Here is a 53,414-nt window from a genome sequence, read left to right on the forward strand (position 1 = left end):
ACCTGCTGTTGGGGGATGCAGCGATTGAGCAGCGGTCCTGTCAATGGGATGTGGGCATGGTGCAGGCCGACGCGCTCGGTGTGGATTGCGCCGCCACCCTCAGGGCCCTGGATGAGCTGGAGCAACGGCTGCCGGCCCTGATCGAGGCTGAGGCTCTCTGGATTGCGTCGCAGGGGCAGCCGGTGTTGATCATCGGGGACATTCCCCCGGCCGCAGCCGCCCTGGCCCAGCGCCTCGATGCACCTCTGGTGTGGATGAGCAATTTCGGATGGGATGACATCTATCGCCCCTTGGGCTCTGCCTTCCAACGCTGGGCCGATGCTGCTGCAGAGGCCTACCGCTGCGGTGATCTGTTGCTGCGCTGCCCGTTTGACCTCGCCATGCACTGGGGGTTGCCTGAACAGAGGCTCGGTTTGGTTTGCGCCAGCCCGCGGCCCATTCCGGCGGATCTTGAGGCTTGCCTTGATGCCCAGGATGCTCCCCTGTTGTTGGTGGGGTTTGGAGGCCTGGGCTTGTCCCTTTCGCGGGATCTGTTTCAGCTCTGGCCCAACCACCATTTCCTGCTTCCGGCGTCAGCAGATGCCTCGCAAGCGCCTGAGTTGGCGGCGCTCCCCAACCTCACGTTTCTGCCGAATGGGCTGCGCCCCGTCGATGTGCTCGGCCGTTGCTCCCGTTTTCTGGGCAAACCGGGTTTCAGCAGCTTCTGCGAGGCGATGGCCCAAGGGGTTGGGATGCACGTCGTGGAGCGCAGCGGATTTGCCGAAGCTTCGGCGCTGATGGATGGTTTGCGTCGCCACGGCCAGCACCGTTGCCTCAGCCGTCAGGAGCTGGACACCGGCGCATGGCAGCTGGATCAGCCATTGTTGGCGCCAAGCGAAGCCCCTCTTTCTGCATCAGGGGCTGAAGAAGCCGCTCTGGCACTGGTGGGTTGGGTTGCAAGTCGTTTTTAATTTTTGGTCTTTTTCATCACTTTTTTGAGCTGATTTGCTTGCCTGTTAGCGATCTGGCCGATTATTTGACTGGCATATATACCTATTGATTTGAGCCTTTAATTCGAGAAGGTCACTGCGTGTGGGAATTTTTTTCCGCTCGAGCATTTCATCCGCTTCTGATTTGCTCATCGTCCTCTTTCGAGGGCATGCTCCTTGAACGCTCTTTATGGCTATCTCTGCATTCATCGGTCGTCAGACGCTTCATGCGGCCGTGATCGTCGGAGTTCTGCCTGCCCTCAGTTCCCTTCTTCCTGCCCAGGCGAGCCTGCTCCCCCCCGCCTCTCGGGCGCAGCTGATCCATACCTCTGACTTCCAGCCCAGCCGGGCCATTCCCTACGTGATCACGCCCGAACGTCGGGCGATGCTCAACACGATTCGTTTTGCGGAAGGCACCTGGAAAGGTGGTCTGGATGTGGGCTATCGGGTGATGTTCGGCGGTGGCTTGATGCCTTCCCTCGACCGGCATCCCAACCGGGTGACCTACAGCTCCCGCTACGCCAGTGCAGCTGCGGGGGCTTACCAGTTCATGCCCTTCACCTGGAATCTGGTTCAGCGCAGCATCGGCGTGCGCGGTTTCGGCCCTGAGGCTCAGGACCAGGGCGCGTTGTTTCTGATTCAGCGGCGCAAAGCCCTGGGTCTGACCGACACCGGCGTTCTCAGCCCGCTGCTCGCCGCCATGCTGGCTCCCGAATGGGCTTCCTTCCCTACCCTCGCCGGTCGCAGCTATTACGGCCAACCCGTCAAGAAATACGCACGACTGCGTTCCTTCTATGACGTGAACCTCGCGGAGTTGCGTCGTCTGCGTGACGTCAAGCGTCAGGCGCTCGTCACTCCCCCTCCGGCCCTCTGCACCGGGTCGCGCATTGAATGCGCCACCCGGCTCTGACGGCATTCACGTTTCTCGACGTTCCTCAGCCTTCGGCGTCGTTCTGAAGCTTTCGACCAACCGTGGCCTGGGCGATCAGATACGCGGCGATGCCTCCTGCCAGGAAACCGACTCCATTGCGCAGTAGGGGCATCACTTCAGACGTGCGTGTGATCACAGGAGCAACGCCGAATACGCCGAATAGCATCACCCACAGCGGTGAGAGCAGCAGCAACCAGGCCCAGGCGATGGTTTCGCCCTCCTTGCGCGGATAAGCCGCAAAGCCAGCAATCAAGCCGCCAAAGATTGAGGTGGTCAGCGTCCAAAGCCACTGTTCCTGGGGAAGGCCAGGCACCACCTGACAGCCACCACGGTCCAGACAGATTTCCACGGCATTGAGGGCATCCAGCACGGCTCCGTCTTCGCCGTGATCCTTCACGTAGTACTGGTTGCCGTAGCGGGTCTGCAGCTCCACCCAGTAGGTGCGCGGCATCATCGCGAAGTAGGCATCGCCAACGTTGAAGTTCAGCAGGTTCCCGCCGCGGGGGTCGGCCACCAGCAGCAGGCTGCTCTCATCCAGCCCCCAGAACTCGCGAATGGCCAGACCTGGTGTGCGTTCGTACTGGGTCAACACCCGCATCTTCCAGCCTGTGCGTTCCTCCACATCTGCCAGAGATGCCTCCAGCTGGGCCCGCTGGGTGTCACTGAACACCTTGGCGAGGTCGATCACCGGGGTGGGGTGATCCGGCAGCAGCTCCGGGTTGTCGTAGGCCTCAGCCGGGGTCACCAGAACACCCAGGCTGACCAGAGCCACCACGATGAGGCTCCACAGATGTCGGATGTGATGTGTTCCCATGGAACTGCTGCAGCGACCGGCATTCTCTCCAATGGAACCGATGGCTGCGTCCTGTCCCGACTGGTTGGCAACGCATCTGCATCAGGCGGGGGGTGCCGTTCCGTTTTCCCGGTTCATGGATCTGGCTCTGAATGAGCCGGAGCACGGGTATTACGGCTCAGGCCGTGCACGCATCGGAGCCCAGGGTGATTTCGTCACCTCCCCCTCGCTGGGCAGTGATTTCGCAGCCCTTCTGGTCCCTCAGATCCTGGCCTGGCTGACGTCGATCTCCCGAAGTGATCCGGATCAACGCCTGTCGATCGTGGAAATCGGCCCTGGCGAAGGCCATCTGGCCGGGGATCTCGTTGCTGCGTTGCGTGGTGCTGATCCAGAGCTGTTGGCTCGGATTGAATTGGTGTTGGTGGAGGCCAATCCCGGCATGCGGCGGCGGCAACAGGCTCTGTTGCAGGAGGCGGATGATCTGCCGCTGCGCTGGTGTTCCCTGGGAGAGTTGGGCAGCGCTCCGGTTCATGGGGTGGTCATTGCCCATGAGTTGCTTGATGCCCTCCCGGTGGAGCGCTTGATCTGGCGGGAGGGATCCCTCCGGCGGCAGTGGGTGGAGCTCAACCAAAACGGTGGCCTGCGAGCAACGCATCGTTCTCTCCCCGATGGTTTGCATCAGGAGATCAGGCGTGTGTGCAGCCAAGGCGGCATTCAGTTACCGCCACCCGATGCCGAAGAGGGGTGGACCACGGAGTGGAACAGTGCACTGCCCGACTGGTTTGCTGCTGCTGCGGCCGCCGTGGATGCGGGCGTGCTGCTGGTGATTGATTACGCCCTGGAGGCCCAGCGTTATTTCACAGCCCGGCGCTCCGACGGCACCTTGATGGCTGTCTGTGCTCAGCAGGCCGGCCTGTCGCCCTTGGATCAGCCCGGCGAGCAGGACCTTACGGCCCACCTCTGTATTGAGCTTGTGGATGAGGCGGCTCAGCGCAACGGCTGGATCGTGGGTGATCAGGCGAAGCAGGGCGAGGCCCTGCTGGCCTTGGGGCTTGCAGAGCGTCTGCATGGACTGCAGCAGCTGCCGGGCCAACATTTGGCGGAAGCCCTGCAACGGCGTGAAGCCCTGCTTCGCCTCGTGGATCCCGCGGGGCTCGGTGCGTTCCGCTGGCTCACCTACCGGCGCGGGTTGCCGGAAGACGGCTTCAGCCTTTCAGGCGCTCAAGGCAGCTGAGGATCTCGTCGCGACTGACGTCATCGCGAATCTCAACGGTTCCGATGCTGGTGGGCATCACGAAGCGCAGGCGACCGTCGCGCACCTTTTTGTCCCCCTGCAAGCTGTCCAGAACCGCATCGGCGGCGAGATCGGGCCAGGCGGTGGGGAGTCCGGCCCTGTCGATCAGCCGGCGTTGGCGCTCAGCATCCTCGCGACTCCAGCTGCCCCGCAGCACGCCAAGTTCACCCACGGCCACCATGCCAATGGCGACCGCCTCGCCATGCAGCCAGGTGCCATAGCCGCAGAGGGTCTCCACCACATGACCGAAGGTATGGCCGTAGTTGAGGATCGCTCGTAAGCCTCCTTCCTTTTCGTCGGCGGCCACCACCCGGGCCTTGGCCGCGGCCGATCGCTGCAGGATCGAGCTCAGGCGTTCCGATCCAAGCCCAGCGGGCGTGCTCGGGTCGGGGCAGGCCTCCAGTTCCTCGAACAGCGCCGTGTCACCGAGGATTCCGTATTTGATCACCTCAGCTATTCCGGCTCGGAACTCGCGTTCGGGCAGGGTGTTCAGGGTGGAGGGATCGATCAACACCAGCCGCGGCTGGTGAAAGGCGCCGATCAGGTTTTTGCCGCGGGGATGGTTGACCCCGGTCTTGCCACCGATTGACGCGTCCACCATGGCCAGCAGGGTTGTGGGCACCTGCACCACCTGGATGCCCCGCAGCCAGGTGGCTGCCGCAAAGCCGGTCATGTCCCCCACAACGCCGCCGCCGAGAGCCACCATCAAGGAGCTGCGTTCGAGCTTGGCGTTGTAAGCCGCATCGTGGATTTCCGCCACCGTGGCTGGTGTCTTCTGGGTTTCGCCGGCGTCAATGACCAACAGTTCCACGCTGAAACCTGCCGCTCTGAGGCTGTTCAGGCAGGCGTCGCCATAGGGGCTGGCCACATCCGGATTGCTGACCACCAGCACACGTCGACCAGCCTGCACTCCAGCGTCCAGCATCTGCTGACCAAGCCTGGCCAGGCCGCCGTCTCCAATCACCACGTCGTAGGGGTTGCGCTCCAGCGCAACGCGGATGTGATGCAACGGGGTGATTGTGGTCATGAAACCGTTGGAACCCACCTACTCTCGCAAAAGTGTCGCTGGTCCTGTGCGCGAAAGATCAGTGCGCAACTCCCTTTCTGGCTGGGCGTTCCTGTTGCCGGCGGTGGTTCTGATCAGTTTGTCTGTGCTGGTGCCGGCCCTGATGGCTCTGGTGATGAGTTTCACCGCCACGGGGCTGGACGTCAGTGAACCCCTGCGTTTTGTTGGTTTGGCCAACCTGGAGCGCCTGCTGTCGGATCCGATGGCGCGGCAGGTGCTGGTCACCACCTTTCTTTATCTGGTTGGTGTGGTGCCTCCCATCGTTCTGGGGGCTCTGGCGCTGGCGGTGCTGGTCAACCAGGGGCTGCCCGGTCGGTCTTTTCTGCGGGGCGCCTTTTACACCCCGGTGCTGGTGTCGATCGTTGTTGCAGCCATCGCCTTTCGCTGGCTGTATGCCGAGAACGGACTGATCAATGGATGGTTGAGTGCCCTGCTCGGTGATGCCTTCAGCCCGATTGGTTTTCTCACCACGCCGCAGCTGGCCCTCCCCGCCGTGATGTTGGTGACCCTCTGGAAGGGGCTTGGCTATTACATGGTGATTTTTCTGGCGGGTCTGCAGGGCATTCCCCAGGAGCTCTATGAGGCTGCGGAGCTGGATGGCAGCGAGGGCTGGAGAAAGCATCTCGACATCACCCTGCCCTTGATGAGTGCCTACGTGACCTTGGTCGCTGTGGTGTCGTCGATCGCGGCCACGAAGGTGTTCGAGGAAGTGTTCCTGATGACCCAGGGAGGTCCTGCGGATGCCACCCGAACCATCGTTTATTACGTGTACGACCAGGCCTTTGCCGAATTGGAGATCAGCTACGCCTGCACCCTGGGCCTGGCGCTGTTCCTGTTGGTGTTGCTGTTCACCATGATCCGGTTGGCCTTTGCCGGCGATCGCCCCCTGATCTGACGCTGTCATCGACCCTGCAAACTGGCAAGCTGCGGACATCAGCTCGGACACGATGATCGGCGTTGTTGGAGGTGGTCAGCTGGCACGGATGCTTGTGCAGGCCGCCGCGCAACGCGATGTTCCCATCGCTGTTCAAACGTCCGATTCAGCTGATCCCGCGGCTGGTTTGGCCTCGCGCCTCGTGGCAGCGGATCCCCGGGATGTGGCAGGAACCCGGGAGCTGGTGGTGGGTTGTGACGGCATCACCTTCGAGAACGAGTGGGTCAATATCGATGCTCTTCTGCCGCTGGAGCAGCAGGGGGTTCGTTTCCAGCCCGCGCTTGCTGCGCTTTCGCCCTTGGTCGACAAGTTGTCGCAGCGCCAGCTGCTCGATGATCTGGCGATCCCGAGCCCGCCCTGGTGTCCGCTCAGTTTGATTTCACCGGCCCAGCCCGCGCTTCCTCAGGGCTGGACCTTTCCGGTGATGGCCAAGGCCTCCCGTGGTGGTTACGACGGCAAGGGCACGGTGGTGTTGCGCGACATCGATGGCCTGGCGCAGTTGTTGCGGGCGGTCCCTGCCGACGACTGGCTGTTGGAATCCTGGGTGGACTACGAGCTGGAGTTGGCTCTCGTGGTCAGCCGCGATCAGCGCGGCCGCATCCGCCATTTTCCGCTGGTGCAAACCCACCAACATCAACAAGTCTGTGACTGGGTTCTGGCCCCTGCTCCCGTGGATCCTTCGGTGGCTGCGCTGGCTTACAACGTGGCGGCCTCTCTGATGACGAAGCTCGGCTATGTGGGGGTGCTGGCTCTGGAGTTTTTCTATGGGCCCGCTGGCCTGCAGGTGAATGAAATTGCTCCACGCACCCACAATTCCGGGCATTTCTCGATCGAGGCCTGCACCAGCAGTCAGTTCGATCAGCAGCTCTGCATCGCGGCTGGTCTTCCCGTGCCTGATCCCGAGCTCAAAAGCCGTGGTGCCTTGATGGTCAACCTGCTTGGCCTCGACCCCGAGCGTCATCCTCCTTTGGATCAGCGGCTTGAGGCCCTCGAGGCCGTGCCGGGGCTTCACCTGCACTGGTACGGCAAGTCACCGGAAACACCGGGCCGCAAGTTGGGGCACGTGACGCTGCTGCTTGAGGGCGACACGCTCCTCAAGCGGCGCGATGAGGCTGAGTCAGCACTTGCCGCTATTCGCCGGATCTGGCCCCTCGAGAGCGAGAGTCAGGACTAGGGTTGGTAGCGAACTGCTGTGTTGGTGACGGCCTTTTTCTAGTGCTCTGATCTGACTCTCTTTCGACTTGGGGAGACTGTCGTGACGGTGACGTAGACCGGCCATGCAGCCGGAAACGAAACCCCACTTTGTCGCCCCTTCTGGTTCTTCCAGGTCGACCACTGGGGCTCGCACGGCATGGCGGTTCACCCCCTTCGCTTAATGAATGTGGTGGGAGCCTTGGACTTTGCCAAGCCATCACAAAATCAATATCTCCAAGTTTCTGCATCAATATTCTGAAAGTTTGTTTTTTGGACTTGGTTTGCCGGAACTTTTTTGTCTTCTCTCTGGGTTCTGCTTTAAAACGTCTCAGCTTTGTTAGTGGGGCAGGCCCCTCATCAGCCAAGACTCGACCACAAAAAACAGAAGGAATAATGAGATGATACCGATCACCAGTAGTTTTCCATTCATGCTGAAATTTTTCGCTCTTATTGCACTCTAGATACGTTCGTCTGGGTTGGAGTGGAGATTTTTGGTGGAGCTAGTTTTCGGAGTGGTTGAACTCCTGGAGCGCGTACTGGGCGAGGCATTTGTTTTTATCGGTGTCAGTCAGTGAAATGGTGGTCACGCTCTGATGCCAGTTTCGACGGTTGATCAATTCGTTGAATTCGGTCAAAGCGTCTTCGAGGTCGTCGAAACCACCCATGCTCTCCATCGTTTGTTGCCCTTGTTTGACGGCAATTTCGAGGGGCATGGATCGATCGCTGCAGCTTTCAAGGCTACCCCTGTGCTGTTGTGTAGTCGATGATGCTTACGGCTGTGTGAACAAAGCTTGTCAGCGCTTTTCCTGTCCTTAGCGTTTGTTTGGTTGCAGTGTTGAGATGCGTGATCCACGCCTGGACGAACTGATCCAAATGGAAACCTGGGATTGGTGGAAAGCTCAGGTCTTTTATTTGCGTGAAAAGAAAGATTATGCTGATGCGGAAGCGCTGTTCATGGAATTCAAGATTCCTGCATCTGACTCCAAGGGTTGATGTCACTTGTTGATGCCACTTCTTGATGCAACTGTGCATGGATTGAGGGAACCCATTTCGTTCTCCTATTGAGTTGGTTGGCTGTCGGTGTTGTTGAGAATCACTTTTCCGCATCGCTTCACTGTTCATCCTTCCCTGCTGGTTTCTTTCTTCTCATCCGTTTTCGGTTTCGGCCTGGTGGCAAGCGCACTGCTTGTGGGTTGTTTCGGAAGCCCCGCGGCTGACGCTGTCACCTGTTTGCAGGATGACGCTGAAGTCGCATGCCGGGCCATCCTTCCCCAATGTTTCCGCCGATCTGATTGGGCTGAACTCTGTGCCCGAGATCCCAGTGTTGCCGATGGTCATCCTCAGGCCTGTCGTGCTGTCGGATTCGAGTCAGGCCAACCCCTTCAGGGGCGGTGATGCAGGACGGCCTGTTCCAGGTCTGGCCGACTCATCGACGTCACCACAAAGACTTCCTGGGCGGATGTCCCCTTGCGGGCCACCAGCTTGTATCCCCCTGTGATCGGGGTGGACACCCGCAGCTGCAGTTCAGGACTGCGGCCACGCACCCGGCTGATCACGGCAGGGGTGATCGTCTGGATTCCCGTCTCGTGGGACAGGGCCTTCAGCCATGGGATCAAGCCGTCCACATAGGTGCTGTGGGTGATGACGACCCGGCCCAAAGCTGAACGAAAACCCGAGAACTGGTGAAAGTTAGCCACTTTGGCTATGCCAGAGAGAGCGCTCCGGGGCTGTGATGCTGAAATCAGTAGACGCTCTCCGCCACGTGATCAGCGGACCGCTGCAGGATGCCTGCGGCCCCCAGGCCCGCATGCTCACCGCTGAGGTGCACGGAACGGAGGTTCGGGGCCTGGCCTTGTGCCCTGGCCGGGTGGTGCGTTTTGTGATGGACGAGCAGCTGCAGCGTTTGCAGGTGGCTGATCTGCTGCGCCTCACCAAAGCCAGCCGTAAGCCGGCGGCCTGACTCAGCAGCGTTCCAGAGGGGCCATCGTTAAGCCCTCAGCCTGAAGCTGCTGGTGGTACAGCTCGGCCTGCTCCAGGGGGCCGCACCAAACTTCAGCCGCACCCTGCCCATCAATCCTGTTGGCGAGGTTCCAGGCCTTGTCCTCACTCATGCCGGGAATGATCTTGCGCAGGCAATCCACCACGTGCTGGAAGGTGTTTACATCGTCGTCCAGAACGATCACGCGAGCCTGGGGGTAGCGCTGTGTTGTTCCCTGACGCTCCAGCACTGCTGATGAACCTGGGCTGGAGCTGGTCATGACAGATGCCTTCGGGCGGACGAAAAGGTGCCGAACCCTAGGTAGGATCCCGACAGTCAAGTGGTCAAGCGCATGTTGTTCACTCTGGGTTGGGCGTCCTTGGCCGCGATGTTCAGTTTCTCCATCGCCATGGTCGTCTGGGGACGCAATGGTGACGGCACCCTGAACTTCTGATCGAATCTGTGCTTCAAGACGCACCCCTTCTCAGCCAGACCCTGGCGGTCACGGCAGCTGTGCTTCTTGTCTTCGTCAGCGTTGCCGTGATCTATCTCTCAACGATCGAATGGAGAGACCGTCGACGCCGTCAAGGTTCAACCAAGTCGTCGTCCTGATTGCGTCCGTCCGACGTCAATTTGGACTTCATCCCTGCACAGCCCTTCTCTTGGGGTTGTGCTTTTTTTTGCCCTCCCTGCTGCTGGGCACCTCCAGCCTGAGGACGCCTTCCCTGAATCGCCGTGGAACAGCAGAGCTGTTTGAGATCAGTCGGCGGGCACGGTTGGTTCAGAGTTTTGAGGCGGACCCCGCCGCACCGGTGCCGAAGCTCTGGCAGCAGCGGCTTGGTTCTTCGGAAGCACCTGATCGCTGGGCCCGTCATGGTCGCGGCCCCTGGTGGCTGATCTGGCTGGACGACGGTGAACCCCTTCTGGCTCTTCCGTCAGCACCCCATTCGTCTGCTCTGGATCTGCTGTTCGCTGATGAACTGCACCGCAGCAGTTTTGATCAACTTCCGTCGCTGAAGCGACGGGAGCCCTCGGCTCTGGAACAGCGCTGCTTACGGCTGCTGACCAGCGGATCGGCCGTTCAGTGGCAACCCTCAGGCTTGGCTTCGATCAGCGGTTCCCTTTTTCCCGCCTTGGCGAGCGTGTCGCATGGCTGTCTGGGTGTTGCGCTCCGGGGCGATCGTCTGATGGCTGAAGGGCCTGTGGCCTCCAGACCCTTCGCGTCCCTGCAGGCTCACCACCCGGAACACCAAGTCAATTTCGTTCGCTTCGATCCGCCGTCGGCTTACCTGGAGCTCAACAGCGTTTCCCTGCAGCCGCTGCTGGGACCCTTGTTCAACAATTCACTGTTCGCCCAACAACTCGACAGCCTCTATGGATTGCCGAAGCAGTTGCGCGACGTTCTGCTCAACGCACCTGTTTTTGTGCGGCTGGATGCGCTGGAGGGTGGTCGTTTTCAGGCTGCGATGCAAGCCAGGTTGATGCTGGCTGGTGGTGAAATCGACATGACCAAGCGAAGTCTTGATGCCGTTGCCACCGCTTTGTTGAAGCGCAGGTTTCAACGGGTTGAACGTTCCCTGTTGTCTCCCGATGGTCGGCCCTCAAACCATGTGGCTGTTGTTTGGTTGGATCCCCAGGGTCATCCGCAAGGTGGTTGGTCACTGGGTCCTGCACTCCGAGGTCAGGTGGAGTTGCTGCTGGCCCTAGGGGATGCCCCGAACCTCCGAAGCAATCCGCTGAAACGGATGGGCCAACAGCAGCTTCGCCTTCGCGCACGACCGGATCAATTGGCTCGGTTGGGTTGGCTCGGTCCGGGCTGGCCGCGGGTGGTTGGCAAGGCACCTCAACTGGAGCTTGAGATGACGGCACTGCCGAAGCAGCAACAGCCCGGATGGCTTCGGCTTCAGCTGGACGTGCGTTGAGCCTGCTCTTCCAAGCGACGTTCCTTCTTGCGCTTCTCGGCAGCGATGGTCTCTTTCACCAGCTCAACGGCCTGATCCATCCGTTCACTGTTGGAGCCAAACAGCGTCAGATCCTTTTCGACGCGATCGGTGGGCAAACCGAGTCCCTCAGCAAGTTCCTTGCTCTGTTTGACGATGGCCTCGGTGTCTGAACCGGTGGCATCCGCTGTAGCCGCCTTGAGCAGGCTCATCAGTCCAACGGCCATCAAACGGGAGTAGTGGCTGCCCTCGTTGAGGCTGTGGGATGACAGCAAGCTTTTGAGGCTTTCGAGATCCTTCCCTTTGGTCTGGTCCACCAGCGAGGCGTTGGTTTTGCGCAGCTTCGCTGCGTCGAAGCCATTGCTGCTGCACAGGGCACTGAACAGTGCCTCGGTCTGCGCTTCAGGCCGATAGCCCTTGGTGAAGGTGTCAAACACCGTGCAGAGCCCAACGCTGAATAGCCCGTTGGCTTCAAACCGACTTTGATGGCTCAGCAGATGCAGCTCTACCAGCAGCTCATCAGCAAGGCGGCGGTACAGCGGCGCAATGACGTGGGGAAAGGCCTGATGAAACGCTCGTTTGCTGTCGGCGATGGTCTGACTTGCGGCCAACGTGCAGTCCATGAATGAATGGCCGGAACCCTAGCGCCGCAGACATCGCCGTTAGGATTGCGCGACCCTGCTGATTCTCAGATGATCCCCATTGTGATTGAGGAGTCCGGCCGGGGAGAAAGGGCCTTTGACATATATTCCAGGCTTCTGCGCGAGCGAATCATCTTCCTTGGTGAGGCTGTCACGAGTGACTCTGCCAACCGGATCGTGGCCCAGATGCTGTTCCTCGAAGCTGAGGATCCCGAGAAAGATATCTACCTCTACATCAACTCTCCCGGCGGGTCGGTTTACGACGGCCTCGGCATCTTCGACACGATGCAGCACATCAAACCGGATGTGCACACGGTCTGTGTTGGCTTGGCCGCAAGCATGGGCGCTTTCCTGCTCTGTGCCGGCACCAAGGGCAAACGCAGCAGCCTGCAGCACTCCCGGATCATGATTCACCAGCCCTTGGGTGGTGCCCAGGGCCAAGCCAGCGACATCCGCATTCAGGCGGACGAAATTCTCTTCCTGAAGGAACGCCTCAATAAGGAACTGTCCGATCGCACCGGCCAACCCCTTGATCGGATCCAGCAGGACACCGACCGTGACTTCTTCATGTCACCCACCGAAGCGGTGAACTACGGCTTGATTGATTCCGTGATCGACAAGCGTCCCGTTCAGGCTGTTGCTTGAAGAAGGGAAGCTCTAAAACCAACCGTCCCAGCAAGATCTGTCCGGTTTGCGAACGCCCCTTTGAGTGGCGCAAAGCTTGGAGAAATTGCTGGGACGAGGTTGTGTACTGCTCCGAGCGTTGTCGACGACGTAAGAACAAATCCAATCCATAAAAAAGCCCCCGTCTGAACAAGACGGGGGCTTTTTGTTTGTGGACCAAGAATCAGTCGAGGGTGACGACGGTGCGGTCTTTCTCAGGAACAGCGGTGAATTCAGCCAGAACGGCCTTGAACTCATCACCATCCATGGTTTCCTTCTCGATCAGCAGTTCCACTAGGCGATCCATGGCTTCGCGGTTGGCAGCCACGATCTCAACGGTTTCGTCATAACAGCGCTTCACCATGTTGCGCACTTGAATATCGATCTGTTGGGAGATCGATTCCGATACGTCACTGCGTGACATCAAGTCGCGGCCCAGGAACACTTCCTGGCTGCCGCCCTCGAGGGCTACTGGGCCGAGATCACTCATGCCGAGTCGGGTGACCATGTTGCGGGCCATCGAAGCCACCTGCTGGATGTCGCCGCCGGCTCCGGTGGTGACTTCCTGGTGTCCGAACACCACGTCCTCTGCGGCGCGACCACCCAGGGCTCCCATGATGCGTGCCTTGAGCTGGGCACGGGTGACCAGGGTTTGCTCCTCATCCGGGGAGAACCAGGTCAGGCCTTGGGCCTGGCCACGGGGAATCAAGGTGACCTTCTGAACAGGGTCGTGGGCTTTGACCAATGTGCCGATCAAGGCATGACCGACTTCGTGATAAGCAATCAGACGCTTGCTGCGACCGTCGGTGAGGGGACGACCCTCCATGCCGGCGATGATCCGATCCACAGCGTCGTCGATCTCGCTCAAGCCGATGGCTTCCTTGCGGCGGCGGGCGGTGAGGATGGCCGCCTCGTTCATCAGGTTGGCCAGGTCTGCACCGGTGAAACCAGGGGTGCGGCGGGCGATGCTTTCGAGGGACAGCTCCTCTTCGAGCTTCTTGTTGCGGCAGTGCACATCGAGGATGGCCAGGCGACCCTTGATGTCGGGGGCGTCCACGGTGACCTGACGGTCAAAACGGCCTGGACGCATCAGAGCTGAGTCCAGAACGTCGGGGCGGTTGGTGGCGGCAATGATGATGATGCCGCTGTTGCCTTCGAAGCCATCCATCTCCGTCAGGAGCTGGTTGAGCGTCTGTTCGCGTTCGTCGTTGCCTCCACCGATGCCGGCACCGCGCTGGCGGCCGACGGCATCAATTTCGTCGATGAAGATCAAGCAAGGGCTGTTCTCCTTGGCTTTCTTGAACAGATCGCGGACGCGGCTGGCACCCACGCCAACGAACATCTCAACGAACTCAGAACCAGAAAGGGAGAAGAAGGGAACGCCCGCTTCACCGGCAATGGCCTTGGCCAGAAGGGTTTTGCCGGTGCCGGGAGGGCCGACCAGCAGAAGGCCGCGGGGAATCTGAGCACCAACGGAGGTGAATCGCTCGGGCTGCTTCAGGAAGGTGACCACTTCCTGGAGTTCCTGCTTGGCTTCGGTGACGCCGGCCACGTCATCGAACATGACGCCGGTCTCCGCTTCCATCATGAAGCGGGCTTTGCTTTTGCCGAACTGCATGGCCTGGCCAGGGCCGCCAGGCATGTTGCTGTTGCGGCGGGCCAGGAAGATCAGGGCACCGATCAACAGCAGTGGGAAGGCCAGATTGCCCAGAATGCCGAGGGCCGGAGGTGCTGTGCGGGGGGGATGAATATCAAAGCTGATGCCTTCGGTCTTCAGCGTGTTGATCAGCTCAGGGGCCAGACCGGGCAGATCAACGCGCAGGCGTTGAACGCGGTTGTCGAGGTCGGGATCGACGGCTTCGATCACGGCGTTACGACCACCGTCGTAGATATCAACGGCTGTGACGCGACCGGCCTCGACGTAATCGAGGAAGCGCCCGTAGCTCATTCGTGCCACCGCAGCGTTGCGGGGAGCGACGGTGGTGCCATTGCTGTCCTGGCTGAGGCCGTTGATGCCTCCGTTGCTCATCACCTGCCAGCCGATCAGCAACACGACGCCGATTGGCAACAGCCAGAGGGCAAGAAGGCGCCAGCGCTGATTCATGAGCTGAAAAAATTCGTTAACGAGTGTAAAGGAGTCGACCTGATTTCTGAGGCCTCGATCAAAGGCTTCTCAGGGCAACAATCGGGTCGAGCTTTGCGGCGCGTCGGGCAGGAACAACTCCGAAGAACAACCCGATGGATCCTGAGAGTCCAACGGTCACCACAACCATCGTTGCGCCGATCGTTGCTGGTAGGGGCGTGACCGCCGCTACGAGGCTCACTGTTCCGAGACCCGCGAGGGTGCCGATGGCGCCGCCCAGGCTGGCAAGCACCAGGGATTCCACCAGAAACTGCTGCAGAACATCACTGCTGCGGGCCCCCAGGGCCTTGCGCAGACCGATCTCCTCGGTGCGTTCGCTGACGGACACCAACATGATGTTCATGATCCCGATGCCTCCCACCAGCAGTGAGATCCCACCAATGGCCCCGAGCATCAGGGTGAGTCCTCCGGTGATGGTGCCCACGATGGTGAGAGCGTCCTTCTGGGATCGCACCACGAAATCGTCGTCCCGGAGAATCCGGTGCCGCTGCCTCAGCAGGTTGTTGATCTGAAAGCTGGCTGCGTTGATGCTGTTTTCATCCCTGGCTTCAACACTGATGGAGTTGAGGCTGACGCCATAAATCGGATCCCGACCGGTGATCCGGTTCACCATCGTGGTGATGGGTATGTAGGTGTTTTCATCCTGGTTGCTGCCGAACACGGCCCCTTTGGGGGCCATCACACCGACCACCTCAAAGCTTTGATTGCCGATGCGCACCTGCTGGCCAATCGCAGAGCCAGTGGGAAACAACTTGGTGCGTAGATCCGAGCCGAGCACGGCGATGGCTTTCGCACCGGCCACGTCCTTGGCGTTGATGAAACGGCCTTTGGCCACGTCGAATCCGCGCACAGGGGGGAACTCCGATGTCGCGCCGAAGACCGCACCCGTGGAGCTGCGGGCTCCGGCCTGCACCACCTGATTGGTGTTGATCACGGGCGCCACGCGCTTGACGCTGGGAACCTGGGTGGCGATGGCTTCGGCATCTTCCAGCACGAGCGTTTTCGGTCGCGTAACCCCTTGGCGTCTGGCGTTTGTGTTGCCCGGAACCACAAACAACACATTGGCGCCGAGGTTGTTCAACTGACCTTCAGCCAGCAATTGCGCTCCGCGTCCAATCCCCACCAGGGTGATCACCGAGCCGTTGCCGATCACGATGCCCACCATCGTGAGCAGGCTGCGCAGCCTGTTGCTGCGCAGGGTGGACAGGGCCATCCGCACCGTTTCCGTTGCGGGCATGCGCCGGTTCATGGTGTGGCGTCGCTCAGATCAGTGTCGCCTGTGCTTCGTTGCCGACGATGCTCACCTTGACCAGATCGGTGGATCCGGAAACGCCGGTGTGGGTGCCTGCGGACTGCACCACGAGATCACCCTCCTTGAGCAGATCGAGCTCCTTGGCTTTGACCATCGCCGCTTGGAAGGTCTGCGTGGTGCGTTCGCCCTGGGGAATTACCAGCGGCGTCACGCCCCAAACCAGTTGCAGACGACAGGCAACCGTGCGATCAGGGGTGATGGCAAGGATCGGTGCTGCAGGCCGGAACTTGCTGACGTTGCGAGCTGTGGCCCCACTTCGGGTAAGGGGAAGAATCGCCGAGGCATTGAGCTGGCTGGCGATGGTGCTGACCGCACCGCTCAGGGCATTGGGGATGGTGCTGGGAAGGTGGCTGTCGATCGAGCGTTGGGGATAGTCCTTCTCGATCCGGCGAGCAATGGTGGCCATGGTTTGCACGGCTTCCACGGGGAAATCCCCCACCGCGGTCTCGTTGGAGAGCATTACAGCGTCGGTTCCATCCAAGATGGCGTTGGCAACGTCGCTGACTTCGGCTCGGGTGGGCCGGGGGCTGGAGGCCATGGAATCCAGCATCTGGGTGGCCGTGATGATCGGGATGCCCAGGCTGTTGGCCTTGCGGATCAGTTCCTTCTGCAGCAACGGCACTTCCTCGGCCGGCATCTCCACGCCAAGGTCACCGCGGGCCACCATCACGCCGTCACAGAGAGGCAGGATCGAATCGATCTGATCGATGGCCTCAAACTTTTCGATCTTGGCCACAACAGGGGTCTCGTGGCCCTGTTCGCGGATCAGTCCGCGAATCTCCTCCATGTCGGAGGGATTGCGCACGAAGCTGAGGGCCACCCAGTCCACCCCCTGGCTGAGTCCGAAGGCCAAGTCGGTCTTGTCCTTGTCCGTGAGAGCGCGAACGGATAACTGAACGTCGGGGAAGTTGACGCCCTTGTTGTTGGAGAGAACACCGCCCACGGTGACGGTGCAATGCAGGGTCTGCTGCGCTTTGTCGACGGTATCGACCTTCATCTCAACGCGGCCGTCGTCGAGCAGGATCCGGCTACCTGCGGTGACTTCGTCCGCCAGCTTGTCGTAGGTGACCGTTGCGATCGTCTTGTCGCAGCTCACCGGCCGTGAGGTGAGGGTGAACGGATCGCCGTTGGCCAGGGTGATCGGACCCTCAGCAAAACGCCCGAGCCGGATCTTCGGGCCCTGAAGGTCCTGGAGAATGCCGATGGTCTGCCCCAATTCCTCAGACACCTGACGAATCGTGGCGATACGTGCGGCGTGTTCGCTGTGGTCCCCGTGGGAAAAGTTCAGTCTGAAGGTGGTGGCACCAGCCTTCACCAGCTCCTTGATCCGCTCCGGACTCTCCGTGGCAGGGCCGATGGTGGCCACGATCTTGGTCCGTCGGTTCAGGTCGAACTGGCCCATATCGCGGCTGAAAATCCCTGCGGAAACTACCATCCGGGCGTTTCCCAACCGGCCCCATGGAGATGAATTCCTATCAGGACGCCGCCCGAAAGACGGCTGCCTACCCGGATGTGGGCCGTAATCCCATCTATCCGACCCTCGGTTTGACCGGTGAAGCCGGCGAGGTGGCCGACAAGGTGAAAAAGGTGATTCGCGACCGAGGCGGTGTGTTTGATGCCGATACTCGAGAAGCGATCAAGTTGGAGCTGGGAGATGTGCTCTGGTACGTGGCTCAGCTGGCCAGCGAACTGGGTTATGACCTGAATGAGGTGGCTGACGCCAACCTGCAGAAACTGTCGAGCCGGGCTGCCCGTGGGCGCATCGGAGGCAGTGGTGACCAACGTTGATCTCCTGATGCTCCGTCGACTTGTTTCCGTGTTGTGCTGCCTGCCCTTGCTGCTGGGGCTAGCGCTCCCCTGTGATGCCGCTGAACTCCAGCTCAGTGAGGTTCGCCTGGATCCCTGCGGAGAGCTGGATGCCGGAAATCAACCTGAATTAAGCCGCCCGGTTGGTGCCAGCTGTTATGTGCTGACGGGAGACGTTGAGAACCGCAGCAAGAACAGCGTCATCGACACCGATGTGTACGCACGGATCCTGGATGCCAGTGGTGAACCTGTTCTTCCCAACAGAACCCGGGTGGGATCCATCGGGGATGTGAACCCTGGTCACTCCCCGTTCGCCTTGCGAATCTCAGTGCCGGCCGGAACCCCAGGGCCGTTTGTGATCAAAAATCCCCGTGCCCGTGGATTCAATGCTCCGGTCCGCAGCCGCGTTGATGTTGACGAGGATGACCTGCTGCCATTGGAACGGGGCATCAACCAGCAGTGATCACCCAGGAGTGATCACCAGCTGGAACCCGACATATAGAAGGCGCTGATCGACTGCCCCACCAGGCTCTGCAACAGGTTCAGGGCCAGGAACGCCAGGATGGCTGAGAGGTCAATGCCCCCCAGCGGTGGGATCAAACCCCTGAAGGCATTCAGGTAGGGGTCGGTGATCGCACTCACGCTGCTGAGCACTGGATTGCCCCAGTCCAGATTCGGGAACCAGCTCAGCAGAACCCGCACGATCAACACCAAGGAATAGATCTGCAGGGTCTGGGACAGCACCTGCAGCAAGGTGACGGGTAGAGATTCCATGACGGGAGCTGTTCTGCTCCGACTTTATGCAGCTTCCGTCAGATCGGTTGCCCCAAGATCAGGAAGCACGGAGAAGGTGCGGTGAAATTTTTCGGTGAGGGTGAGCCAGTAGGACCGCCCCTCGCTCTGACGACGCCGTTCGATGAAGTCCTGCGCCAGCAGCTCCTTGATGTGGTCGTAGGCCCCCGAGCCCCGCAGGTCCACAAGATCCGATTGAAGAATGCGTTTCTTCAGGGCAATGGTGGCGAGGGTTCGCAGGGTTGCTGTGGAGAGGTTCACCGGCAGCAGATCTTTGACCAGATCTCCCATTCCCGGCCGCAGCTGCAGCCCGTAGCGACCGCTCTGTTCAACGACCTCCAGGGCACTGTCCCGCTGGGCGTAGGAGGCCGTCAGGGCGACGAGGGCTTCTTCGACGCTTCGTCGGTCGGCGTCGGCCAGCTCGGCCAGTTCGCCGATGCTGACGGGCCGACCCTTGAGATAAAGAATCGCCTCGAGCCGGGTGGGCAGGGATGGAGACGTCATCACAACCCCACGAGAGCACTCAAGTTACCGCCCTGAAACTCAGAGGAACAGGCCATAGGCCGGGTTGTTGGTTTCATCCCAGTGGCGATAGCCCAGGGCATTGAGGAATTCGGTCCAGCCCTGCATGTCCTGTTCCGGCACCAGCACGCCAACAACGATGCGCCCCACGTCAGCACCGTGGTTTCTGTAGTGAAAGATGCTGATGCTCCAGTCGGGGTGGAGAGCATCCACGAAGCTCATCAAGGCACCCGGGCGTTCGGGAAATTCGAAGCGATACAGCAGTTCTTTGCATTCCCCGGCACAGGCCGTGCGGGCTGAAGCCGGCAGACGGCCGCCCACCATGTGGCGCAGGTGGACCTTGGCAAATTCGTTGTCGCTGAGATCGAGACAAGGGAAGCCGCCACGCTCCAGCTGGCCCAGCAGGGAGGCACGGTCGTTGTCATCGCTCACCTGCACACCGATGAAGATCTGCGCCGAGACCCCATCGGTCATGCGGTAACTGAATTCCGTGAGGCTGCGCTCTCGCAGCAGTTCGCAAAGCCGCCTCAGGCTGCCTGGTGATTCAGGAATCTCCACGGCCAGCATTGCTTCGCGCTCTTCCCCGAGCTCAGCCCGTTCGGCGATGAAGCGCAGCCGGTCGAAATTCATGTTGGCCCCGCAGGCCACCGCCACCAGATTGCGCCCCGTCAGCTGGCGCTCGGCCACATCCTGTTTGAGTCCTGCCACCGCCAGGGCACCGGCGGGCTCCAGGATTGAACGGGTGTCTTCAAAGACGTCCTTGATCGCGGCACAGATGGCATCGGTGTCGACCCGCACCATCCGATCGACGAACTGCTGGGCCAGTGCAAAGGTGTGTTCCCCCACTTTCCTCACGGCGACGCCATCGGCGAACAGCCCCACCTGTTCCAGTTCCACCCGCTGCCCTCGCTCGAGGGAGCGACTCAGGGCATCGGCATCCACCGGCTCCACGCCGATCACCTCCGTTTCCGGCCACAGCCGTTTGACGTAGGCGGCGATGCCCGCGATCAGGCCACCACCACCCACGGCCACATAGATCGCACTGGGTGGCTGCTCGGCCTGGCGCATGATCTCCATGCCGATCGTTCCCTGGCCTGCGATCACCTCCGGATCGTCGAAGGGGTGAATGAAGGTGAGCCCCTCGGCCTTGCAGCGTCGCTGTGCCTCTGCGGAGCACTCGTCGTAGGTCTCGCCATGGAGAACCACGTCACCACCCAGGGCACGCACGGCGCGCACTTTCACCTCGGGTGTGGTGCTTGGCATCACGATCACGGCCCGACAGCCAAGCCGCTGGGCACTCAGGGCGACGCCCTGGGCATGGTTTCCGGCACTGGAGGCAATCACACCGCGCTTGAGCTCGTCTCTGCTGAGCTGCGCCATGCGGTTGTAGGCGCCGCGCAGCTTGAACGAGAACACCGGCTGGAGATCCTCACGCTTCAGCCAGACCGTGTTGTTCAGCCGGCGGCTCAGATTGGGTGCGGGATCCAAAGGGGTTTCCCGCGCCACGTCGTAGACGCGGGCACGCAGGATCCGCTGGAGGTAGTCGGTCATCTCACCATTCTTCCAAGGGTTTGATCCAGACAGGATCCGGGTTGGTTCCCGTAGATTGCACGTATTGGAGTTGGCAGTGCATGCATCTCGGAGATCTGAAGCATCCGAATGAACTGCACGGACTCAGCCCGGCCCAGCTTGAGGACGTGGCTCGGCAGATTCGTGAGCGGCATCTGCAGGTGGTGTCCACCAGCGGTGGCCACCTGGGCCCTGGCCTGGGGGTTGTGGAGCTGACCCTGGCGCTGTACCAGACGCTGGATCTCGACCATGACCGTGTGATCTGGGATGTCGGCCATCAGGCCTACCCCCACAAATTGATCACCGGCCGGTTCAACGATTTCGACTCCCTGCGCCAGCAGCACGGGGTGGCGGGTTACCTCAAGCGCACTGAGAGCGATTTCGACCACTTCGGAGCGGGTCATGCCAGCACCTCCATCTCAGCGGCGCTGGGCATGGCCATGGCGCGGGACAACCGGGGCGAGTCGTTCAAATGCGTTGCCGTCATCGGTGATGGAGCCCTGACAGGCGGCATGGCTCTGGAGGCCATCAACCACGCCGGACACCTTCCCAACACGCCGCTCCTGGTGGTGCTGAACGACAACGACATGTCGATCTCTCCGCCGGTTGGTGCGCTCTCGAACGTGCTGAACCGTGCGCGGCTCAGCCCACCGATGCAGTTCCTTTCAGGGAGTGTTGAGGAAAGCGTTCGGCATCTGCCCTTCATGGGTGGTGAGATTCCTGCGGAACTCAACCGCCTCAAGGGCAGCATGCGTCGCCTCGCGGTTCCCAAGGTGGGTGCCGTGTTCGAGGAACTTGGCTTCACCTATATGGGGCCGATCGACGGCCACGACATCGGTGAAATGGTGCGCACCTTCCAGGCGGCTCACCGTGAGGGTGGGCCTGTGCTGGTGCATGTGGTCACCAAAAAGGGCAAGGGCTACCCCTACGCCGAGGCCGATCAGGTGGGCTACCACGCCCAATCAGCTTTTGATCTCGGCACCGGCAAGGCGATTCCGTCGTCCAAACCCAAGCCCCCCAGCTACAGCAAGGTGTTTGGGCAGACCCTGGTCAAGCTCTGTGAGCAGAACAGTCGGGTGATCGGCATCACTGCGGCCATGGCCACTGGTACCGGTCTCGATCTGCTTCAGAAGGCCGTTCCGGACCAGTACGTGGACGTGGGCATCGCTGAGCAACATGCCGTCACCCTGGCGGCAGGCATGGCCTGCGAGGGTTTGCGCCCTGTCGTTGCCATCTACAGCACCTTCCTTCAGCGCGCCTACGACCAGTTAATCCACGACGTGGGCATCCAGAAGCTGCCGGTCACCTTCGTGCTCGATCGTGCCGGCATCGTTGGTGCCGACGGGCCGACCCACCAAGGTCAGTACGACATCAGCTACATGCGAGCTATTCCCAACTTCACGGTGATGGCACCGAAGGATGAGGCTGAGCTGCAGCGCATGCTCGTGACCTGCCTGCAGCACGACGGGCCCACGGCGCTGCGGATTCCGCGGGGCTCCGGTGAAGGCGTGCCCTTGATGGAAGAGGGTTGGGAATCGCTGCCGATCGGCCGCGGTGAACTGCTGCGGGAAGGCGACGATCTGATGATCGTGGCCTACGGCTCGATGGTGGCTCCGGCCCTCGCCACAGCAACGCTTCTGGAGGAAGCCGGCCTCTCCACCACCGTGATCAACGCCCGCTTCCTGAGGCCACTGGATCAGGCGCTGATCCATCCCCTGGCACGTCGCATCCCCCGCGTGGTCACCATGGAAGAGGGAGCCCTGCCTGGTGGTTTTGGCGCAGCGGTTCTGGAGTCGTTGATCGATCAGGACATCAACGTGTCGATGTTGCGCATCGGCATCCCCGACCAGTTGGTTGATCACGCCACGCCGCAGCAGAGCAAGGAAGCTCTCGGCCTCACTCCTGCCCAGATGGCTGAACGCATCCTTGAGCGCTTCAGCAACACCTCTGGTGATCTGCCAGCCACCGCTTCGATCAAGGCCCTCCAGGCCTGAAGCTGAGGGCTCGGTGTCCGTTCTGATCGTTGGCGCGGGACCGTCCGGTGCCCGTCTGGCGATTCAACTGGCGCGGGCGGGTGCTGAGGTGACCCTGGTGGATCGCCTGGCTGATCCCCATCGCCATGCCTATTCCAGTGGCGCCCTGCCTCTGGAGGCTGTTCGTCGCTTGGGTCTTCCGGATGACGCCATTGCCGCCACCTGGCAGGGCTGGCAGCTGCACGATCCCTCGGGTCTGGTTCATCAGTGGTGGTCGTCAGGCGATCTGGGGGTGGTGCTCGACTTCGGCCGGCTTCGGTCCTTGCTCTGGGAGGAAGCGCGCCGCCATGGGGTCGAGTTGATCCAGGGCTGCCGGGCCACGCTGAGCACGCTCACGGCCGATCAAGCCAGCGTGCGGTTGCAAACACGTGATGGGCGTTCGTCATTGCGCTCAGCGCGCTGGCTGATTGATGCCACCGGTGCACGCCGAGATCTGCTGCAGCAGGCCGGCCTCAGTGCCAATCCCGAGGATCCTCTGCTGCAGGGCATCGGCGTTGAGTGGTTGCTGCAGGCCGATGACCGTCAGGCGGCTGCCTGGCGGGATCGGATCAGTTTCTTTCTGGGCACCGCCTGGATCCCCCATGGATACTGCTGGATCTTTCCCATGCAGGGGCAACGGCTGAAGGTGGGGGTCTGTCACCTCCCACCGGCGGATCGTCCGAGTCCCGGCAGCCTGGCTGGACCCCTTCAGCGCTTGATTCAACGCTGCGGCTTGAGCGCCTGCCCGGTGCTGGATCGCCATGGCGGGCCGGTGTCCAGCAGCATCGCCCGCTCCGAACCTTTGGTGGCTGGTGCCCTGCTGGCGGTGGGGGATGCGGCCAGTTCCGCCAATCTGCTTGGGGGAGAAGGGATCCGCCATGCGATGGACAGCGCGGATCAACTGGCCGAACTGCTGATCGCTGAAGGGATGTCTGGGGACTCCACGGCCATGGCCCTTCGCTACCAAGAGCAACTCAAGGCCCAACGGAGTTGGCGTTGGTTGGTGTCGGGCCGGCTGGCGCGGCGCACTTGGTGGGGCCTCGACAATCCAAGGGCGGACCGACGTCTGGAACGTTTGATCCATGGCCTGTCTGCGACCGCAGAAGCCCCCGCTCTTTCAGAGCTGTTGTTCAACTACAACTTCGAGGGTTACGGCCTGCGTCTGCTGCCGTATCTGCTCTGAGCCAAGGGTTGTTTCAGGGAGGAGACTGGCTCCTCCCTCAAGGGATGTGCTTCAGAGCACGCCGCGGGCGGCCAGACCCTGGATGGCGCCGATGCCGATGATGTGGCCGAGGCTAGTGGTGCCGAGCAGGGCTGCGTGACCCATGCCGCCGAAGAAGGAAGCGTTGGGGAGTGCGGCGCCAACGTTGGGGTGCTTGATCGTGGCCTTGCCGACCATGATGGCAACCACATTGCAGAGGATCATCACCAGGGCGACCTTGGGAGACCAGGACACGGAGGCGGGAGCGATCGCGAAAAGGTGGGTCAGCATTCGAGCCAATGAGCGACACCTCATCTTCCGGCGCTAGCGACGCCTTGCCTGCCTCTCTTAAGAGTTGTTCACCCTTTTTTGGGGGTTGGGTACAACAAACCGATCACCAAAACCGTGTTGCTGAGGGTGAGAAAGGCTTCTGCCCCACCGTGCAACCAGTCAATCTCCACCAATTCCGCTGAGCAGCAGCGCAGGGCGGCAATGGCAGCACCAATCGTGACGGCCACAAACAGCAGGGTGAGCTGAAAGCCCCGCTCCGCCATCAACGGAAGCGCCTCACTTTTCCGCAGCCAGTGCAGAAACAGGAGATAGGGGATCAGCGAGGCGGCGAACAGCGGTGCGGGATCGAAGTTCATGGAGCACTGGCTCCGTCCACCTGCCGGCGACGTTGGAGCTGCCAGGCCGCCATGGCAAGGGTGCAGTTGCCGATCACGGTGAACAGGGCCTGAAGGGTGACAAGACCTCTCAGCGCTTCGCTGTTGTCATACAGATGCCAGGTGCAGGCAGCCATGGCACTGACGAGGGCCGGAAGCATGGCCCAGGCCAGGCCCTGCAGCCCACGCCGATGCATCAACACGATCGCCACGCACCACTCCACCACGGAGGCGACATGGATCCACCAGGTTCCGAGCGACAACGCGTGCATGCTCTGAATCCTAGGAATCGGTTGATAATGCCTGGAGTGAACAGGCTGCTGCCCGTGGTCCGCCCCACTGCGCCTGTATTGCTGCTTTGCGGCTACTACGGAGAGCACAACCTCGGTGACGATGCCCTGCTGCAGGTGCTGGTGTCGTCTCTTCCCGAGCCGCAGCAGCTGTTGATCACAGCCCGCGATCCAGCCCCCGTTCTGGCCTTGGCTCCGTCGGCGCAGACGGTGAACCGCCGTTCCCTGCGGCGCTGTCTTCGTGCGGCCCTGAGAGCTGATGTTCTGGTGCTTGGTGGCGGGAGCCTGCTGCAGGACAGCACCAGCTTCAGCAGCCTCGTTTACTACCTGCTGCTGATGACGGTTGCCCGCCTCGGTGGCGCCGAGGTGGTTCTCTGGGGGCAGGGCCTTGGACCCTTGCGGCGTCGGACCAGTCGCCTGTTGGTTCGCACGGTGTTGCCCCTCTGCAAGGCAGCGAGTTGGAGGGATCAGATCTCCTTTGATTGGGCCCAGCGTTGGGCCCCCAAGCTGCCGATGGTGCTGGCCGCCGATCCGGTCTGGCAGATGCCAGCGCGCCCTTGGCTTGGTGGCGACGCCATCGTGCTCAGTTGGCGTCCGACACCTTTGTTGGATTCCGCGGGCTGGCGTTGCTTAACCGAAGCCCTTGATCGGCTCAGTGCCGATTTGGATGCGCCGGTGATCTGGCTGGCCTTCCATCACCATCAAGACGCACCCCTGTTGCAGCACCTGAGTGATCAAGGTCTGCTGCCGGCGCGATTGAAAGCGCGCAGCTCAACCCTGGTGCCCCAGTCCCTGGAGGCTGTGTCCGATCTGGTGCAGCGGGCGCGCCTGGTGCTGCCGATGCGGTTGCATGCCCTGATCCTGGCTCGACTGGCCAACAGCCCCATGGCTGCCCTCAGCTACGACCCGAAGGTGGAGGCTGCAGCGGCCATGGCCACGGTGCCCTGCATCCCCTTGCGCTTGCTTCCCTCTGTGGATGATCTGCTGACGCTTTGGCGGGCCGAAGTGGACCGTCCAGCCGATCCTGATCAGACCGAAGCCCTACGCCGCCAGGCGTCAGCGCACAGCGAGCTTCTCAATCAGATGGCAGCCGATCTGACGGCAGACGACGGCCGCTGACGGCATCGAAGCGATGCTCACAAGTGCTGGGCCAACTGATGCGTGGCTCAGCCCCGATCGCTGTCTCTCCGGGGCAGACCAGCCGCAGGTCGCCGCGATCGCAGCGCACCAGCAGCATCTGGTTGGCTCCGAACCATTCACGGCTGAGGATCGTGCAGGGTGAGCCTGCGGGATCGAGCCTTAGATCGTCCGGTCGGATGCCGGTGATCACTCCATCGCTGGCTGGCAGCAGATTCATCTGCGGGCGGCCGATGAACTGAGCGACGTAGGTGCTGGCCGGTTGCAGGTACAGCTCGCGGGGTGTTCCGATCTGTTCAATCCTTCCCTCGCGCATCACAGCGATGCGATCCGCCAGCGCCATCGCCTCCTGCTGGTCATGGGTGACGTAAACCACAGGCTGCTCACCGCCGATCATCAGGCGGCGTAATTGAGGCCGCAGGTCCTCACGCAACTGGGCATCCAGATTGCTCATCGGCTCATCGAGCAGATAAACGAGGGGGTCCCGCAACAGCGCTCGGGCCAGGGCGACGCGCTGGCGCTGGCCGCCGGACAGTTGTGACGGCCGTTGCCGGGCTTGCCCGCTGAGCTGCAACACCTCCAGCACGCCGCGGATCCGTTCATCGCGGGTGGCGGCGCTACCGCCCCGCATGCGCAGCCCCAGTTCGAGGTTGTCCCACACATTCAGATGCGGGAACAGGGCATAGCTTTGAAACACCATCCCCACCCGGCGACGCTCAGCGGACACGTTGACTATCTCCGCACCATTGATGCGAATCGACCCTTGATCGGGGTGATCGAGCCCGGCGATCAGACGCAGGGCCGTGCTTTTCCCACAGCCGCTGGCCCCAAGCAGAGCGACGCATTCGCCGTTGGCCACATCGAGGTCGAGCTGGTGGAGAACCTGTCGCTCGCCGAAGCGCTTGTTGATGGCCCGAAGTTGCAGTGTCATCCCTTGATGGCTCCGTTGGTGAGTCCACTGACGATCTGGCGCTGAAACACCAGCACCAGCACCAGAAGAGGAATGGCACCGAGCACGGTGGCTGCCGCGTAGGTGCCGTAGGGGACGGAATAGGTGGATGATCCCGCAATTCGGGCCATCGCCACCGGCAATGTGAGCAGATCGCTGCGGCTCAGCCAGGTGAGCGCCACGGGATATTCGTTCCAGGCGAACAGGAACACCAGGATTGCCGTGCTGGCGGAGGCCGGTGCAATCAAGGGGAGCAGCACCCAGCGCAGCCGCTGCCACAAGGACAGTCCCTCAAGCTTTGCTGCGTCTTCGAGGTCGTTGGGCAGGGCTTCGAAGGCCGCGGTGAGCAGCAGCAGGGCCAGAGGCATCGACAAAGCGCTGTAGGGAATGGCGATGGCGATCAGGTTGTTGCCGAGGGAAAAGGTGCGGGCCAGTTCGAGCAGTGCCAGAAACAGCAGGACATAAGGGAAAAGAGCGGCGCCCACCACGGCAGTGCGGAGGATTCCTTTCAACCCCTGAGGCAGCTTTGCCAGTCCGTAGGCGGCGGGGATGGCCAGTATCAAGGTGAGCAGTGTGGTGAGGGAAGCCACCAAGCTGCTGTTGAGCAGGTAACGCCAGAAGGGTGGATCGGTGCTGAGCAGATCGCGGTAGTTGTTGAGCGTCCAACGGCTCCAGAAGCTCAGTTGGTCATTGACCAGAGCATCTGCGGTGGTGAAGGAACTCAGCAGCTGCCACAGCATCGGAGCGAGGGACCAGACCAGCAGCAGCGCAATCCAGAGGGAACGTCGTGTCATCAGTCCACTTGTCCTCAATCCATGGGTCATCGGTCGAGGGACCTCAACAGACCGAAGCTCCTCAGCAGCAACGTGCCCGCAAGAATCAGCGCGGTGAGCAGCAGGAATCCCGCGAGCATCACCGTGGCGCTGTAGCCGAAATCGAGGAAACGCATGCCGTTGAGGTAGGCATAGAGGGCGATGCTTTCGGTGCTGCCGGCGGGACCACCACCGGTAAGCACCTGCACCAGATCAAACACCCCGAAGGCCTGGGCCAGGCGGAACAGAAGGCTCAGCAGGATGTAGGGGAGCAGCAGCGGCAGGGTGACCCTGCGAAGCGCCTGAAGGGGCGTTCCCCCTTCCAGGCGAAAGGCGCTGTAGAGGTCGTCGGGAATGCTCTGGAGTCCCGCCAGAAGAATCAGCGTGATGAAGGGCGTTGTTTTCCAGACATCCGCAAACACGGTCACCAGCCAGGTGATCGATGGGGTGGAGAGAAGATCCAGGGAGTTGAGGCCAAGGCTTCGTGCCAGCACCTCGATCGGGCCGTAGGGGGTGTTGAAGATCCAGCGCCAGCCCAGGGCCATCATCGTTGTGGGCAGGGCCCAGGGCAGCAGAGTCAGGGCGCGAACAGCTCCCCTGCCGCGCCAGCGTTGATGCAGCAGCAGTGCAATGGCCAGGGCCAACAGCAACTCCAAACCCACCGAGATCAGGGCGAATCGCGCGGTTTGTCCGGCATCCAGCCAGAAGCGCTGATCAGCCGCGAGTCGCCACCAGTTGGCACCGCCGTTGGCCACCGGTTCGAGGCCGGTGAGAACGGAATCAGCGTGGAAGCTCAGCCAGGTGTAGCGAAGCATCGGCCAGCCGAACACCACCGCGATCAACAGCAGCGCAGGTGCAGCCAGGAGCATCGTCATGGCGTAGCTCCCGCAGCGCGCAGCAGAGTCTGGCTCCGCTGCTGACTGGTGGCCATGGCCTCATCGGCGGACCCGGCAGCGGTGAACAAGCCGTTGAGTTCCCGCTGCACCACATCGCTCAGCTGGGCATACAGCGGGGTTGGCGGACGAACAACCGCATGGTTTAAGGCCACCAGCAGATCCGGCAGCACGGGGGAGGCCTTCAGCATCTCCGGGTCGTTGAACAGATCCGCTTGGATGGGGGTGTAGCCGTTGTTGAGAAAGCGCTGCCGCTGGGCGTCTTCGCTGGTGAGGTAGCGAATCGCTTCTACCGCTGCTTCCTTGTGCTGCGATTGGCGCATCAGGCTCAGCCCCCAGCTGCCGAGGGTGGCTCCGGGACGCTCACCCGGTTGCGCCACCATCAGGCTGATGCCGACGTTGCCCTTCACAGCGCTGTCGTCCTTCTGCAGTTCAGCCCAGGCGTAGGGCCAATTGCGCATCAGTGCGGCATCCCCGGCCTTGAAGGCCTGAAGCGACTCCGCCTCGGCGTAATTGGTCACGGCGTAAGGGCTGACGCCTTTACTGATCAGATCGTTCAACCAGGCTGCTGCCGCCGTTGCCTCAGGCGAATCGAGCTCCATGGCATTGGTGGTGGTGTCCATCCAGTCACCGCCGAAGCCCTGCAGCACTTCAAGGAAGTCGCAACTCAATCCTTCGTACTGACGCCCCTGCCAGACAAAACCGTTGGCAACGGTCTGGCTTTCAACCAGGCGCCCGGCAACCTCCACTAGCGCGTCGGGCGTTGCTGGTGGCTGATCCATCAGATCCGTGCGCCAGTAGAGCAGTCCCACATCGGCCACCAGCGGCCAGCGGTAGAGATGGCCGTCGTAGTCATTGCCCAGCCGTGCACCTTGCACCAGCTGCTCCTGGTCGTTCTGATCAAACCAGGGCTCCAGGGCTTCCAGCCAGCCGGCGGCGGCATATTTCGGCAGCCAGGTGACATCCATCAACAGCGCGTCGAACGGTGCATCACCGAGCAGAAGACTGCTGATCGCCAGGTCTGAAATCGATTCCGTGTTCAACGGACCGCGAATCAAGCTGAGATGAATCCGGCCGCGATGCTCGCGGTTGAAGGCTTTCACCAGATCGGCACTGGCATCGGTGAAGGAGGAGGGCATGAGGATGCTCACCTCCTCCGCACGCGTGGAGGCTGATCCCACCAGAACACCCAGGGCCATCACCACCGACAAGGCACCGACCACGAGCCAGTGGCGCAGTTTCATTGCGGGGTGGAGGGCGACAGGCCAGACATCTGCTCCTCGGCCCAGTCACTCACCGTGTAGCTCTCCACGGCATCGGTCATGCGGCTCATGCGGTCGCGCTGCTCGTCTTCATCCATTTCGAGCGCCGATTCGATGGCCTCATCCATGCGGCGGTTGGAATAGGGATTGGTGAGCACGGCACCATCCAGCACAACCGAGGCTCCGGTGAATTCCGAGAGCACAAGAACGCCGCCACGGTTGCGTCGAGCAGCGGCGTACTCCTTGGCCACCAGATTCAGGCCGTCCCGCAGCGGAGTGATCCAGCAGACATCGGCATGGCAGAACCAGGCGATCATTTCGTCATAGGGGATCCGGCGGGTGGAAAAGCGGATGGGCACCCAATCGATCTGGCTGAAGCGGCCGTTGATGCGTCCGGCCATCTCCTCGATTGAGCGTTGGGTGTCTTCGTAGATCTTCATTCCACTGGCAGCGGCCACACAGGCAAGCATCAGCACCACCTGGCCGTGCAGATCCTTGCGTCGCTCCAACAGCCGTTCAAAAGCCAGCAGCAACTCTTCGTTGCCCTTGGTGTAATCCACCCGACTGGCAGAGAGGATCAGTTTTCGGCCTTTTTTGGTGTCTTGAACGATCAATTCGCCATGGCTTTCAACCGACGGGCTCCAGCACAATTCCTGAATCAGATCCGGTGAGGTGCCCACCGGAGAGCTGAGCAGCTGAATGGTGCGACCGTTGTGCTCGAGGTGACTGGTGACCGTGCCTTCCGAAAGGGCGGTTCCGACCTCAATGAATTTCTTGTCCACCGGGACTTTGGGCCCACGTTTGGCGCCCACCAGGGTTGTGGCGGCACGGGCAAAGTTTTCGGTGTATCGGGGAATGTGGAAGCCAACGACATCACAACAGAGCAAACTTTCCAGGATCTGCTCACGCCAGGGAAGGATGGCGAAAACATCATTCCCCGGGAAAGGAGTGTGATGGAAAAAGGCAATCTTCAGGTCTGGACGTTCGGCTCGGATGTATCCGGGAGCCAGCCAAAGGTTGTAGTCATGCACCCACACCGTTGCACCCTCGGCGGCTTCAGCGCATGCCGCCCTGGCGAAACGTTTGTTGACCTCTTCAAAGATCTTCCAATTCGCGTTGTTGACATTGAAATAGGTTGGAAATGTATGAAGTATTGGCCAGAAGCATTCTTTGGATGTGATGTGATAAAAACTGGAGATCTGTTCATCTTCCAGGGGGATTCGGCACAGAGTAAACGGCGAAGGATTATCCATCTCAAACCGTTCTGTGCCTTCATTCGACTGATCGTCGACCCGTCTCCAGGCAATCCAAGTGCCTTTTTCGCAGTTACGGAAGAGGTTGCGAAGGGTTGGAATAATTCCGTTAGGGCTTTTCTGATCGACCCATATTCTTTTCCCGTTCTTGTCTTTTGATTCGTCGAACGGCGTGCGGTGATAGAGGATTACAAATGAACTCTGACCCGCACCCATTTATTCGAACAACGCTTCGTTGGCTCCACCTTTCAGCAAAAGCCCTCTTTTGTCAAACGGTGGCTTTGGTCTGAAAAGACACCAACGAATCCAGCACCTCGCGGGCGTGACCGTTGGGTCGAACCGCCACCCAGCGTTCACGCAAGACTCCGTCCGGATCGATCAGAAAGGTGTGGCGCAGCGAGTACGGCGCCATCCACGACCCGTAGGCCTTGCTCACGGTCCCGTCGGGATCAGACAAAAGGGGGAAGCTCAATCCTTCGCTCTCACAGAAGGATTCATGGTCGTCAACGCTGTCGGCGCTGATGCCGATCACTTCCGCACCTGCCTGAAGGAAGTCGTTGTGAAGGCTTTCGAAGCCCCGGGCTTCGATCGTGCATCCGCCGGTGAAATCCCTTGGATAGAAGTAAACCGCGAGCCAGCGGCCGCGCAGATCACTGCTGCTCCATTGCTTCCGATCGGGTTCGGACTGACTGGATCCGGGCAGATCGAAATCAGGCACGGTTGTACCCGTTTCCAAAACAACACCCCCGAGGGCCGAAGCCCGCGAGGGTGTGAGCGTCAGAGCTGCAAGGAAAAGGCCGGACTTGACTAGTAATTCCCGCCGATTCACCCGTTCAAGATCTCAGATCTTGGCCAGGTTAATGCCCAGAGACTTGGCGTAGGCGCCTAGGCCTTTCTTCTGGATGGTTTTGAGGGCGCGGGTGGTGACACGCAGCTTCACCCAGCGGTTGCCTTCCGCCCACCAGAGGCGACGCTGCTGCAGGTTGGCCTGCTGCAGCTTCTTGGTGCGGATGTGGGAATGGCTCACGGCCATGCCGTTGTTGGCGCGAGTACCGGTGAGCTGACACACCCGTGACATGACGATGTCCTTCTACTGAGAGGTTGTTTGGAGCTGAAAAGCCAGTTCCAAACAACCAATTTAGCAAAAGGTCTTCAGGTCAAAGTCCTCTCTGCATCAAGGCACCCATCAATTCAGCGCTGCGGGTCTGGAAACCGGCCAGCTCATTGGGCTCCAGGCCCCCGACGCCGAGGCGCGCCATGTCATACAGATGGCGGGCCACATCCTCGGCCAGGCTTGCGGTCGGCGATGTTTCCGCCGCTCCCACCAGCACGCCACCGGCACGCAACTTCAGCATCCCCTCCACAAGGGGGTGGCGCCGGTTCACCAGCAGCACGTGATGCTCGGGAAGGCCCGGCAGGCGTTGTTCCATCAAGGCGCCCATGTCGTTCAGCCGGCGCATCTGTTCCGGCAGAAGAATCATGGCCGGCGGTGCCCCCTCGGCTTTCAGGGCCTGCACCTGAACGGTCACTTTGTCGTTGGCCAGGGCCGCTTTGATCAGATCACGCAGTCGGTCTGACTCCGTGGTGCCGTCCTGATCGGTGAGTTCGGCATCGTTGTCCTTCAGGCTTTCGTCCAGTTCCGAGTCGACGCGCTGGAAGGTGAGTTCCTCATGGCGATGTTCCAGCCAGGGGATGAACTGGGTGTCGATCACCGTCTCCAGCTTCAGCACTTCCGCGCCCTGGGACGTCCAGAGGTTGAGCGCACCGGCCTGGGCAACGTCATCGGTGCTGTAGAGCACACGCTTGTTCTGATCCGCGTCCAGTCGGCTGCGGTACCCTTCAAGGGTGGTGAAGGCACGGCCATCGCAGGCGATCGGGTCGGCGTCGTCCCCTTCCCCTGCTGCAGCGGTGGTGGCGAACAGGATCAGTTCAGACACCTGTTCGGCGAACTTCTCGTCCTCCATGGCGCCGATCTTCACGAAGGGTGCCAGGGCATCCCAGGCTTCGGCATAAGCCTTGGGATCCTCCTTTTTCAGGTTCCGCAGCCGGTCGGAAACTTTCTTGGCGACGAAGTTGCCGATGGAGCGAACGCGTCGGTCGGTTTGCAGAGCACTGCGGCTCACGTTCAGGGGGATATCGGGTGAATCGATCACTCCCCGCAGGGGCAACAGGTAGCGCGGAACGACCTCCTTGATCGAATCGCTGACGAACACCTGGTTGCAGTACAGCTTGATTTCCCCCTTCTCCCAGTCGGCACGTCCGGTCTGCTTGGGGAAGAAAAGAATGCCCTGGAGGTTGTAGGGATAGTCAGTGTTGAGGTGAACCCAGAGCAGGGGATCGCCCTGGAACGGATAGAGGTAGTGGTACAGGTCGATGTAGTCCTGATCACTCAGGTCTCTGGCGCTTTTGCGCCAGGGGGCATCCATCTTGTTGATGGTTTCCCCTTCCAGCTGCACCGGTACTGCCATGAAGTCGCAGTAGGTGTTGATCAGGGTGCGGATCCGAGCCGGTTCGAGATATTCGAGCTCGTCCTCCATCAGATGAAGGATCACGTCCGTGCCGGGCTGGTCTTTCTCGGCGGCAGTGAGGCTGAAGTTCGGGGAGCCATCACAGCTCCAGCGCACGGTCTCAGCCTCGGGCCGGGCTGAACGGGTCAGCAGCTCAACCCGCTCGGCCACCATGAAGCTGGAATAGAAGCCCAGGCCGAAGTGGCCAATGATGGCGTCGTTTTCCTGCTTGTACTTCTCCAGGAAATCCTCGGCGCTGGAGAAGGCCACCTGGTTGATGTAGCGCTTCACCTCATCGGCGGTCATGCCGATGCCGTTGTCGCTGATGGTGAGCGTTTTGGCTTCGCGATCCACACTGATCCGGATGGCCCCGTCATCCCCTTCACTGCAGTCGCCGGCCATCGCCGCCATGCGGCGCTTGCTGATGGCGTCGACGCCATTGCTCACTAGCTCCCGCAGAAACACCTCATGGCCGGAATAAACGGCCTTCTTGATGATCGGGAAAATGTTTTCGGTGTGGATCTGAATCTGACCCTGTTCCTCCAGCACCGCCATTCCTTTGCTGTGAAAAACCAGACACTAGAGACAGGTTTTACCCGGGCTCAACGGCTGTTTCAGGGGGTTCCCCGTACCTTCGTGCCTACGTCCCTTGGCCCAGATCAGGGCGTCTTCTGCAGGTCGGGGCGCTCTTCAGCAACGATGGCCCCCTCGACGGGACACACCTGCAGGCAGATGCCGCAATCGATGCAGGTGTCGAAATTGATCCAATAGAAGTCAGTGCCCTTCTTGTTTTTTCCTTTGCCTTGGTCGATACAGGCCACAGGGCAGGCATCAACACAATCAGCGATCCCCTCGCAAACGTCAGTGACGATGGAATGAGCCATGGAGGTCCTGCTGCACAGCGGGATCCTAAGGATCGACCCAATCCAGCTGCAGACCACCCTGGGCCTTCGCCTGCTGCTCAGCCTCCTGCTTGGACGCCAGGGGTTCCAGGGCCATCACAGCAGTGCGTCCCTGCTCGTGCCAGCCGCGCTGACGCTCCATGGCGGATTCCAGATTCGAGGCCGTTGAAAAAGCAACGAGAACATCGGACTGCTCCTGCTCGGCAGCATCCAGGTCTGAAATCAGTTCGCGGATCGGATCGATCGCGAGGCTGAACCCTGCGCCAAAAGCCCGGTCATGCGTTGCGCCGCAACGGCGCACCAGATCGTCGTAGCGGCCGCCGCGGGCAATCACCACCGGTGAACTTCGGCCATCACAGATCAGCTGGAACACCAGGCCGGTGTAGAGCTCGAAATGAGGTTGAAAGGTTGGATCCAGCTGGATCGTCACCGCCTGAGCTTGAGCTGCCGAGGCGAGATGGGCACAGAGGCGCCGCAGCTCATCGAAGACCGGCTGTTCCCCGCAGAGACTGCCGAGCTGCGTCAGCACCTGGTCGGGGGTGCCACGGCAGTCCAGCAAGGAGAGCAGCCTGGTCTTCTCAGCGTCGGCCAGATCGAGGCCCTCGATGGCCAACCGGTCGAAATCGATCAATGCCGTGCGGATCTGATCACGCAACGCACCGCTGAACGGACGGAGCACCAGATCCATCAGAGCGGTGTGACCCAGCAACAGCCTTGGTTTCTGGCTGGCCTGCAGCCCCAGGGTCTGAACGGAGGCCATCAGCAGGCTGAGCAGCTCCATCTCCGCTTCGCTGCCACTGACGCCGAACAGTTCAACGCCGCTCTGAAGGTTTTCCTCAATGCACTGACCACCCTCATCGGCGGAACGGGTGCGGAACACCGTGCCAGAGGCCCAGAGCCGCAGCGGTCGCTGGCGATCTGCAAATCGGGTGCAGGCGGCTCTGGCGATGGATGCCGTCATCTCCGGGCGTAGCCCGAGGGGGTCATCAGCGACCAGACGAACAATGTCTGAGCTGTCGATGGCACCGCCGGCCATCAGGGTGGCTAGGCGTTCCACCCGGGGTGGCGAGACCTCGTCGTAGCCCCAGAGGCGGTAGACCGACGCCAGACGTTCCGTCAGCTGTCGGTTGGTCTCCACCTGACGTGGATTCAGATCCTTTGCGCCAGCTGCAGGTTGCAGCGCCATCTCACGTCCTCTCGGCCACGCCTCAGGATCCCATGGCCGTGACCTCGGGCGCTCCGAAGGCGGCTCCAGGCAGTGGTTGCACCTGAGACAGCCCCTCGGTGATCGCCGCATGCAGGCTGGCGCCAGCGGCAACGACCCGGCCACTGGAGAGGTCGAAGGGTCGATTGCCATAGCCGGTGACGGTGCCACCGGCCAGATTCACCAACGCCACGCCAGCGGCCAGATCCCAGGGAGACAGGCCCCGTTCCCAATAGCCGTCCTGGCGGCCAGCGGCCACAAAGGCCAGGTCCACCGCTGCAGCACCGCCCCGGCGCACGCCGTGGGTGCGATGGGTGAACCAGCAGAACTCGGCGTAGTTGTTGTCGAGTCGGGTGTGCCGGTCGTAGGCGAACCCGGTGACCAGCAGGGAGTCTTCGAGCCGATCGCAACTGCTCACCTGCAGTGGTGTGTCGTTGCAGAACGCTCCGACCCCCGGTGCCCCCCAGTACATCTCCTGGAGAAAGGGCACAGCGATGGCCCCGAGGATGGGCTGCTGGCCCAGGGTGAGTCCGATCGAGGTGGCAAAAAAGGGGTAGCCGTGGGCGAAGTTTGTGGTCCCATCGAGGGGGTCAACACACCACCTCAGGCCGTCCTGCTGACCGGCTGCCCCGCTTTCCTCCGCCAGCAGAGCAATCTCAGGGGTTTGCTCCGCCAGCAGCTCCAAGACGATGCGTTCGGCAGCAAGGTCGGCATTGGTGACCAGGTCGCCGATGCGGCCTTTGCTTTCGATGGACGACAGGCGCCCGTAGTGGCGCATCAGTTCCTGGCCACCGGCATCGGCCGCTGAGCGGGCCACGCTGACAAGACGCTCCAGATCGCTTGGGGTGAGCCCGGCTTCGTGGGCGGCACGGGTGCAGATCGATTCCGGCATGTTCACTCCTCCTCGAGGGGAATGCGAGCAGTGACGCGCCCTTTGCCGAAGTGGCGACCGAACTGGAGCTCGTACACCTCATCCTCATCCTGGGTTTCAGCCTCCAGGGGCCCGATAGCGCGTGCCACGCAGAGCAGGCCGTAGCCCTTGTCCCTCAGCTCCCGCGACAGACCCATGGCTTCGCGCTGGTCAAGGCTGCCGCTCTGCACGCGAACGGCGCACTCCGTGCAGCATCCGTTTCTGCAGGAGAAAGGAAGTGGGTCACCCTGCTCTTCGAAGCTGTGAAGGATGTAGTCCCCCTCAGGCACGTCGTGGGTGATGGTGCGACCCTCCTGGCGCCAGTGAATCGTGATCCTGTGGCTGGGACGCATGAAGGTCTGCTGGCAGTGCCCTGCTACATTCTCACCTGCCCCATTTAGCCGGTGGAGAGCTGGCCGAGTGGTCGAAGGCGCAGCACTGGAAATGCTGTATAGGGGCAACTCTATCGAGGGTTCGAATCCCTCGCTCTCCGCTTCTCCGGTCCTTCAGGACCGGATTTTTTTTGCCCTTTTCTAGGCCTGAAGGCCCAATCACGGCCTTGCCTGGGGCCGGCTCGGCGATCAGCCGAAACGACCGGAGACGTAGTCCTGGGTGGCCTGCTGTTGGGGGGCGTTGAAGATCTTGTCGGTCTCGTTGAATTCCACGAGGTAACCCACCTTTCCGGTTCCGCCTTCAACGGCCTCTGCGTTGTAGAAGGCGGTCATGTCGCTGACGCGAACGGCCTGCTGCATGTTGTGGGTGACGATCACGATGGTGAAGCTCTTCTTGAGCTCATGCATCGTCTCCTCGATCTTCAACGTTGAGATGGGATCAAGGGCTGAGCAGGGCTCATCCATGAGAATGACCTCTGGCTGAATCGCGATCGTGCGCGCGATGCAGAGGCGCTGCTGCTGTCCGCCGGAGAGCGAATACCCGCTTTCATTCAGCTTGTCTTTGCACTCATCCCAAACCGCCGCCTGGCGGAGGGAACGCTCAACAAGCTCATCCATGTCTCCGGTGTAGCCATTGATGCGAGCGCCGAAGGCGATGTTTTCGTAGATGCTTTTCGGGAATGGGTTGGGTTGTTGGAACACCATTCCGATCCGGCGGCGCACCTCCACGGGATCAATCCTGGGCCCGTATAGGTCTACACCTCCAAACAGGATGCTTCCCTTCAGTGAGCAGCCTTCGATGAGATCGTTCATCCGATTCAATGAACGAAGCACCGTTGACTTTCCACAGCCGGATGGGCCAATGAAGGCTGTCACCTTGCCGCGGGGAATTTCGCAGTAGACGTTTTTGATGGCTTCGAAATTGCCGTAGCTGATCGTGACGTTCTGCAGGGAAAGGGCGACGTCTGCGTTGTGGGACTCGGTGGCTTGGGGCTGTTGAAGAGTCGTCATTGTTTTATGCAGAAAAAGGTTTATTTGGCAGCAAATCGCGCCAGCCAGCGAGAGAACAGGTTCAGGGCCAGGATCATCACCACGAGCACAAACGATGCGGCCCACGCCAGCTCGTTGTGAAATTCGTAGGGCATGATCGCGAAGTTGTAGATCATCACCGAGAGGGTCGCGATTGGAGCGAAGATCCCTTCGGGCGTAAGCAGATCCGACCAGAACGGTGAGAACAGAGCGGTGAAGATCAAGGGAGCTGTTTCCCCTGCTGCTCGGGCGATGCCCAGCACAACCCCTGTGGCTATCGGGGTTAATGCGGCAGGCAGGGTGATGCGAACAACGGTGACAAACCGGGATGCCCCCACGCCGAGGGCGCCACGCCGGAGATCGTCGGGCACCAGCTTCAGACCTTCATCGGTGGTTTTGATCACTGTGGGAAGCATCAGCACCGCCAGTGCCATGCCGCCGGCCACGGCGCTGTAGGCGTTTCCGAACAGGATTCGACTGGTGACGATCGTGCCGTAAATGAAAACGCCGGCAATGATCGATGGCACCCCGGCCAGCACATTGGTGCCGAAGCGAATGAACTGAGCGAACCATCCCGAACGGGAGTATTCAGCCAGATAAATGCCGCCGCCGACGCCCACCGGAACGGCGATCAGTGCAGCGATGGCCGTCACCACCAGCGTTCCAACGATCGCATTGGCGATTCCGCCGTCTTCGAGGCCTGGCGGTGGTGGAAGTTGCGTCAGCAGGGCCAGGCTGATCTTGCTGCCCCCCTGCACGAGCACGTAGCCCAGCACAAGGATCAGGGGCAGAACAGCAATCGCGGCAAACAGGGCTGCCAGAAACGAGAGCGCCCTGCTGCTGATGTTTCTGCGTTGAAAGGGCTTGTAGCTGAGGTCAGATGCTGACTCGGCTTTGTTATGGGTGAGCGTCTGTGTCATATCAGTACTTCAGGCTCAAACGCTTCACGATCCACTGGGCAAAAATATTCACGCACAGGGTGAGAACAATCAGCACGAACGCTGCGTACATCAGTGATGACACCTGGGAGCCATCCGCCTCACCAAATTGATTGGCCAGCATCGCTGCGATGGTGTTGCCAGGGGCCAGCAGCGAAACGCTGAAGTTGTTGGAATTTCCGATGATCATGGTCACGGCCATGGTTTCGCCCATGGCCCGGCCCAAGGCCAGCATCACACCACCAATGATTCCGGAAATCGCTGCCGGGAGAATCACATTGATGATGGCTCCCCAGCGGGTTGTGCCCACCCCATAGGCCGCCTGGCGCAGTTGCGGCGGAACCTGATTCAGGCAATCACGGGAGATCGCCGTGATGATCGGCAGGATCATCACTACCAGGATCAACACTGCCGGAATGGTGCCAGGACCCATCGGTGGGGTGCTGAACAGGGGGAACCAATTGAACAGCTGATAAAGAAGTTCCAGCCCAGGCCTGATGAACGGTTCCATCACAAAAATGGCCCAGAGGCCAAGCACCACCGATGGAATCGCCGCGAGCAGTTCCACCATCAGGCCGATCACGTCCCTGATCCGCTTGGGAATGATGTTTTCGGTGATGAAAATGGCTGTGCCAACACCGAGGGGCACCGCGATCATCAACGCGAGCAGTGATGTGATCAAGGTGCCGTAGATCGCGGCTCCGGCCCCGTACTGATCGTCCACGGGATTCCAGTCTGAGGTGACCAGAAATTGCCATCCGTAGCGGGCCATGGAATCCAGGCTCCCCTGGAAAACCACCACAAGGATTGAGAACAGAACGATCGCCACAACGGAGGCCATGGCGATGGCGAGATTTTTGAAACTGATGTCCACCAGCTTTTCCGCTGGTGGACGGCTTCGGAGCAAGTAACGACTGTCCGGGTCGGACATGCATCCAATGGCGCGCCCTTACAACGTATGACCCGAACCGTTTTGGGGCATTAACAACCGCTTAAGGGAGGGACTGGAGCCGGTTTGAACCTGCCGTTAGCGTGGGGATCAAGTTTTCAGGGATATGGGGCGGATCGTCGGAATCGATCTGGGGACCACCAATTCGGTTGTCGCTGTGCTGGAGGCAGGTCGTCCCCACGTGATCGCCAATGCCGAGGGCGGCCGAACCACCCCATCCGTTGTCGGATACACCAAGGATCAGGAACTGTTGGTGGGTCAGCTGGCCCGGCGCCAGCTGGTGCTCAGCCCCCGCAACACCTTCTCCAACCTGAAGCGGTTCGTCGGCCGGGACTGGGACGAACTGGAGGACAGCAGCCTGTCGGTTCCCTACACGGTGCGTGCCAACGACCAGGGGCAGGTTCGGGTGCCCTGTCCGGTGACCGAGCGGGAATACGCGCCCGAAGAACTGGTGGCCAGCATCATTCGCAAGCTTGTCGATGACGCATCCACTTATCTGGGTGAACCGGTGGAAGCGGCGGTGGTGACCGTGCCCGCTTACTTCAACGACGCACAGCGCCAGGCCACCCGTGACGCCGGACGGCTGGCGGGCATCTCGGTGGAGCGCATCCTCAATGAGCCCACTGCAGCTGCTCTGGCCTATGGCTTTGACCGCAGCGCCGTCAAACGGGTCCTGGTCTTCGACCTTGGTGGCGGCACCTTTGACGTGTCGCTGCTGCGCATCGCCAACGGCGTTTTTGACGTCAAGGCGACGAACGGTGACACGCAACTCGGCGGCAACGATTTCGATCAACGCATCGTCAACTGGCTTGCCGATGCCTTTGAAGAGGAGCACAAGGTTGATCTGCGCCGCGATCGCCAGGCCCTGCAGCGGTTGACGGAAGCGGCTGAGAAGGCGAAGCAGGAACTCTCTGGCGTGCTGAGCACCCCGATTTCGCTTCCCTTCATTGCCACCGGCAGCGATGGTCCGCTGCACATCGAAACTCGCCTGGACCGGGCCACCTTCGAAGGGCTCTGCCCCGATCTGCTGGATCGTCTGCTGAGTCCTGTCCAGGCAGCGCTGCGTGACTCAGGCTGGTCGGCTGACGATATCGATGACGTCGTTCTGGTGGGTGGTGCCACGCGGATGCCGATGGTTCAGCAATTGGTGCGCACCCTCGTGCCGATCGATCCCTGCCAATCGGTGAATCCCGATGAGGTGGTGTCCATCGGTGCTGCTGTACAGGCCGGAATCCTCACCGGTGAACTCAGGGATCTGCTGCTCAACGACGTCACCCCCCTGTCGTTGGGACTGGAGACGATCGGCGGATTGATGAAGGTGCTGATTCCCCGCAACACACCGATCCCCGTGCGTCAGTCCGATGTGTTCAGCACCTCGGAAGCCAATCAGTCGTCCGTTGAAATCCATGTCTGGCAAGGGGAGCGCCAGATGGCGACGGATAACAAATCCCTCGGACGTTTCCGGCTCTCCGGGATTCCACCGGCTCCGCGGGGGGTGCCGCAGGTGCAGGTGGCCTTCGACATCGATGCCAATGGCCTGCTGCAGGTCAGTGCCACCGATCGCACCACCGGCCGCAAGCAGTCGGTGTCGATTCAGGGCGGCTCGAACCTAAATGAGGAGGATGTGACCGCTCTGCTGGCGGAAGCGGAGGCGAGGGCTGATGAGGACAGGCGCAAACGCAACCAAATCGAGCGCCGCAACCGGGCTCAGACCTTGCTTGCCCAGGCGGAACGGCGGCTGCGGGATGCCTCACTTGAGCTGGGGCCTTATGGCGCTGAACGGCAGCAACGCGCCGTTGAAATGGCCATGCGTGACGTGCAGGACTGCCTCGCCAATGACGACCTCCAGGAGCTTGATCTCTGCGTGAGTGGTCTCGAGGAGGCGTTGTTCGGGCTGAACCGCCGGCTGTCGGCGGAACGTCAGGCCGATGGCAGCCCGCTTCAGGGAATCCGCAACACCCTGGGCTCCCTCAAGGATGAGCTGTTTGCCGATGACTGGGACGACGACCCCTGGGGTCCCCCCAGCCGTCCGGGTGACCGTGGCCGTGGTTTAAGCCGGCGTGACCCTGCACCTTGGGACGATGACATCTACCGCTGAGCCTGATTACTGGTCTCTGCTGGGGGTTGATTCCGACTGCACCGATCAGCAACTGAAACGGGCCTTTCGCCGGGAGGCGCGCCGCTGGCACCCCGATCTCAACAGCAACGATCCCGTTGCTGAAGAGCGCTTCAAGCTGGTGAATGAGGCCTATGCGGTGCTCAGCGATCCACGCCGGCGTGAGGCCTGGCAGCGGGGTGGTGGCTCCCGTGCGGATGTTGCCGATCCCTTTGCCCAGGGCTTCCCTGATTTTGAGGATTACCTCGATGTGATCTTCGGCGGTGGAACAGGACGTTCCTCCGTTGAGGTTGAGGACGAGCCTGAATCCCCCTTCCGCGGTGATGACGCCAGTGGTGATGACGCCAGCCGTGGTGACACCAGAGGCCATCAACCTCCGGTGTCGGCACCGCCGCCGCCGCCGCCGGTGCGTGCCGTGGAAGATCTCGAGTCGGTGGTTCATCTCACCCCGGATCAGGCTCTCCAGGGAACCGTTGTGGAACTGACGCTCGATGACGGCACCGTGATCGAGCTGAACACGCCCCCCTTTGCTGGGGATGGCTGGCGTCTGCGGCTTGAGGGCGTTGCCCCCGGCGGCCGCGATCATTTCCTGCAGCTCCGGGTCGTGACCGATGACGGCTTGCGGATTGATGGTCTGCGGGTGCTCTACAAGCTGATGCTGTTTCCACCGGATGCAGCCCTCGGTTGCGCTGTGGATGTGCCGACCCTGGATGGCCCTGTGACGCTGCAGGTTCCTCCAGGCTCATCCAGTGGACGTTTGCTGCGGCTGCGGGGGCGCGGGCTGCAGCTGGATGACGAGCGGGGTGATCAGTTGGTGGAGATCGTTGTGGTGATTCCGTCCGATCTGGGTGATGCGGAACGGGCCCTCTACCGACGTCTTCAGGAACTGGCGAGCGAATCCGAGCAGGGTGGTTGACGATGGGTGAGACTCCGGACCGGTTGATCTGACGGTTTTCCCGATGCGCGTCCACGTCCTGCTCTTTGATGCCGGTACGGATAGCGAAGGCATCCACTCGCTTGAAATCGCCGGACGAACCGTGGTTCTGCTGTTTGAGAACCCCGACGATGCTGAGCGTTATGCCGGTCTTCTGGAGGCCCAGGACTTTCCGGTTCCGACGGTGGAGGCCCTCGATCGGGAAGATGTTGATCTGTTCTGCCGTGAGGCCGGCTACGAGGCCCGGCTGATCGAGTCGGGCTTTGTGCCCAGCAATGACGAGGAGCGTCTGTTCATGGCGCCGCCCCAGAGCAACCGCGATGTGAGCAACTGGAAGGACGACGCGGTTTCGAATGAGGCTGTTTCTGACGGCGGTGTGGCAGAGCAGCAGGGCGTGGAGCCCGCGCGCCAGGGACTGGAGACCGAACCGGAATCGAATCCTGAACTGGATGAGCTGCGTCGGCGCCTGGAGGGTCTGCTCTGAGCCATGGCCGTGTTCGACCCCGATCTGCAGCCCTCCAGCGACCGCGGCCACCTGCTCACCGAGCAGAGCAACCGGCGCAGTTCACGCCTGGATCAGCTCGACACCCTGGCGCTGGTGGAGTTGTTTGCAGACGAGGATCGTCGCCCCCAGGAAGCTGTCGCCGCGGTGGCCCCGGCGCTAGCCCAGGCGGTTGATGCCGTTGCCGAGCGCCTCCGTGCCGGAGGCCGGCTCTTCTATCTGGGTGCTGGCACCTCCGGACGGCTGGGGGTGTTGGATGCCGCGGAATGTCCGCCCACCTTCTGCAGTGATCCCCAACAGGTTCAGGGGGTTCTCGCCGGTGGCTCCGCCGCGTTGCTGCGCAGCTCGGAAGGGCTTGAGGACATTGAGGCCGCCGGAAGTGCCGATCTCGAGGAGAGGGGCTTCTGCGCCAAGGATTGCCTGGTGGGCATCGCCGCAGGCGGAACCACCCCCTACGTGCGCGGTGGGCTGGCGTTCGCCAAAAGCATCGGAGCCCTCGCCATCGCCATGGCCTGTGTTCCTACGGAGCAGGCGCCCCTGCCCTGCGACATCGACATCCGCCTGCTCACGGGCCCTGAGCTGCTGACGGGATCCACCCGGATGAAGGCTGGAACCGCCACAAAACTGGCCTTGAACACCCTCTCCACAGCCGTGATGGTGAAGCTGGGCAAGGTCTACGGCAACCGCATGGTGGATGTGGCCGCCAGCAACAGCAAGCTGGTGGACCGGTCCTTGCGGATCCTGCGGGATCTTGCCGGTGTGGAGCGGGAGCGGGGGCTGACGCTGCTGGAGGAGGCCGGCGGATCGGTGAAACTCGCCCTGTTGATGGCCGCTGCAGCCTTGTCGGTGGACCAGGCCAAATCTCTTCTGCAGCAGCACAACCAACAGCTGCGGCCTGCCTTGGCCGCCTGCGGCGCTCAGCTGGCGGAAGCCTGATCGAACGGTCCCCAGTAGGGGGTGGTGAACAGATCAAGGTTGGACCGGGTCTGTTCCGTGACTTGATCTTTTGGGGTGATCAGGGCGTTGGCGAGGGCTGTGTGGGCCGGCGAGGCGGGAGGGTCCTGTTTGAGCCGCTGCATCAATCCACTCAGGATCGGTTCGGTAGCTGAGGCATTGGCCTGAAGGTTGCCGATCACCATCTCCACCGAGACGGCGTCGTGATCCTCATGCCAGCAGTCGAAGTCGGTGACCATGCTCAGGGAGGCATAGGCCACTTCGGCTTCCCGGGCCAGACGGGCTTCGGTGTGATTGGTCATCCCGATCACCGAACAATCCCAGGAGCGGTAGAGCTTGCTTTCGGCCCGGGTGGAGAAGGCGGGGCCCTCCATGCAGAGATAGGTGCCACCCCGGTGCAGCCGTCGACCCTCCGGCAAACCCTGTTCGGCGGCATCGGCCAACAGGGCACTCAAATTGGGGCAGAAGGGGTCCGCAAGGCTCACGTGGGCCACGCAGCCGTCGCCGAAGAAACTGGCGGGCCGGTCACGGGTGCGGTCGATGAATTGATCGGGCACGACCATGTCGCGCGGCTGCAGATGCTCCTGCAGCGACCCCACCGCCGAGAGCGAGATCAGCCAGCGCACCCCCAGTGAACGCATCGCCCAGATGTTGGCCCGGTAGGGCACTTCACTGGGAAGCAGATGGTGATGGCGGCCGTGGCGGGCCAGGAAGACGGTTTCGACGCCCTCGAGCTCTCCCAGGCGCAGTTGATCGGATGGTGCCCCGAAGGGTGTGTCGACCGTGCGTTCCTCCACCTGGCGCAAGCCGGGGATCGAATAGAGGCCGCTGCCGCCAATCACACCGACGCGGGCTTGGGAGAGGTCGGGCATGGTCGGCGTCTCTTTACACTCCAATTTTGCTCGCGCCACCATGACCAAGGCCTTGATGGACACTGAAGCAGGCCTGATCGAGCTCGAGCTGTTCGAAGCCGATGCCCCGAACACCGTCGCCAACTTCGTGAAGCTGGCCAAGGATGGCTTTTACGACGGTCTGGCTTTTCACCGCGTCATCCCCGGCTTCATGGCCCAGGGGGGATGCCCCAACAGCCGTGAAGGCGCCCGCGGTATGGCCGGTACCGGCGGCCCCGGCTACCAGATCGATTGCGAGATCAACCAGCAGAAGCACCAGGCCGGCACCCTGGCCATGGCCCATGCCGGTCGCAACACCGGTGGCTCACAGTTCTACATCTGCCATGAGGCCCAGCCTCACCTCGATGGCGTGCACACCGTGTTCGGCCACACCGGCAACATGGATGTGGTGCTGAAGCTGGCCAACGGCTCCAAGATCAACAAAGTGACGATCCAGGAAGGCTGATCAGCTCCGGGTCCAATGCAGCAGTGACGGGCCGTTTTCGAGCAGTCCGTCACTGCTCAAGTTGATCAACTCATTGAGTTGATGCTCCACCCGTTCAAGGGTCTGGGGCGGGTGCAATGCCATCCGCTCCGTGGGAACGCGCATCAGACCCAGCCGCTCGGTCGCCGCTAGGGCCGCCAGGCTCTTGAGCAGGGGGGTTGCATCGGCGCCGTCGGGAATCAGTTTCCAGACGAATTGCGGTCGATCCCACAGCGCTAACAAGCGGGGTTCATGCAGGGCCTCAAGGCTGAAGCCATGGCGCTGGGCGATGGCCTCCACTTCCTGGCGAATTGTGGGCCAGCTTTCGGGGCCCACGTTCACCGCCAGGGCCAGCACCACACAGGGACTCTCGGATTCGAACAGATGCCCGAGCTTCTCCCGCTTGGCTGCCAGGTAGTCGGCGTTGTGGGCACCGGGGTCCATCACAAGCGGCACCCGCTCCTCCACCTGCAGGCCATAGCCGCCGAGGCCGGCGATCTTGCGGGGGTTGTTGGTGAGCAACCGCAGCCGGTGGATGCCGAGGTCGGAGAGGATCTGTGCGCCGACGCCGTAGTTGCGCAGATCCGCCGGGAAGCCAAGCCGCTCGTTGGCTTCAACGGTGTCGAGCCCGGCTTCCTGGAGGCTGTAGGCCTTCAACTTGTTGATCAGGCCGATGCCCCGCCCTTCCTGGCGCAGATAAACAACCACTCCCTCGCCTTCCGCTTCGATATGGCGCAGGGCCGCCTCCAGCTGGGGACGGCAGTCGCAGCGCAGTGAGCCGAAGGCATCGCCGGTGAGGCATTCTGAATGCATGCGCACCAGCACGGGTTCGCTCAGGGCATTTGGATCACCCTTGATCAGGGCAACGTGTTCGGAGCCATCCAGTTCGTTGCGGTAGCCCACCGCCTGAAAGCTGCCGAAGCGGCTGGGCATCTGGGCCTGGGCCATGCGGCGAACGAAGCGCTCGTTCTCCAGCCGGTAGCGGATCAGGTCAGCAATGCTGATCAGCTTCAGCCCCCAGCAATCGGCGTAACTGCGCAGCTCCGGCAAGCGGGCCATGGAGCCATCGCTGTTCTGGATTTCACAGATCACTCCGGAGGGGCTGAGGCCCGCCAGCTGAGCCAGATCCACGGCGGCTTCGGTGTGACCGGCCCGTTTGAGCACGCCGCCGGGGCGGGCGCGCAGGGGAAAGATGTGCCCAGGGCGACGCAGTTCGGCTGGCCGTGTGGCTGGGTTGAGGGCGACCTGAATCGTGGCGGCGCGGTCTTCGGCGGAGATGCCGGTGGTCACCCCATGCTCGATGCCGGCATCGATGCTCACGGTGAAGGCCGTTTCGTTGGCATCGGTGTTGCGGTCCACCATCAGCGGCAGATCCAGTTCGTCCAGCCGCTCCCCCTCCATGGCCAGACAGATCAGGCCCCGTGCCTCGGTGGCCATGAAGTTGATCGCTTCCGGGGTGGCGAACTGGGCCGCGCAGATCAGATCGCCTTCGTTCTCCCGTTGTTCGTCGTCCACCACGACAACGCATTCCCCATTGCGGATCGCCGCCAGGGCGTCGCTGATGGCATCAAACGCGATCGGTTCGTTCGCGGGGTCAAGGGAACTGGGGTTCAGGAGCCTGGTCGCCGGGAGATGACTTCATTATTGATCTCTGTACGATCGACCGTTGGCTGGTTGGTTCAATGGCAGGCAGGACAACGTCGGCGGTTGAAGCGATGGCAACGGTGAAGGGCGGACGGGTTGCTGTGATCGGCGCCTCCGGCTACGGCGGCCTGCAGACCATCCGTCTGCTCCAGGGCCACCCCTGCCTGTCTGTGAGTTTTCTTGGCGGTGAACGCAGTGCTGGCCAACGCTGGAGCTCCGTCTGCTCCTTCCTGCCCCTGCCGGATGACCCAACGGTGGAATCAGCGGATCCGGATCGGATTGCTGCCTGTTCCGATTTTGCTGTTCTGAGCCTCCCCAACGGCCTGGCCTGTCAGTTGGCACCGCAACTGCTGGAGCGGGGTGTGCGAGTGGTGGACCTCTCCGCCGACTTCCGCTACCGCTCCCTAGAGCAGTGGCTGCAGGTGTACGCCAAGGAGGCCGGCTCCCTCAACCGTCAGGACGCTGAGCTCTGCAGCAGTGCCGTCTACGGCCTGCCGGAATGGAACGGCCCTGCCATCGCTGACGCGAAGCTTGTTGCCGCTCCGGGTTGCTTCCCCACCGCCAGCCTGCTGCCCCTGCTGCCGTTCCTCAAGCAGGGCCTGATCGAGACCAGCGGCATCATCATTGATGCCAAGACGGGCACCTCCGGCGGAGGGCGCGTGCCGAAGGAGGCGATGCTGCTGGCGGAGGCCTCGGAATCCATCGCGCCCTATGGCGTGATCGGCCATCGCCACACGTCTGAGATCGAGCAGATGGCGATGGAGGTGGCTGGCCAGGAGGTGCGGCTTCAGTTCACGCCGCATCTGGTTCCGATGGTGCGCGGTCTTCTGTCAACGGTGTATGCCCGCCTGCGCGACCCCGGTCTCACCGCCGAGGATTGCACCACGGTTCTGGAGGCGATCTACCGCCACCACCCCTGTGTTCAGGTTCTGCCGGTGGGCACCTATCCCGCCACCAAGTGGGTGCGCCACACCAACCGTGCCCTGCTGTCGGTTCAGGTGGACACCCGCACCGGCCAGCTGGTGCTGATGAGTGCCATCGACAACCTGATCAAGGGTCAGGCCGGGCAGGGCGTGCAGTGCCTCAATCTGATGGCGGGCCTCGCTCCGGAGACGGGGCTGCCCTTGCAGTCCTTCTATCCCTGACGCCAGGTGGGCTTCAGCTCAGCCAGTGCCCTGGGCAGGAGCAGGTGTTCCTGCTGCTGAATTCGTTGGGCGAGCCTGGCGTGGTCATCCCCATCGAGAACAGGAACAGCCGCCTGGGCCAGGATCGGACCGGCATCCAGTTCCTCGGTGACGATGTGCACCGTGCAGCCGGTGACCTTCACCCCGGCCTCTAGGGCCTGCCCGATTGCATCCAGGCCACGGAAGCTGGGCAGCAGTGAGGGGTGGATGTTGATCAGGCGATTGGAATAGCCGCTGATCAGCACTTCGGTGACGATCCGCATCCACCCCGCCATCACCACCAGTTCCACCTGGTCGGCGCGAAACAGGCGCACCAGTTCGCCGTCCAGCTCGCGCCGGTCCTTGATCAGGCGATGGTCGAGCACCGACACCGGGATGCCGAGACGCTCCGCCCGCTGCTGGGCACCACAGCCCGGATTGTTCACCACCAGCCGCTGGATCCGCGCGTTGAGAGTCCCCGTCTGAATGGCCTGGGCCAGGGCCTCGAAGTTGCTGCCGCTTCCGGATGCCATCACCCCCAGCTGCAGCGGGGCCTGGTCAGCTCGATTGTTGTGGCTAGGGTCAGTCAAAGCGGGGTTCGGTCCATGTCCCATCTCTCCATCCTGCCGACTGTCTTCACCGACCTCGAGCGTCTGGCTCAGGCCCTTTGTGATGAGGGCTTCACGGTGGAGCGATCGACAAAATTGCAGGGATTCGCGGACGACTCCCATGCCGTGGATGTGCTCGGGTTTCAGGGCTCAGCCATGACCCTGGGCTGGACCCAGCGGGAGGACGGATTAATCGTGATGCATGGCGACATTCAACGGATCAGCCGACAGCCCGGTCTTGAACAGCGCTTGCAACGGGTGACGCGCCGCTATGCCCTGCTCCACGCCATGGACGAGGTGCGCCTTGGTGGCATGGGTTCCGCTGAGCTGATCCTGCAGACCCACTGACGTGTTCGAACCGGTTCAGATCCGGCTCGATCTGAGCCATCCCGAAACACAGACCATTGCGGTGTCCATCCAGTGGACACCGCAGACCCAACGCCAGACCTTCCAACTGCCGGTGTGGACACCGGGGTCGTACACGGTTCGTGATCACGCTCAGCACTTGCACAGCCTGCAGCTGCTGGCCAACGGCGAGGAGCTGCAGGTGCGTCGCATGGCGCCGCACCAGTGGCTCTGTGATCTGCCGGACCTGAGCCCGCTCACGCTCAACTATCAGCTGGAAGCCCGGGATCTCACCGTCCGCACCGGGTTGCTGGATCCTGATTTCGCGTCGCTCTGCCTCGCTGCTGTGGCGATGGACATCGACGGCTGCCGCTGGTCACCACACCACGTTGCCGTCACGGCTCCGGAGCACTGGAGTGTGCATCTGCCGCTGGAGCCCAGCGCTGAGGGCTGGGTCGCTGCCGATTTCGATGCCCTCGTGGACAGCCCGCTGCATGCGGGGCCGTTTCAGGCAGAACCCTTCATGGTGGAGGGCAAGACCCATGAGCTGTTGCTGATCGGCACGCCGCCGATGGGTTGGCCGCCGAACTTCATCAGCGACATCGAGAAGGTGTGCAGTGCCACCTGTCGCTTGCTGGGAACCCCTCCCCCGGCGGAGGACCGCTACCAACTGGTGCTGCAACTGCTCGATCAGGGTTACGGCGGCCTGGAACACGACCACAGTGCTGTACTGCAGTTCAGCTGGTCGGCTCTGGCCAAGCCCAAGGGGTACCGGCAGCTGTTGCAGCTGATCGGCCATGAATACCTGCACCAGTGGAATGTGCGGCGGCTGCGGCCCGTTGAGCTTCGCCCCTACGACTACGGGCAGGCGGTGATCACCGAAGGCCTCTGGTTCGCCGAGGGAATCACCAGCTATTTCGACCTCAGCCTGCCCCTGCTGGCGGGATGTTCGGATAGAACGATCCTGCTCAAGGATCTGGGGGAAGAGCTGTCCAGCGTGCTGATGTCACCCGGTTGTTCGATCCAGTCGTTGGCGGCCAGTGCCCGTGAGGCGTGGATCAAGCTTTACAAAGCGACGCCAGCCTCACGTGACAGCCAGATCAGCTACTACCGCCTCGGTGCGGCGGTGGCCTTCTGCCTCGACGTGCGCCTGCGGCAGGGCGGCCACTCCATGGCCGCGATCCTGCGGGAGTTGTGGCAGGGCCCCGGCCGTCAGGCCCGTGGCTACAGCCGTGATCACATCAAGGCGGCTGTGGCTCGATGGGATCGCGATCTTGCCTCGGATCTGGATCAATGGCTTGACCTGCCCGAGGCCGTTCCCCTGCTTGATTGCGTGAAGGCTCTGGGGCTGCGCATGGACCCTGTGCCGCTCAAGCATCCCGATCATGGACTCACCCTCAAGGATGCTGAGGGCGCCGCTTTGATTCAGCGGGTGCGGCGTGACAGTCCCGGACAACAGGCAGGGCTTGTGGTGGGTGATGAGCTGTTGGCGATCAATGGCTATCGGGTGCGTCGCAGCAGTGACCTCGCAGTTCTGCTTGAGAAACAGGAGTGTGTGCGCGTCACCTACTCACGACGCAGCCTGCTCAAGGAGACCCAGCTTTTCCCTGATGCGGGTGTGGACCATTGGACGTTGGATTGGGATCCTGGGTGCACAACGGAACAACGGCAGTTGCGGGATCGATGGTTCGAGATCGTTTAAGCCGTTTCTGCACCGGTGTGTGGAACCGCGTTGAACAGCACCGTCCGCTCTCCATCGCCGTTGCTGCAGCGGGGACGTTGGCTCTGGGGCTGACCAGCTGGTCGTTGATGGAGCAAGGGAAGCTCTCTTCTGTGGGGATGGAGCGTGGTCGCCAACGGGAGGACAACCCCTCCGCTTCGGTGCCGTTACCGCCGAAGTCGCGCTCTTGGCGCTCGCCCCTGGCCCGGCAGTGTTCGGGTGTGGACAGGGCGTTGCGGTCGCGTTTGAACCAGCTCGATGCCCGTTCGGGTTCCTGGCGGACGTTCGTGAAGATCGATCCCACCAATTTTGGTGAGCGCTACGACAAGGACGCCTACGGCCGTTTGATCGACGCCACGCCGAGGGTGGTGGTGCTTCACGAAACCGTCTACTCCTTGAGCTCCGCTCTGAACACCTTCATGACGCCCCACCCCCGCGATGAGGATCAGGTGAGTTATCACACCCTGGTGGGCCAGGACGGACGCGTTCTGGATCTGGTGGATCCCTTGAGCCGGGCCTATGGCGCAGGTTTTTCGGCCTTTCTGGGGGAGTGGGCGATCACCAACAAGAAGCTCAAGGGCTCCATTAACAACTTTGCTCTGCATCTGACCTTGGAGACACCACCATCAGGCGCGAATGCCAACCGTTCACACGTTGGCTACACCTCCAAGCAATACGACGCGCTGGCCCTGGTGTTGTCGGGTTGGATCCGCTCCTTCAATCTGCCGCCAGCGGCGATCACCACCCATCGCCATGTGGATCTGGGCGGAGAACGGGATGATCCCCGCAGTTTTGACTGGTCGAAACTTCAAACGCGGCTGGCGGCCCTCGGCGACCTCTGCGTGAGCTGATGCGTCGTTAGCGTTCGCATTCCTGTGTACTGCGTCGGTGATAACGCTCCCCAGCGAGGATCTTGATCGCATTATCGAAATGGCCTGGGAAGACCGAACGCCCTTCGAGGCGATCGAGTTTCAATTCGGACTCTCCGAGCCGCAGGTGATCGCAGTGATGCGGCAAGAGATGAAAGCGTCATCGTTCAAGCTTTGGCGCAAGCGGGTGAGCGGCCGCAAAACCAAACATGCCGCCACCAGCCGCTCCGATCGATTCCGGGCGAGCTGCCACAAGTGAATGGACCCCGATTCGGTTCAGCGCAGCTCTGAATTCTGCACGGGGGAGATGCGGAGCTATTTATCTACCTAAATAAAGTATTAGATCGTTTTTGATAGATTCTCATTGGTAGTTAAAGCTGAAGGACTGTTGTGCATTACAGGAATGGCTCGGCAAATATGCTTTAGAAAAAATCAAGTAAAGTATTTCTTTGCTGTGCTTTTTGCTGAGTTGATCGTTGTCGGCTAAAGCCCGTAGGGCTTGCATCCACCGGCAAGTGTATTCATGATTTTATCCTTTACCAGGAAAGATTTGCTGCTTGAAGAGCTCGCCTCAAGCTTGTTTAGTTTATGGTTTAAACGTGAAGAGGCCATTCTCAATTCTAGGCAAGCCATTTTGTAATTATCAAGACTGCCGGTCTTTGAAAATTCTTCGAGATGATTGTGGTATCTGAGCATCGCATGTTCGGCTTGTGCTGACACCTCAGAAGCGGCCAAAGGAAGCGTTGGCAGGTTCAGCAGCAATACCAACAGTGGAGGCCTCATTTGCTGGGGCTCGAAGTCTTCTCTCGATGCTGGGTCTGCTCTCCGCTAAGCGTTGATGTATTGGAGGTTTTGCAAGAAAATGAAATTTTTTGGCAATCTGCGTTCTCTTCCTGCCTTTGCTGTAGAGCGCTTTTTAGAGATAAAGCAGGGTCCAAGGTAATAATATTAAAGTGAATATATATTTATGAGTCGAACACTGCCGATCGTCTTTGTTGGAGTTGAAGAAAATAATTGTGGCAGAAATGTTATTCCAAGATGGGTCGTATGCTGCCTGATAAGAATATCCTTAGCGCAAAACCATGGCGGGGCTTGGGTAAGCCTTGATGGGTTGGATGGAGGCTGGAAAGTTCTTATAGTAGCTTGAACCTTTGGTATTTGCTTGGGTTTGCTTTTTACAAAGATGTGTTAGAGCTTCTTGTTTAGTTTGATGATATTCATTTCTTGGCCCCATGCAAGCAAGTTATTAGCGGTATCGCATAAGAATAAATAGCGGTTCCATGCTTCAATTATGCTGTCTGCTTCTTTTATGTATGTGGCCATAGCATGATGTG

61 protein-coding genes, 1 tRNA gene and 1 other RNA gene (2 of these 63 running past the window's edge) are annotated in these 53,414 nt (G+C 61.2%); 28 read left to right on the plus strand and 35 right to left on the minus strand.

What is annotated here, in order from left to right; all coding sequences use genetic code 11:
• Positions 1 to 950: the 3' portion of a hypothetical protein gene (locus AAXE93_RS02715; RefSeq protein WP_390127894.1), read on the plus strand. The gene continues 136 nt to the left of window position 1, outside the view; only the last 950 of its 1,086 coding nucleotides appear in the window; its start codon lies off the left edge, out of view; the stop codon is at positions 948 to 950.
• A gap of 208 nt (positions 951 to 1,158) precedes the next feature.
• Positions 1,159 to 1,878, plus strand: coding sequence for an endolysin (locus AAXE93_RS02720; RefSeq protein WP_390127896.1), 720 nt, complete (start codon positions 1,159 to 1,161; stop codon positions 1,876 to 1,878).
• A 25-nt stretch (positions 1,879 to 1,903) separates the two neighbouring features.
• Here AAXE93_RS02720 and AAXE93_RS02725 read toward each other — a convergent pair whose 3' ends face one another.
• Complete coding sequence (locus AAXE93_RS02725; protein ID WP_390127898.1) at positions 1,904 to 2,713, minus strand: TPM domain-containing protein; 810 nt, start codon at positions 2,711 to 2,713, stop codon at positions 1,904 to 1,906.
• Positions 2,714 to 2,753: 40 nt separating this feature from the next.
• Here AAXE93_RS02725 and AAXE93_RS02730 point away from each other — a divergent pair, with 40 nt between their 5' ends.
• A complete protein-coding gene (locus AAXE93_RS02730; RefSeq protein ID WP_390127899.1) occupies positions 2,754 to 3,926 on the plus strand; it encodes a class I SAM-dependent methyltransferase in 1,173 nt (390 codons plus the stop codon).
• On the opposite strand, the gene aroB is transcribed toward AAXE93_RS02730, so the two are convergent.
• Positions 3,898 to 5,013, minus strand: coding sequence for a 3-dehydroquinate synthase (gene aroB / locus AAXE93_RS02735; RefSeq protein ID WP_390127900.1), 1,116 nt, complete (start codon positions 5,011 to 5,013; stop codon positions 3,898 to 3,900). The genes AAXE93_RS02730 and aroB overlap by 29 nt on opposite strands.
• A gap of 61 nt (positions 5,014 to 5,074) precedes the next feature.
• Here aroB and AAXE93_RS02740 point away from each other — a divergent pair, with 61 nt between their 5' ends.
• From AAXE93_RS02740 to ssrS, 3 genes are all read left to right on the plus strand, one after another.
• On the plus strand, positions 5,075 to 5,947 hold the full coding sequence (locus AAXE93_RS02740; protein WP_390127902.1) for a carbohydrate ABC transporter permease: 873 nt from the start codon (positions 5,075 to 5,077) through the stop codon (positions 5,945 to 5,947).
• A 52-nt stretch (positions 5,948 to 5,999) separates the two neighbouring features.
• Entirely contained in the window at positions 6,000 to 7,160 is a 1,161-nt protein-coding gene (locus AAXE93_RS02745; RefSeq protein WP_390127904.1) for a 5-(carboxyamino)imidazole ribonucleotide synthase, read from the plus strand.
• Positions 7,161 to 7,167: 7 nt separating this feature from the next.
• Positions 7,168 to 7,351, plus strand: a non-coding RNA gene (gene ssrS / locus AAXE93_RS02750) — 6S RNA.
• A gap of 329 nt (positions 7,352 to 7,680) precedes the next feature.
• Here the strand turns inward: ssrS and AAXE93_RS02755 are convergent.
• The gene (locus AAXE93_RS02755) at positions 7,681 to 7,893 is read right to left on the minus strand and encodes a hypothetical protein (protein WP_188020531.1); all 213 of its coding nucleotides are present in this window, start codon (positions 7,891 to 7,893) and stop codon (positions 7,681 to 7,683) included.
• 127 nt (positions 7,894 to 8,020) lie between these two features.
• On the opposite strand from AAXE93_RS02755, the gene AAXE93_RS02760 reads away from it, so the two are divergent.
• On the plus strand, positions 8,021 to 8,173 hold the full coding sequence (locus AAXE93_RS02760) for a hypothetical protein (RefSeq protein ID WP_390127908.1): 153 nt from the start codon (positions 8,021 to 8,023) through the stop codon (positions 8,171 to 8,173).
• Between the two features lie 389 nt (positions 8,174 to 8,562).
• On the opposite strand, the gene AAXE93_RS02765 is transcribed toward AAXE93_RS02760, so the two are convergent.
• The gene (locus tag AAXE93_RS02765) at positions 8,563 to 8,838 is read right to left on the minus strand and encodes a DUF2103 domain-containing protein (protein ID WP_390127910.1); all 276 of its coding nucleotides are present in this window, start codon (positions 8,836 to 8,838) and stop codon (positions 8,563 to 8,565) included.
• Positions 8,839 to 8,912: 74 nt separating this feature from the next.
• Between AAXE93_RS02765 and AAXE93_RS02770 the strand changes: the two genes are divergently transcribed.
• Positions 8,913 to 9,140 carry a hypothetical protein gene (locus AAXE93_RS02770; RefSeq protein ID WP_114989264.1) on the plus strand — a complete coding sequence of 76 codons (228 nt, stop codon included), beginning with the start codon at positions 8,913 to 8,915 and terminating at the stop codon, positions 9,138 to 9,140.
• A gap of 1 nt (position 9,141) precedes the next feature.
• Here the strand turns inward: AAXE93_RS02770 and clpS are convergent, their stop codons facing one another.
• Complete coding sequence (gene clpS, locus AAXE93_RS02775; protein ID WP_115132689.1) at positions 9,142 to 9,438, minus strand: ATP-dependent Clp protease adapter ClpS; 297 nt, start codon at positions 9,436 to 9,438, stop codon at positions 9,142 to 9,144.
• 72 nt (positions 9,439 to 9,510) lie between these two features.
• On the opposite strand from clpS, the gene petN reads away from it, so the two are divergent.
• Positions 9,511 to 9,612 (plus strand): cytochrome b6-f complex subunit PetN, encoded by a 102-nt coding sequence (gene petN, locus AAXE93_RS02780; protein ID WP_011364412.1) that lies wholly within the window; start codon positions 9,511 to 9,513, stop codon positions 9,610 to 9,612.
• A 226-nt stretch (positions 9,613 to 9,838) separates the two neighbouring features.
• Positions 9,839 to 11,080, plus strand: a complete 1,242-nt coding sequence (locus AAXE93_RS02785; RefSeq protein ID WP_390127913.1) for a hypothetical protein — start codon at positions 9,839 to 9,841, stop codon at positions 11,078 to 11,080.
• Here the strand turns inward: AAXE93_RS02785 and psb29 are convergent.
• Positions 11,062 to 11,709, minus strand: a complete 648-nt coding sequence (gene psb29 / locus AAXE93_RS02790; RefSeq protein WP_390127916.1) for a photosystem II biogenesis protein Psp29 — start codon at positions 11,707 to 11,709, stop codon at positions 11,062 to 11,064. The genes AAXE93_RS02785 and psb29 overlap by 19 nt on opposite strands.
• A gap of 18 nt (positions 11,710 to 11,727) precedes the next feature.
• On the opposite strand from psb29, the gene clpP reads away from it, so the two are divergent.
• Positions 11,728 to 12,384, plus strand: coding sequence for an ATP-dependent Clp endopeptidase proteolytic subunit ClpP (clpP, locus tag AAXE93_RS02795; RefSeq protein WP_390127918.1), 657 nt, complete (start codon positions 11,728 to 11,730; stop codon positions 12,382 to 12,384).
• Entirely contained in the window at positions 12,381 to 12,536 is a 156-nt protein-coding gene (locus tag AAXE93_RS02800) for a DUF2256 domain-containing protein (protein WP_390127920.1), read from the plus strand. The genes clpP and AAXE93_RS02800 overlap by 4 nt, the downstream gene beginning before the upstream one ends.
• 50 nt (positions 12,537 to 12,586) lie before the next feature.
• Here the strand turns inward: AAXE93_RS02800 and ftsH are convergent, their stop codons facing one another.
• From ftsH to pyk, 3 genes are read right to left on the minus strand one after another with little or no spacing between them, the layout of a single operon-like run.
• A complete protein-coding gene (ftsH, locus tag AAXE93_RS02805; protein ID WP_390127922.1) occupies positions 12,587 to 14,506 on the minus strand; it encodes an ATP-dependent zinc metalloprotease FtsH in 1,920 nt (639 codons plus the stop codon).
• A 58-nt stretch (positions 14,507 to 14,564) separates the two neighbouring features.
• A complete protein-coding gene (locus AAXE93_RS02810; protein ID WP_390127924.1) occupies positions 14,565 to 15,794 on the minus strand; it encodes an ABC transporter permease in 1,230 nt (409 codons plus the stop codon).
• Positions 15,795 to 15,807: 13 nt separating this feature from the next.
• Entirely contained in the window at positions 15,808 to 17,259 is a 1,452-nt protein-coding gene (gene pyk / locus AAXE93_RS02815; protein ID WP_390127926.1) for a pyruvate kinase, read from the minus strand.
• 56 nt (positions 17,260 to 17,315) lie between these two features.
• Here pyk and AAXE93_RS02820 point away from each other — a divergent pair, with 56 nt between their 5' ends.
• Both AAXE93_RS02820 and AAXE93_RS02825 read left to right on the plus strand, forming a co-directional pair.
• Positions 17,316 to 17,645 carry a nucleoside triphosphate pyrophosphohydrolase family protein gene (locus AAXE93_RS02820; RefSeq protein ID WP_006850816.1) on the plus strand — a complete coding sequence of 110 codons (330 nt, stop codon included), beginning with the start codon at positions 17,316 to 17,318 and terminating at the stop codon, positions 17,643 to 17,645.
• Between the two features lie 7 nt (positions 17,646 to 17,652).
• Entirely contained in the window at positions 17,653 to 18,126 is a 474-nt protein-coding gene (locus AAXE93_RS02825) for a hypothetical protein (protein ID WP_186515495.1), read from the plus strand.
• A gap of 14 nt (positions 18,127 to 18,140) precedes the next feature.
• Here the strand turns inward: AAXE93_RS02825 and AAXE93_RS02830 are convergent, their stop codons facing one another.
• Genes AAXE93_RS02830 through ilvA form a run of 3 tightly spaced genes read right to left on the minus strand, consistent with a single transcriptional unit; the run spans position 18,141 to position 20,528 of the window.
• The gene (locus tag AAXE93_RS02830; RefSeq protein ID WP_114989255.1) at positions 18,141 to 18,437 is read right to left on the minus strand and encodes a YggT family protein; all 297 of its coding nucleotides are present in this window, start codon (positions 18,435 to 18,437) and stop codon (positions 18,141 to 18,143) included.
• A gap of 24 nt (positions 18,438 to 18,461) precedes the next feature.
• Positions 18,462 to 18,959, minus strand: coding sequence for an SMC-Scp complex subunit ScpB (scpB, locus tag AAXE93_RS02835; RefSeq protein WP_115009114.1), 498 nt, complete (start codon positions 18,957 to 18,959; stop codon positions 18,462 to 18,464).
• Positions 18,960 to 18,998: 39 nt separating this feature from the next.
• Positions 18,999 to 20,528, minus strand: a complete 1,530-nt coding sequence (ilvA, locus tag AAXE93_RS02840) for a threonine ammonia-lyase, biosynthetic (RefSeq protein WP_390127930.1) — start codon at positions 20,526 to 20,528, stop codon at positions 18,999 to 19,001.
• A gap of 80 nt (positions 20,529 to 20,608) precedes the next feature.
• Here ilvA and dxs point away from each other — a divergent pair, with 80 nt between their 5' ends.
• Together dxs and AAXE93_RS02850 are read left to right on the plus strand one after the other, a co-directional pair.
• Positions 20,609 to 22,540 carry a 1-deoxy-D-xylulose-5-phosphate synthase gene (dxs, locus tag AAXE93_RS02845; RefSeq protein ID WP_115082331.1) on the plus strand — a complete coding sequence of 644 codons (1,932 nt, stop codon included), beginning with the start codon at positions 20,609 to 20,611 and terminating at the stop codon, positions 22,538 to 22,540.
• A 13-nt stretch (positions 22,541 to 22,553) separates the two neighbouring features.
• Positions 22,554 to 23,741 carry an NAD(P)/FAD-dependent oxidoreductase gene (locus AAXE93_RS02850; protein ID WP_390127932.1) on the plus strand — a complete coding sequence of 396 codons (1,188 nt, stop codon included), beginning with the start codon at positions 22,554 to 22,556 and terminating at the stop codon, positions 23,739 to 23,741.
• 51 nt (positions 23,742 to 23,792) lie between these two features.
• On the opposite strand, the gene psaK is transcribed toward AAXE93_RS02850, so the two are convergent.
• The 3 genes from psaK to AAXE93_RS02865 all read right to left on the minus strand — a co-directional run bounded on the left by psaK (position 23,793) and on the right by AAXE93_RS02865 (position 24,696).
• Entirely contained in the window at positions 23,793 to 24,050 is a 258-nt protein-coding gene (gene psaK / locus AAXE93_RS02855) for a photosystem I reaction center subunit PsaK (protein WP_041434789.1), read from the minus strand.
• Between the two features lie 68 nt (positions 24,051 to 24,118).
• Positions 24,119 to 24,406 (minus strand): DUF3593 domain-containing protein, encoded by a 288-nt coding sequence (locus AAXE93_RS02860; protein ID WP_115082329.1) that lies wholly within the window; start codon positions 24,404 to 24,406, stop codon positions 24,119 to 24,121.
• Complete coding sequence (locus tag AAXE93_RS02865) at positions 24,403 to 24,696, minus strand: DUF2499 domain-containing protein (RefSeq protein WP_390127935.1); 294 nt, start codon at positions 24,694 to 24,696, stop codon at positions 24,403 to 24,405. Before AAXE93_RS02865 ends, AAXE93_RS02860 begins: the two co-directional genes overlap by 4 nt.
• 27 nt (positions 24,697 to 24,723) lie before the next feature.
• Between AAXE93_RS02865 and csaB the strand changes: the two genes are divergently transcribed.
• Entirely contained in the window at positions 24,724 to 25,833 is a 1,110-nt protein-coding gene (gene csaB, locus AAXE93_RS02870; protein WP_390127937.1) for a polysaccharide pyruvyl transferase CsaB, read from the plus strand.
• Here the strand turns inward: csaB and AAXE93_RS02875 are convergent.
• From AAXE93_RS02875 to AAXE93_RS02930, 12 genes are all read right to left on the minus strand, one after another.
• Complete coding sequence (locus AAXE93_RS02875; protein ID WP_390127940.1) at positions 25,790 to 26,782, minus strand: ABC transporter ATP-binding protein; 993 nt, start codon at positions 26,780 to 26,782, stop codon at positions 25,790 to 25,792. The two genes, csaB and AAXE93_RS02875, sit on opposite strands and share 44 nt — an antisense overlap.
• Entirely contained in the window at positions 26,779 to 27,594 is an 816-nt protein-coding gene (locus tag AAXE93_RS02880) for a carbohydrate ABC transporter permease (protein ID WP_390127943.1), read from the minus strand. The genes AAXE93_RS02875 and AAXE93_RS02880 overlap by 4 nt, the downstream gene beginning before the upstream one ends.
• A gap of 26 nt (positions 27,595 to 27,620) precedes the next feature.
• A complete protein-coding gene (locus AAXE93_RS02885; protein WP_390127945.1) occupies positions 27,621 to 28,487 on the minus strand; it encodes a carbohydrate ABC transporter permease in 867 nt (288 codons plus the stop codon).
• Positions 28,484 to 29,749 carry an ABC transporter substrate-binding protein gene (locus tag AAXE93_RS02890; RefSeq protein ID WP_390127947.1) on the minus strand — a complete coding sequence of 422 codons (1,266 nt, stop codon included), beginning with the start codon at positions 29,747 to 29,749 and terminating at the stop codon, positions 28,484 to 28,486. Before AAXE93_RS02890 ends, AAXE93_RS02885 begins: the two co-directional genes overlap by 4 nt.
• Positions 29,746 to 31,236 (minus strand): glucosylglycerol-phosphate synthase, encoded by a 1,491-nt coding sequence (ggpS, locus tag AAXE93_RS02895; protein WP_390127949.1) that lies wholly within the window; start codon positions 31,234 to 31,236, stop codon positions 29,746 to 29,748. Before ggpS ends, AAXE93_RS02890 begins: the two co-directional genes overlap by 4 nt.
• A gap of 52 nt (positions 31,237 to 31,288) precedes the next feature.
• Positions 31,289 to 31,849 carry a peroxiredoxin gene (locus tag AAXE93_RS02900; protein ID WP_390127952.1) on the minus strand — a complete coding sequence of 187 codons (561 nt, stop codon included), beginning with the start codon at positions 31,847 to 31,849 and terminating at the stop codon, positions 31,289 to 31,291.
• Between the two features lie 12 nt (positions 31,850 to 31,861).
• A complete protein-coding gene (gene rpmB / locus AAXE93_RS02905; protein ID WP_006850205.1) occupies positions 31,862 to 32,098 on the minus strand; it encodes a 50S ribosomal protein L28 in 237 nt (78 codons plus the stop codon).
• A gap of 79 nt (positions 32,099 to 32,177) precedes the next feature.
• A complete protein-coding gene (htpG, locus tag AAXE93_RS02910) occupies positions 32,178 to 34,082 on the minus strand; it encodes a molecular chaperone HtpG (RefSeq protein ID WP_390127955.1) in 1,905 nt (634 codons plus the stop codon).
• A 104-nt stretch (positions 34,083 to 34,186) separates the two neighbouring features.
• Entirely contained in the window at positions 34,187 to 34,411 is a 225-nt protein-coding gene (locus AAXE93_RS02915; RefSeq protein WP_006851587.1) for a ferredoxin family protein, read from the minus strand.
• Between the two features lie 25 nt (positions 34,412 to 34,436).
• Complete coding sequence (locus AAXE93_RS02920) at positions 34,437 to 35,615, minus strand: ATP phosphoribosyltransferase regulatory subunit (protein WP_390127958.1); 1,179 nt, start codon at positions 35,613 to 35,615, stop codon at positions 34,437 to 34,439.
• A gap of 22 nt (positions 35,616 to 35,637) precedes the next feature.
• Positions 35,638 to 36,525 carry an inositol monophosphatase family protein gene (locus AAXE93_RS02925; RefSeq protein ID WP_390127960.1) on the minus strand — a complete coding sequence of 296 codons (888 nt, stop codon included), beginning with the start codon at positions 36,523 to 36,525 and terminating at the stop codon, positions 35,638 to 35,640.
• 2 nt (positions 36,526 to 36,527) lie between these two features.
• Positions 36,528 to 36,896, minus strand: coding sequence for a 2Fe-2S iron-sulfur cluster-binding protein (locus AAXE93_RS02930; RefSeq protein WP_115132669.1), 369 nt, complete (start codon positions 36,894 to 36,896; stop codon positions 36,528 to 36,530).
• 53 nt (positions 36,897 to 36,949) lie between these two features.
• Between AAXE93_RS02930 and AAXE93_RS02935 the strand changes: the two genes are divergently transcribed.
• Positions 36,950 to 37,036 (plus strand) — tRNA-Ser (locus tag AAXE93_RS02935).
• A gap of 88 nt (positions 37,037 to 37,124) precedes the next feature.
• Here AAXE93_RS02935 and pstB read toward each other — a convergent pair.
• The 3 genes from pstB to pstC are packed head-to-tail and all read right to left on the minus strand — an operon-like array spanning position 37,125 to position 39,833.
• Positions 37,125 to 37,946: a phosphate ABC transporter ATP-binding protein PstB gene (gene pstB / locus AAXE93_RS02940; RefSeq protein ID WP_390127962.1), complete on the minus strand. Its 822-nt coding sequence runs from the start codon at positions 37,944 to 37,946 to the stop codon at positions 37,125 to 37,127.
• A 20-nt stretch (positions 37,947 to 37,966) separates the two neighbouring features.
• Complete coding sequence (gene pstA, locus AAXE93_RS02945; RefSeq protein WP_390127964.1) at positions 37,967 to 38,884, minus strand: phosphate ABC transporter permease PstA; 918 nt, start codon at positions 38,882 to 38,884, stop codon at positions 37,967 to 37,969.
• Position 38,885: 1 nt separating this feature from the next.
• Positions 38,886 to 39,833 (minus strand): phosphate ABC transporter permease subunit PstC, encoded by a 948-nt coding sequence (gene pstC, locus AAXE93_RS02950; RefSeq protein ID WP_390127966.1) that lies wholly within the window; start codon positions 39,831 to 39,833, stop codon positions 38,886 to 38,888.
• 124 nt (positions 39,834 to 39,957) lie between these two features.
• Between pstC and dnaK the strand changes: the two genes are divergently transcribed.
• Genes dnaK through murQ form a run of 4 tightly spaced genes read left to right on the plus strand, consistent with a single transcriptional unit; the run spans position 39,958 to position 44,339 of the window.
• On the plus strand, positions 39,958 to 41,949 hold the full coding sequence (gene dnaK / locus AAXE93_RS02955) for a molecular chaperone DnaK (protein ID WP_390127968.1): 1,992 nt from the start codon (positions 39,958 to 39,960) through the stop codon (positions 41,947 to 41,949).
• On the plus strand, positions 41,933 to 42,883 hold the full coding sequence (locus AAXE93_RS02960) for a DnaJ domain-containing protein (RefSeq protein WP_390127970.1): 951 nt from the start codon (positions 41,933 to 41,935) through the stop codon (positions 42,881 to 42,883). The genes dnaK and AAXE93_RS02960 overlap by 17 nt, the downstream gene beginning before the upstream one ends.
• Before the next feature lie 43 nt (positions 42,884 to 42,926).
• On the plus strand, positions 42,927 to 43,385 hold the full coding sequence (locus AAXE93_RS02965; RefSeq protein ID WP_390127973.1) for a DUF3110 domain-containing protein: 459 nt from the start codon (positions 42,927 to 42,929) through the stop codon (positions 43,383 to 43,385).
• Positions 43,386 to 43,388: 3 nt separating this feature from the next.
• The gene (gene murQ / locus AAXE93_RS02970) at positions 43,389 to 44,339 is read left to right on the plus strand and encodes an N-acetylmuramic acid 6-phosphate etherase (RefSeq protein WP_390127975.1); all 951 of its coding nucleotides are present in this window, start codon (positions 43,389 to 43,391) and stop codon (positions 44,337 to 44,339) included.
• Here the strand turns inward: murQ and mtnP are convergent.
• Positions 44,321 to 45,271, minus strand: a complete 951-nt coding sequence (mtnP, locus tag AAXE93_RS02975; RefSeq protein ID WP_390127977.1) for an S-methyl-5'-thioadenosine phosphorylase — start codon at positions 45,269 to 45,271, stop codon at positions 44,321 to 44,323. The two genes, murQ and mtnP, sit on opposite strands and share 19 nt — an antisense overlap.
• Here mtnP and AAXE93_RS02980 point away from each other — a divergent pair.
• Positions 45,270 to 45,713, plus strand: a complete 444-nt coding sequence (locus AAXE93_RS02980) for a peptidylprolyl isomerase (RefSeq protein WP_114989232.1) — start codon at positions 45,270 to 45,272, stop codon at positions 45,711 to 45,713. The two genes, mtnP and AAXE93_RS02980, sit on opposite strands and share 2 nt — an antisense overlap.
• Here AAXE93_RS02980 and ribBA read toward each other — a convergent pair whose 3' ends face one another.
• Positions 45,714 to 47,309: a bifunctional 3,4-dihydroxy-2-butanone-4-phosphate synthase/GTP cyclohydrolase II gene (ribBA, locus tag AAXE93_RS02985; RefSeq protein WP_390128666.1), complete on the minus strand. Its 1,596-nt coding sequence runs from the start codon at positions 47,307 to 47,309 to the stop codon at positions 45,714 to 45,716.
• Positions 47,310 to 47,446: 137 nt separating this feature from the next.
• On the opposite strand from ribBA, the gene argC reads away from it, so the two are divergent.
• Positions 47,447 to 48,520 carry an N-acetyl-gamma-glutamyl-phosphate reductase gene (argC, locus tag AAXE93_RS02990; protein WP_390128668.1) on the plus strand — a complete coding sequence of 358 codons (1,074 nt, stop codon included), beginning with the start codon at positions 47,447 to 47,449 and terminating at the stop codon, positions 48,518 to 48,520.
• Here the strand turns inward: argC and purN are convergent.
• Positions 48,511 to 49,071 carry a phosphoribosylglycinamide formyltransferase gene (gene purN / locus AAXE93_RS02995; protein ID WP_390127981.1) on the minus strand — a complete coding sequence of 187 codons (561 nt, stop codon included), beginning with the start codon at positions 49,069 to 49,071 and terminating at the stop codon, positions 48,511 to 48,513. The two genes, argC and purN, sit on opposite strands and share 10 nt — an antisense overlap.
• 72 nt (positions 49,072 to 49,143) lie before the next feature.
• On the opposite strand from purN, the gene AAXE93_RS03000 reads away from it, so the two are divergent.
• The 4 genes from AAXE93_RS03000 to AAXE93_RS03015 are packed head-to-tail and all read left to right on the plus strand — an operon-like array spanning position 49,144 to position 52,339.
• Entirely contained in the window at positions 49,144 to 49,494 is a 351-nt protein-coding gene (locus AAXE93_RS03000; protein WP_390127983.1) for a DUF1257 domain-containing protein, read from the plus strand.
• Between the two features lies 1 nt (position 49,495).
• Positions 49,496 to 51,193, plus strand: coding sequence for a M61 family metallopeptidase (locus AAXE93_RS03005; protein WP_390127985.1), 1,698 nt, complete (start codon positions 49,496 to 49,498; stop codon positions 51,191 to 51,193).
• A complete protein-coding gene (locus AAXE93_RS03010; RefSeq protein ID WP_390127987.1) occupies positions 51,175 to 52,062 on the plus strand; it encodes an N-acetylmuramoyl-L-alanine amidase in 888 nt (295 codons plus the stop codon). Before AAXE93_RS03005 ends, AAXE93_RS03010 begins: the two co-directional genes overlap by 19 nt.
• A gap of 37 nt (positions 52,063 to 52,099) precedes the next feature.
• Positions 52,100 to 52,339 carry a TIGR03643 family protein gene (locus AAXE93_RS03015; protein WP_390127989.1) on the plus strand — a complete coding sequence of 80 codons (240 nt, stop codon included), beginning with the start codon at positions 52,100 to 52,102 and terminating at the stop codon, positions 52,337 to 52,339.
• Positions 52,340 to 52,563: 224 nt separating this feature from the next.
• On the opposite strand, the gene AAXE93_RS03020 is transcribed toward AAXE93_RS03015, so the two are convergent.
• Together AAXE93_RS03020 and AAXE93_RS03025 are read right to left on the minus strand one after the other, a co-directional pair.
• Positions 52,564 to 52,848, minus strand: a complete 285-nt coding sequence (locus tag AAXE93_RS03020) for a hypothetical protein (RefSeq protein ID WP_390127991.1) — start codon at positions 52,846 to 52,848, stop codon at positions 52,564 to 52,566.
• Positions 52,849 to 53,268: 420 nt separating this feature from the next.
• Positions 53,269 to 53,414, minus strand: the end of a protein-coding gene (locus AAXE93_RS03025; protein ID WP_390127993.1) for a hypothetical protein. 172 nt of this gene lie beyond the right edge of the window; the window shows 146 of its 318 coding nt (coding positions 173–318); its start codon lies beyond the right edge, outside the window — the gene reads right to left on this strand; the stop codon is at positions 53,269 to 53,271.

Source organism: Synechococcus sp. HIMB2401, from assembly GCF_042883245.1.
Classification (GTDB): Bacteria; Cyanobacteriota; Cyanobacteriia; order PCC-6307; family Cyanobiaceae; genus Parasynechococcus.

Excerpts from the sequence above, each read along its gene's own strand:
- mtnP (WP_390127977.1), bottom strand. The coding sequence starts at position 45,271 with ATGGTGGCGCGAGCAAAATTGGAGTGTAAAGAGACGCCGACCATGCCC.
- AAXE93_RS02825 (WP_186515495.1), top strand. The coding sequence starts at position 17,653 with ATGCTCCGTCGACTTGTTTCCGTGTTGTGCTGCCTGCCCTTGCTGCTG.
- AAXE93_RS02875 (WP_390127940.1), bottom strand. The coding sequence starts at position 26,782 with ATGACACTGCAACTTCGGGCCATCAACAAGCGCTTCGGCGAGCGACAG.
- ilvA (WP_390127930.1), bottom strand. The coding sequence starts at position 20,528 with ATGACCGACTACCTCCAGCGGATCCTGCGTGCCCGCGTCTACGACGTG.
- AAXE93_RS02880 (WP_390127943.1), bottom strand. The coding sequence starts at position 27,594 with ATGACACGACGTTCCCTCTGGATTGCGCTGCTGCTGGTCTGGTCCCTC.
- htpG (WP_390127955.1), bottom strand. The coding sequence starts at position 34,082 with ATGGCGGTGCTGGAGGAACAGGGTCAGATTCAGATCCACACCGAAAAC.
- AAXE93_RS02885 (WP_390127945.1), bottom strand. The coding sequence starts at position 28,487 with ATGACGATGCTCCTGGCTGCACCTGCGCTGCTGTTGATCGCGGTGGTG.
- AAXE93_RS02810 (WP_390127924.1), bottom strand. The coding sequence starts at position 15,794 with ATGAACCGGCGCATGCCCGCAACGGAAACGGTGCGGATGGCCCTGTCC.
- scpB (WP_115009114.1), bottom strand. The coding sequence starts at position 18,959 with ATGACGTCTCCATCCCTGCCCACCCGGCTCGAGGCGATTCTTTATCTC.
- psaK (WP_041434789.1), bottom strand. The coding sequence starts at position 24,050 with ATGCTGACCCACCTTTTCGCGATCGCTCCCGCCTCCGTGTCCTGGTCT.
- argC (WP_390128668.1), top strand. The coding sequence starts at position 47,447 with ATGGCAACGGTGAAGGGCGGACGGGTTGCTGTGATCGGCGCCTCCGGC.
- AAXE93_RS02980 (WP_114989232.1), top strand. The coding sequence starts at position 45,270 with ATGACCAAGGCCTTGATGGACACTGAAGCAGGCCTGATCGAGCTCGAG.
- AAXE93_RS02960 (WP_390127970.1), top strand. The coding sequence starts at position 41,933 with ATGACATCTACCGCTGAGCCTGATTACTGGTCTCTGCTGGGGGTTGAT.
- clpP (WP_390127918.1), top strand. The coding sequence starts at position 11,728 with ATGGCCGGAACCCTAGCGCCGCAGACATCGCCGTTAGGATTGCGCGAC.
- AAXE93_RS02830 (WP_114989255.1), bottom strand. The coding sequence starts at position 18,437 with ATGGAATCTCTACCCGTCACCTTGCTGCAGGTGCTGTCCCAGACCCTG.
- pstA (WP_390127964.1), bottom strand. The coding sequence starts at position 38,884 with ATGACACAGACGCTCACCCATAACAAAGCCGAGTCAGCATCTGACCTC.
- pyk (WP_390127926.1), bottom strand. The coding sequence starts at position 17,259 with ATGGGCCAGTTCGACCTGAACCGACGGACCAAGATCGTGGCCACCATC.
- AAXE93_RS02720 (WP_390127896.1), top strand. The coding sequence starts at position 1,159 with ATGGCTATCTCTGCATTCATCGGTCGTCAGACGCTTCATGCGGCCGTG.
- aroB (WP_390127900.1), bottom strand. The coding sequence starts at position 5,013 with ATGACCACAATCACCCCGTTGCATCACATCCGCGTTGCGCTGGAGCGC.
- AAXE93_RS02920 (WP_390127958.1), bottom strand. The coding sequence starts at position 35,615 with ATGGCGCTGCAACCTGCAGCTGGCGCAAAGGATCTGAATCCACGTCAG.
- AAXE93_RS02770 (WP_114989264.1), top strand. The coding sequence starts at position 8,913 with ATGCTGAAATCAGTAGACGCTCTCCGCCACGTGATCAGCGGACCGCTG.
- dxs (WP_115082331.1), top strand. The coding sequence starts at position 20,609 with ATGCATCTCGGAGATCTGAAGCATCCGAATGAACTGCACGGACTCAGC.
- AAXE93_RS02925 (WP_390127960.1), bottom strand. The coding sequence starts at position 36,525 with ATGCCGGAATCGATCTGCACCCGTGCCGCCCACGAAGCCGGGCTCACC.
- AAXE93_RS02755 (WP_188020531.1), bottom strand. The coding sequence starts at position 7,893 with ATGCCCCTCGAAATTGCCGTCAAACAAGGGCAACAAACGATGGAGAGC.
- AAXE93_RS02760 (WP_390127908.1), top strand. The coding sequence starts at position 8,021 with ATGCGTGATCCACGCCTGGACGAACTGATCCAAATGGAAACCTGGGAT.
- petN (WP_011364412.1), top strand. The coding sequence starts at position 9,511 with ATGTTGTTCACTCTGGGTTGGGCGTCCTTGGCCGCGATGTTCAGTTTC.
- AAXE93_RS02745 (WP_390127904.1), top strand. The coding sequence starts at position 6,000 with ATGATCGGCGTTGTTGGAGGTGGTCAGCTGGCACGGATGCTTGTGCAG.
- rpmB (WP_006850205.1), bottom strand. The coding sequence starts at position 32,098 with ATGTCACGGGTGTGTCAGCTCACCGGTACTCGCGCCAACAACGGCATG.
- AAXE93_RS03010 (WP_390127987.1), top strand. The coding sequence starts at position 51,175 with ATGGTTCGAGATCGTTTAAGCCGTTTCTGCACCGGTGTGTGGAACCGC.
- AAXE93_RS02915 (WP_006851587.1), bottom strand. The coding sequence starts at position 34,411 with ATGGCTCATTCCATCGTCACTGACGTTTGCGAGGGGATCGCTGATTGT.
- pstB (WP_390127962.1), bottom strand. The coding sequence starts at position 37,946 with ATGACGACTCTTCAACAGCCCCAAGCCACCGAGTCCCACAACGCAGAC.
- AAXE93_RS02890 (WP_390127947.1), bottom strand. The coding sequence starts at position 29,749 with ATGAAACTGCGCCACTGGCTCGTGGTCGGTGCCTTGTCGGTGGTGATG.
- AAXE93_RS02930 (WP_115132669.1), bottom strand. The coding sequence starts at position 36,896 with ATGCGTCCCAGCCACAGGATCACGATTCACTGGCGCCAGGAGGGTCGC.
- purN (WP_390127981.1), bottom strand. The coding sequence starts at position 49,071 with ATGGCATCCGGAAGCGGCAGCAACTTCGAGGCCCTGGCCCAGGCCATT.
- AAXE93_RS02725 (WP_390127898.1), bottom strand. The coding sequence starts at position 2,713 with ATGGGAACACATCACATCCGACATCTGTGGAGCCTCATCGTGGTGGCT.
- AAXE93_RS02965 (WP_390127973.1), top strand. The coding sequence starts at position 42,927 with ATGCGCGTCCACGTCCTGCTCTTTGATGCCGGTACGGATAGCGAAGGC.
- ftsH (WP_390127922.1), bottom strand. The coding sequence starts at position 14,506 with ATGAATCAGCGCTGGCGCCTTCTTGCCCTCTGGCTGTTGCCAATCGGC.
- pstC (WP_390127966.1), bottom strand. The coding sequence starts at position 39,833 with ATGTCCGACCCGGACAGTCGTTACTTGCTCCGAAGCCGTCCACCAGCG.
- AAXE93_RS02860 (WP_115082329.1), bottom strand. The coding sequence starts at position 24,406 with ATGAACTTCGATCCCGCACCGCTGTTCGCCGCCTCGCTGATCCCCTAT.
- dnaK (WP_390127968.1), top strand. The coding sequence starts at position 39,958 with ATGGGGCGGATCGTCGGAATCGATCTGGGGACCACCAATTCGGTTGTC.
- AAXE93_RS02865 (WP_390127935.1), bottom strand. The coding sequence starts at position 24,696 with ATGCACGCGTTGTCGCTCGGAACCTGGTGGATCCATGTCGCCTCCGTG.
- ggpS (WP_390127949.1), bottom strand. The coding sequence starts at position 31,236 with ATGGGTGCGGGTCAGAGTTCATTTGTAATCCTCTATCACCGCACGCCG.
- AAXE93_RS02820 (WP_006850816.1), top strand. The coding sequence starts at position 17,316 with ATGGAGATGAATTCCTATCAGGACGCCGCCCGAAAGACGGCTGCCTAC.
- AAXE93_RS02730 (WP_390127899.1), top strand. The coding sequence starts at position 2,754 with ATGGCTGCGTCCTGTCCCGACTGGTTGGCAACGCATCTGCATCAGGCG.
- AAXE93_RS03000 (WP_390127983.1), top strand. The coding sequence starts at position 49,144 with ATGTCCCATCTCTCCATCCTGCCGACTGTCTTCACCGACCTCGAGCGT.
- clpS (WP_115132689.1), bottom strand. The coding sequence starts at position 9,438 with ATGACCAGCTCCAGCCCAGGTTCATCAGCAGTGCTGGAGCGTCAGGGA.
- murQ (WP_390127975.1), top strand. The coding sequence starts at position 43,389 with ATGGCCGTGTTCGACCCCGATCTGCAGCCCTCCAGCGACCGCGGCCAC.
- csaB (WP_390127937.1), top strand. The coding sequence starts at position 24,724 with ATGCCTGGAGTGAACAGGCTGCTGCCCGTGGTCCGCCCCACTGCGCCT.